The 57,671-nt window shown below is 40.7% G+C and carries 49 protein-coding genes and 1 pseudogene; 32 read left to right on the top strand and 18 right to left on the bottom strand.

Annotated elements, in window-relative coordinates:
- The first annotated feature begins 312 nt into the window (after nucleotides 1-312).
- Nucleotides 313-894: a GNAT family N-acetyltransferase gene (locus M3221_RS19480; RefSeq protein ID WP_251273370.1), complete on the top strand. Its 582-nt coding sequence runs from the start codon at nucleotides 313-315 to the stop codon at nucleotides 892-894.
- A 356-nt stretch (nucleotides 895-1,250) separates the two neighbouring features.
- On the opposite strand, the gene M3221_RS19485 is transcribed toward M3221_RS19480, so the two are convergent.
- Complete coding sequence (locus tag M3221_RS19485) at nucleotides 1,251-1,802, bottom strand: MEDS domain-containing protein (RefSeq protein ID WP_251273371.1); 552 nt, start codon at nucleotides 1,800-1,802, stop codon at nucleotides 1,251-1,253.
- Nucleotides 1,803-1,834: 32 nt separating this feature from the next.
- On the bottom strand, nucleotides 1,835-2,398 hold the full coding sequence (locus M3221_RS19490; RefSeq protein WP_251273372.1) for a site-specific integrase: 564 nt from the start codon (nucleotides 2,396-2,398) through the stop codon (nucleotides 1,835-1,837).
- Between the two features lie 324 nt (nucleotides 2,399-2,722).
- On the opposite strand from M3221_RS19490, the gene M3221_RS19495 reads away from it, so the two are divergent.
- The gene (locus tag M3221_RS19495; RefSeq protein ID WP_251273373.1) at nucleotides 2,723-3,547 is read left to right on the top strand and encodes an STAS domain-containing protein; all 825 of its coding nucleotides are present in this window, start codon (nucleotides 2,723-2,725) and stop codon (nucleotides 3,545-3,547) included.
- Between the two features lie 342 nt (nucleotides 3,548-3,889).
- Here the strand turns inward: M3221_RS19495 and M3221_RS19500 are convergent, their stop codons facing one another.
- Both M3221_RS19500 and M3221_RS19505 read right to left on the bottom strand, forming a co-directional pair.
- Nucleotides 3,890-4,654 (bottom strand): STAS domain-containing protein, encoded by a 765-nt coding sequence (locus M3221_RS19500; protein ID WP_251273374.1) that lies wholly within the window; start codon nucleotides 4,652-4,654, stop codon nucleotides 3,890-3,892.
- Between the two features lie 335 nt (nucleotides 4,655-4,989).
- A complete protein-coding gene (locus M3221_RS19505; RefSeq protein WP_251273375.1) occupies nucleotides 4,990-5,571 on the bottom strand; it encodes a YdhK family protein in 582 nt (193 codons plus the stop codon).
- 152 nt (nucleotides 5,572-5,723) lie between these two features.
- Here M3221_RS19505 and M3221_RS19510 point away from each other — a divergent pair, with 152 nt between their 5' ends.
- The 4 genes from M3221_RS19510 (at nucleotide 5,724) to abc-f (ending at nucleotide 11,269) form a co-directional block, all read left to right on the top strand.
- Nucleotides 5,724-7,115, top strand: a complete 1,392-nt coding sequence (locus tag M3221_RS19510) for a sensor histidine kinase (protein WP_251273376.1) — start codon at nucleotides 5,724-5,726, stop codon at nucleotides 7,113-7,115.
- Nucleotides 7,108-7,776: a response regulator transcription factor gene (locus M3221_RS19515; protein WP_251273377.1), complete on the top strand. Its 669-nt coding sequence runs from the start codon at nucleotides 7,108-7,110 to the stop codon at nucleotides 7,774-7,776. The genes M3221_RS19510 and M3221_RS19515 overlap by 8 nt, the downstream gene beginning before the upstream one ends.
- A 273-nt stretch (nucleotides 7,777-8,049) precedes the next feature.
- Nucleotides 8,050-9,129, top strand: a complete 1,080-nt coding sequence (locus M3221_RS19520) for an RNA-guided endonuclease InsQ/TnpB family protein (RefSeq protein ID WP_251273378.1) — start codon at nucleotides 8,050-8,052, stop codon at nucleotides 9,127-9,129.
- Nucleotides 9,130-9,637: 508 nt separating this feature from the next.
- Complete coding sequence (abc-f, locus tag M3221_RS19525) at nucleotides 9,638-11,269, top strand: ribosomal protection-like ABC-F family protein (protein WP_251273379.1); 1,632 nt, start codon at nucleotides 9,638-9,640, stop codon at nucleotides 11,267-11,269.
- A gap of 218 nt (nucleotides 11,270-11,487) precedes the next feature.
- Here the strand turns inward: abc-f and M3221_RS27095 are convergent, their stop codons facing one another.
- The gene (locus tag M3221_RS27095; RefSeq protein WP_472843778.1) at nucleotides 11,488-11,664 is read right to left on the bottom strand and encodes a YuzC family spore coat inner layer protein; all 177 of its coding nucleotides are present in this window, start codon (nucleotides 11,662-11,664) and stop codon (nucleotides 11,488-11,490) included.
- A gap of 896 nt (nucleotides 11,665-12,560) precedes the next feature.
- Here M3221_RS27095 and M3221_RS19530 point away from each other — a divergent pair.
- Together M3221_RS19530 and M3221_RS19535 are read left to right on the top strand one after the other, a co-directional pair.
- Nucleotides 12,561-13,715 carry a glucose-1-phosphate adenylyltransferase gene (locus tag M3221_RS19530; protein ID WP_251273380.1) on the top strand — a complete coding sequence of 385 codons (1,155 nt, stop codon included), beginning with the start codon at nucleotides 12,561-12,563 and terminating at the stop codon, nucleotides 13,713-13,715.
- Nucleotides 13,716-13,950: 235 nt separating this feature from the next.
- Entirely contained in the window at nucleotides 13,951-14,130 is a 180-nt protein-coding gene (locus tag M3221_RS19535) for a DUF2187 family protein (RefSeq protein ID WP_251273381.1), read from the top strand.
- Nucleotides 14,131-14,290: 160 nt separating this feature from the next.
- Here M3221_RS19535 and M3221_RS19540 read toward each other — a convergent pair whose 3' ends face one another.
- A complete protein-coding gene (locus M3221_RS19540; RefSeq protein ID WP_251273382.1) occupies nucleotides 14,291-14,581 on the bottom strand; it encodes a hypothetical protein in 291 nt (96 codons plus the stop codon).
- 657 nt (nucleotides 14,582-15,238) lie between these two features.
- On the opposite strand from M3221_RS19540, the gene M3221_RS19545 reads away from it, so the two are divergent.
- Together M3221_RS19545 and M3221_RS19550 are read left to right on the top strand one after the other, a co-directional pair.
- On the top strand, nucleotides 15,239-16,174 hold the full coding sequence (locus M3221_RS19545; RefSeq protein WP_251273383.1) for a sugar ABC transporter substrate-binding protein: 936 nt from the start codon (nucleotides 15,239-15,241) through the stop codon (nucleotides 16,172-16,174).
- A 353-nt stretch (nucleotides 16,175-16,527) separates the two neighbouring features.
- Complete coding sequence (locus M3221_RS19550; protein ID WP_251273384.1) at nucleotides 16,528-17,886, top strand: RNA-guided endonuclease TnpB family protein; 1,359 nt, start codon at nucleotides 16,528-16,530, stop codon at nucleotides 17,884-17,886.
- A 137-nt stretch (nucleotides 17,887-18,023) separates the two neighbouring features.
- Here the strand turns inward: M3221_RS19550 and M3221_RS19555 are convergent, their stop codons facing one another.
- Complete coding sequence (locus tag M3221_RS19555) at nucleotides 18,024-18,242, bottom strand: GyrI-like domain-containing protein (RefSeq protein WP_311316154.1); 219 nt, start codon at nucleotides 18,240-18,242, stop codon at nucleotides 18,024-18,026.
- 508 nt (nucleotides 18,243-18,750) lie between these two features.
- On the opposite strand from M3221_RS19555, the gene M3221_RS19560 reads away from it, so the two are divergent.
- The 4 genes from M3221_RS19560 to M3221_RS19575 all read left to right on the top strand — a co-directional run bounded on the left by M3221_RS19560 (nucleotide 18,751) and on the right by M3221_RS19575 (nucleotide 23,615).
- Complete coding sequence (locus M3221_RS19560) at nucleotides 18,751-19,722, top strand: sugar phosphate isomerase/epimerase family protein (RefSeq protein WP_251273425.1); 972 nt, start codon at nucleotides 18,751-18,753, stop codon at nucleotides 19,720-19,722.
- A gap of 66 nt (nucleotides 19,723-19,788) precedes the next feature.
- Nucleotides 19,789-21,201 carry a sugar porter family MFS transporter gene (locus M3221_RS19565; RefSeq protein WP_251273386.1) on the top strand — a complete coding sequence of 471 codons (1,413 nt, stop codon included), beginning with the start codon at nucleotides 19,789-19,791 and terminating at the stop codon, nucleotides 21,199-21,201.
- Nucleotides 21,202-21,321: 120 nt separating this feature from the next.
- The gene (locus M3221_RS19570) at nucleotides 21,322-22,185 is read left to right on the top strand and encodes an AraC family transcriptional regulator (RefSeq protein WP_251273387.1); all 864 of its coding nucleotides are present in this window, start codon (nucleotides 21,322-21,324) and stop codon (nucleotides 22,183-22,185) included.
- A 227-nt stretch (nucleotides 22,186-22,412) separates the two neighbouring features.
- The gene (locus M3221_RS19575; RefSeq protein ID WP_251273388.1) at nucleotides 22,413-23,615 is read left to right on the top strand and encodes a Gfo/Idh/MocA family protein; all 1,203 of its coding nucleotides are present in this window, start codon (nucleotides 22,413-22,415) and stop codon (nucleotides 23,613-23,615) included.
- Nucleotides 23,616-24,249: 634 nt separating this feature from the next.
- Here the strand turns inward: M3221_RS19575 and M3221_RS19580 are convergent.
- Nucleotides 24,250-24,639 carry a VOC family protein gene (locus M3221_RS19580; protein WP_251273389.1) on the bottom strand — a complete coding sequence of 130 codons (390 nt, stop codon included), beginning with the start codon at nucleotides 24,637-24,639 and terminating at the stop codon, nucleotides 24,250-24,252.
- 481 nt (nucleotides 24,640-25,120) lie between these two features.
- Here M3221_RS19580 and M3221_RS19585 point away from each other — a divergent pair, with 481 nt between their 5' ends.
- The 5 genes from M3221_RS19585 (at nucleotide 25,121) to M3221_RS19605 (ending at nucleotide 32,122) form a co-directional block, all read left to right on the top strand.
- Nucleotides 25,121-26,140 (top strand): Gfo/Idh/MocA family oxidoreductase, encoded by a 1,020-nt coding sequence (locus tag M3221_RS19585; protein ID WP_251273390.1) that lies wholly within the window; start codon nucleotides 25,121-25,123, stop codon nucleotides 26,138-26,140.
- 87 nt (nucleotides 26,141-26,227) lie between these two features.
- Nucleotides 26,228-27,055: a sugar phosphate isomerase/epimerase family protein gene (locus M3221_RS19590; RefSeq protein ID WP_251273391.1), complete on the top strand. Its 828-nt coding sequence runs from the start codon at nucleotides 26,228-26,230 to the stop codon at nucleotides 27,053-27,055.
- A 214-nt stretch (nucleotides 27,056-27,269) separates the two neighbouring features.
- Complete coding sequence (gene xylE, locus M3221_RS19595; RefSeq protein ID WP_251273392.1) at nucleotides 27,270-28,697, top strand: D-xylose transporter XylE; 1,428 nt, start codon at nucleotides 27,270-27,272, stop codon at nucleotides 28,695-28,697.
- Between the two features lie 462 nt (nucleotides 28,698-29,159).
- The gene (locus tag M3221_RS19600; RefSeq protein WP_251273393.1) at nucleotides 29,160-30,830 is read left to right on the top strand and encodes a 5'-nucleotidase C-terminal domain-containing protein; all 1,671 of its coding nucleotides are present in this window, start codon (nucleotides 29,160-29,162) and stop codon (nucleotides 30,828-30,830) included.
- A 287-nt stretch (nucleotides 30,831-31,117) separates the two neighbouring features.
- The gene (locus M3221_RS19605; RefSeq protein WP_251273394.1) at nucleotides 31,118-32,122 is read left to right on the top strand and encodes a LacI family DNA-binding transcriptional regulator; all 1,005 of its coding nucleotides are present in this window, start codon (nucleotides 31,118-31,120) and stop codon (nucleotides 32,120-32,122) included.
- 183 nt (nucleotides 32,123-32,305) lie between these two features.
- On the opposite strand, the gene M3221_RS19610 is transcribed toward M3221_RS19605, so the two are convergent.
- The 3 genes from M3221_RS19610 to M3221_RS19620 all read right to left on the bottom strand — a co-directional run bounded on the left by M3221_RS19610 (nucleotide 32,306) and on the right by M3221_RS19620 (nucleotide 35,675).
- On the bottom strand, nucleotides 32,306-32,752 hold the full coding sequence (locus M3221_RS19610; protein WP_251273395.1) for an Hsp20/alpha crystallin family protein: 447 nt from the start codon (nucleotides 32,750-32,752) through the stop codon (nucleotides 32,306-32,308).
- 237 nt (nucleotides 32,753-32,989) lie between these two features.
- Complete coding sequence (gene mbcS / locus M3221_RS19615) at nucleotides 32,990-34,564, bottom strand: acyl-CoA synthetase MbcS (RefSeq protein ID WP_251273396.1); 1,575 nt, start codon at nucleotides 34,562-34,564, stop codon at nucleotides 32,990-32,992.
- A gap of 214 nt (nucleotides 34,565-34,778) precedes the next feature.
- Complete coding sequence (locus M3221_RS19620; RefSeq protein WP_251273397.1) at nucleotides 34,779-35,675, bottom strand: oxidoreductase; 897 nt, start codon at nucleotides 35,673-35,675, stop codon at nucleotides 34,779-34,781.
- Between the two features lie 356 nt (nucleotides 35,676-36,031).
- On the opposite strand from M3221_RS19620, the gene M3221_RS19625 reads away from it, so the two are divergent.
- Both M3221_RS19625 and M3221_RS19630 read left to right on the top strand, forming a co-directional pair.
- Nucleotides 36,032-36,550: a MarR family winged helix-turn-helix transcriptional regulator gene (locus M3221_RS19625; RefSeq protein WP_251273398.1), complete on the top strand. Its 519-nt coding sequence runs from the start codon at nucleotides 36,032-36,034 to the stop codon at nucleotides 36,548-36,550.
- A gap of 84 nt (nucleotides 36,551-36,634) precedes the next feature.
- Complete coding sequence (locus M3221_RS19630) at nucleotides 36,635-38,764, top strand: MMPL family transporter (protein WP_251273399.1); 2,130 nt, start codon at nucleotides 36,635-36,637, stop codon at nucleotides 38,762-38,764.
- Nucleotides 38,765-39,027: 263 nt separating this feature from the next.
- Here M3221_RS19630 and M3221_RS19635 read toward each other — a convergent pair whose 3' ends face one another.
- The gene (locus M3221_RS19635; RefSeq protein ID WP_251273400.1) at nucleotides 39,028-39,402 is read right to left on the bottom strand and encodes a hypothetical protein; all 375 of its coding nucleotides are present in this window, start codon (nucleotides 39,400-39,402) and stop codon (nucleotides 39,028-39,030) included.
- A gap of 638 nt (nucleotides 39,403-40,040) precedes the next feature.
- Complete coding sequence (locus M3221_RS19640; protein WP_251273426.1) at nucleotides 40,041-41,465, bottom strand: DHA2 family efflux MFS transporter permease subunit; 1,425 nt, start codon at nucleotides 41,463-41,465, stop codon at nucleotides 40,041-40,043.
- Between the two features lie 286 nt (nucleotides 41,466-41,751).
- On the opposite strand from M3221_RS19640, the gene M3221_RS19645 reads away from it, so the two are divergent.
- Together M3221_RS19645 and M3221_RS26395 are read left to right on the top strand one after the other, a co-directional pair.
- A complete protein-coding gene (locus M3221_RS19645) occupies nucleotides 41,752-42,354 on the top strand; it encodes a TetR/AcrR family transcriptional regulator (protein WP_251273401.1) in 603 nt (200 codons plus the stop codon).
- Between the two features lie 453 nt (nucleotides 42,355-42,807).
- The gene (locus M3221_RS26395) at nucleotides 42,808-43,656 is read left to right on the top strand and encodes an STAS domain-containing protein (protein ID WP_285881387.1); all 849 of its coding nucleotides are present in this window, start codon (nucleotides 42,808-42,810) and stop codon (nucleotides 43,654-43,656) included.
- Nucleotides 43,657-44,031: 375 nt separating this feature from the next.
- On the opposite strand, the gene M3221_RS19655 is transcribed toward M3221_RS26395, so the two are convergent.
- From M3221_RS19655 to M3221_RS19665, 3 genes are read right to left on the bottom strand one after another with little or no spacing between them, the layout of a single operon-like run.
- Entirely contained in the window at nucleotides 44,032-45,216 is a 1,185-nt protein-coding gene (locus M3221_RS19655) for an acetyl-CoA C-acetyltransferase (RefSeq protein ID WP_251273402.1), read from the bottom strand.
- 1 nt (nucleotide 45,217) lies between these two features.
- Nucleotides 45,218-45,871, bottom strand: coding sequence for a CoA transferase subunit B (locus tag M3221_RS19660; RefSeq protein ID WP_251273403.1), 654 nt, complete (start codon nucleotides 45,869-45,871; stop codon nucleotides 45,218-45,220).
- A 23-nt stretch (nucleotides 45,872-45,894) separates the two neighbouring features.
- Nucleotides 45,895-46,596, bottom strand: a complete 702-nt coding sequence (locus M3221_RS19665) for a CoA transferase subunit A (RefSeq protein WP_251273404.1) — start codon at nucleotides 46,594-46,596, stop codon at nucleotides 45,895-45,897.
- 122 nt (nucleotides 46,597-46,718) lie between these two features.
- On the opposite strand from M3221_RS19665, the gene M3221_RS19670 reads away from it, so the two are divergent.
- From M3221_RS19670 to M3221_RS19680, 3 genes are all read left to right on the top strand, one after another.
- Nucleotides 46,719-47,600, top strand: coding sequence for a LysR family transcriptional regulator (locus M3221_RS19670; RefSeq protein WP_251273405.1), 882 nt, complete (start codon nucleotides 46,719-46,721; stop codon nucleotides 47,598-47,600).
- 209 nt (nucleotides 47,601-47,809) lie between these two features.
- The gene (locus tag M3221_RS19675) at nucleotides 47,810-48,106 is read left to right on the top strand and encodes a hypothetical protein (RefSeq protein WP_251273406.1); all 297 of its coding nucleotides are present in this window, start codon (nucleotides 47,810-47,812) and stop codon (nucleotides 48,104-48,106) included.
- A gap of 183 nt (nucleotides 48,107-48,289) precedes the next feature.
- Entirely contained in the window at nucleotides 48,290-48,577 is a 288-nt protein-coding gene (locus M3221_RS19680; protein ID WP_251273407.1) for a hypothetical protein, read from the top strand.
- Between the two features lie 641 nt (nucleotides 48,578-49,218).
- Here the strand turns inward: M3221_RS19680 and M3221_RS19685 are convergent.
- Nucleotides 49,219-50,370 carry an RNA-guided endonuclease InsQ/TnpB family protein gene (locus M3221_RS19685; RefSeq protein WP_251273408.1) on the bottom strand — a complete coding sequence of 384 codons (1,152 nt, stop codon included), beginning with the start codon at nucleotides 50,368-50,370 and terminating at the stop codon, nucleotides 49,219-49,221.
- A 321-nt stretch (nucleotides 50,371-50,691) separates the two neighbouring features.
- On the opposite strand from M3221_RS19685, the gene M3221_RS19690 reads away from it, so the two are divergent.
- Together M3221_RS19690 and M3221_RS19695 are read left to right on the top strand one after the other, a co-directional pair.
- Nucleotides 50,692-51,585, top strand: a complete 894-nt coding sequence (locus M3221_RS19690; protein WP_251273409.1) for an RNA polymerase sigma factor — start codon at nucleotides 50,692-50,694, stop codon at nucleotides 51,583-51,585.
- A gap of 183 nt (nucleotides 51,586-51,768) precedes the next feature.
- Complete coding sequence (locus M3221_RS19695; protein WP_251273410.1) at nucleotides 51,769-52,629, top strand: Cof-type HAD-IIB family hydrolase; 861 nt, start codon at nucleotides 51,769-51,771, stop codon at nucleotides 52,627-52,629.
- An 87-nt stretch (nucleotides 52,630-52,716) separates the two neighbouring features.
- Here M3221_RS19695 and M3221_RS19700 read toward each other — a convergent pair.
- Nucleotides 52,717-52,803 (bottom strand): annotated as a pseudogene (locus M3221_RS19700) (transposase); the annotation flags it as partial.
- A gap of 246 nt (nucleotides 52,804-53,049) precedes the next feature.
- On the opposite strand from M3221_RS19700, the gene M3221_RS19705 reads away from it, so the two are divergent.
- The 4 genes from M3221_RS19705 to M3221_RS19720 all read left to right on the top strand — a co-directional run bounded on the left by M3221_RS19705 (nucleotide 53,050) and on the right by M3221_RS19720 (nucleotide 57,511).
- Nucleotides 53,050-54,036: a LacI family DNA-binding transcriptional regulator gene (locus M3221_RS19705; RefSeq protein ID WP_251273411.1), complete on the top strand. Its 987-nt coding sequence runs from the start codon at nucleotides 53,050-53,052 to the stop codon at nucleotides 54,034-54,036.
- Between the two features lie 286 nt (nucleotides 54,037-54,322).
- The gene (locus M3221_RS19710; protein WP_251273412.1) at nucleotides 54,323-55,666 is read left to right on the top strand and encodes an ABC transporter substrate-binding protein; all 1,344 of its coding nucleotides are present in this window, start codon (nucleotides 54,323-54,325) and stop codon (nucleotides 55,664-55,666) included.
- 71 nt (nucleotides 55,667-55,737) lie between these two features.
- Nucleotides 55,738-56,670, top strand: coding sequence for a carbohydrate ABC transporter permease (locus tag M3221_RS19715; RefSeq protein WP_251273413.1), 933 nt, complete (start codon nucleotides 55,738-55,740; stop codon nucleotides 56,668-56,670).
- Between the two features lie 4 nt (nucleotides 56,671-56,674).
- On the top strand, nucleotides 56,675-57,511 hold the full coding sequence (locus M3221_RS19720) for a carbohydrate ABC transporter permease (RefSeq protein WP_251273414.1): 837 nt from the start codon (nucleotides 56,675-56,677) through the stop codon (nucleotides 57,509-57,511).
- Nucleotides 57,512-57,671 lie beyond the last annotated feature (160 nt).

Consider the following 57,671-nt stretch of genomic DNA (forward strand, 5'->3'; position numbering starts at 1 on the left):
AGGAATTATCGTTAGTAAGCAAAGGTAATAAACATAAATATTCTAAAGATAAAACTGATTTCGTTAAGTCTATCTTAGATAAAATGAACAAATAACATCAGTTTGTTACTCAACTAACGAGGGCTTTTGTTTAATATCTCGGCTGTCATATCGGCAGCCTTTTCTTATTCGACTAACGGAGCAGGTTAGTGGAAGATGAGTTGCTTAGTCTCCCTCTTTTATCTGTCCCTTATAAAAAATACAAAACTGTCACTTTAATGCAGGACAGGTTGTTTATATAATCATACCAAAGAAAAAAAGGGGAGAAGAATTATGGAGGTAACACCAGTAGTATTAATAGGAGATAGAGTAAAGATACAACCTATGGAGGATTATCACGTACAGGAATTATTTGATGCGGGAAACAATCCAGATATATGGGCACACATGCCAATGAAGGTTCAATCGATTGAAGATATGAAGTACCTTGTGAATGGAGCACTTCAAGCGAGAGAGCAAGGAAGCGAATTTCCTTTTGTTATTTTCGATAAGGATTCGGAGAAAATTGTGGGAAGCACTCGTTTTCTTAATATATCCATACCAAACCGTAACTTGGAAATTGGTTGGACATGGCTGTCTCCAACTGTTTGGCGAACTAGAATAAATACAGAATGTAAGTATCTTCTTTTGAAACACTGCTTTGAGACACTTGGGACAATTCGTGTTCAGTTGAAAACAGATAGTCGAAATGTGCGGTCTCAGCAGGCAATTGAACGGCTGGGTGCGGTAAAAGAAGGAGTGCTTCGGAATCATATGGTTATGCCTGACGGTTATTTAAGAGACTCTGTGTTTTACGGTGTAATCAACCAAGAATGGGTGCTAGTGAAGGACAAATTGGAGAGTATGCTAAAATAATCCCGTATTTTCGAAGTGTTGCTTATTAAACTAAAGGGTGCTTTAGTTGAAGATGGATCATAAAAATGATCAAACTTTATTATAAAAATCACATAATTAATTTAAAGAAAACACTTGATTTTGATCAATCTTTTTTCAAAACCAAGTGTTTTTCGTTTGTTATCAAATATGAATTAATTACGTATTTTTAATCAAACTTTATTTCAAAGTTACACTTAAGCTTATTGTCTTCTAGCTTAACTATGCGTGTTGGAATTCTAACATAAAGGGCGGATATACGAAGAGAGAAGTCTAACTCTGCCAGCAAGGCAAAAAATCCACCAAAGCACTCGATTCAATGGTGGATTTTTTCCTTTTTAAATTGTAACTATTTCATCATCTGTCATGAAAAATTCATGGCACTGCAAAAGAGCATTTTTAAATTCTTTTGTTATTCTGCCCGTGCTATAGGCACATACCGATGTAATATCATTCAAAACAATTAATTTATCTATATTTTGTTCATACTGCTCTACTTCCCGGTATGCATCCTGAAGATCTCTCCATTCCACATGTCCCCACGTTCGAACTGGCTCACTTCTTTCGAGATGGGGTTTTAATGACTTCGTAAAATGATCGAATACGACGACGGGATTGAATGTTCCATTCGTAAAATAAAAATCAAAATTATTGGTGTAATGAATGCGGGATAGCTGCTCTTTATTTAAGATTGGTTTCAGCTTTTGCTGAAGAAGGGAAAGGAACCTCTGGTTTTCAACCATTAAAATATGACTGCCCTGTTCAATGCCTGAGACCACGTAGGTGATCGCATTTTCTAAATACTTATTTGGATCTTGAAAAGAATAAAAGATATGCCCGTTGATTGTCTCTAAAGCACTTTTTAGTTCTGGCTTTTTTTCTATTAACATAATAGCCGCCCCTTGTAATGAATTTTTTATGTTTATAGACAAAATTGCTCAAGCAGCTGATCTGCCGTTTCAGGAGTAACCCCGATGTAGCGAAGTGTAACTGATGGGGCTGAATGGCCAAAGATTTGCTGAAGGGTGGCCACATCTTTTGTTTGCTGGTAAAAGTGGTAGCCAAACGTTTTGCGCATGGAATGGGTGCCGATCGCTCCTTCAATGGTGCACGCCTGTGCAGCACTGTTAATGATCCGCCATGCTGTTTCACGTCCAATGGGGCCGGTGCCTTTTCGAGAAGGAAATAAAAGATCAGAATCTGCCATCTGACGTGTATATTTTTCTATTTCTTGTTTTAGCGTACTTGTCATGCGAACTTTTCGGGTCTGATTCGTTTTTTTCTCTTTAACCTGCAAGTAATCAGTGTTTCGTACGTCTATGACCCGAAGCTTTAAGATATCATTAATGCGCAATCCTGAATTAATACCAAAGATAAATAAAAAGTAATCCCGGTAAGATTGATGAAGAAGATATTCTTTGATTATCTGGATTTGTTCGAGGTCTCGAATTGGATTTACCGTGTTTTGTCCTTGTTTTACTGCCACAAAAGACCCTCCAATTGTATTCAATATGTCTAGTTAAATATAACTTTAATATTCAATATGTTGTATTGTAAATCCTTCTTAGTTATTTGAAGAAGTACTATTTCCCTGTAGATAGGAGTATCTTCGTTACGTATGCCGTCTGTGAAGACAGCTACTGCGTTGTTCTACTAACCTGCCCTACAGTTGAATAAAAGAACAGATAAACACTAAATACACTATAAAAACTGTGAAAACCATTGAAATATTGAATTTAAATTATCTGAATAGTGTGTTTTAATAAAAGTATTATTAATTTTACATGTTCTATATAAAGGGGAGGATAAAATGGAAGAGAAATTTCAGCCTTCATTTAAACTACAAGCCTTCTTCGAGATAAACAATCAGAAATTTGAAGAGAAGTTATTAGAAGAGGCTGTCAATGTTAAAAACAAAATCGATGAAATTTTATCTATTGGCAATATTAACCTTGTTAATAATGCTCACAAGCTGGTTGTTTATATTCTCGATGGAAAAGTAGAAGAACTTGAATTGTTTGCCAAACAGGAAGGTATAGCATGGGCCACTCATTCCATTGACCTATCTTTCAAATTAGAGTGGGTGCAGGCCATCCGCAGAACAATATGGAACCTTATAGAACAGTATAACGACTTAACAGATGAACAGGTAACGGCAAATTTTTTTCATTTGGAGAAAGAAATTAATAATCAAGTTGATGCGTTTCTAAATGCCTTTTTTATTAGTTACTCTACATATAAGGATTCTCTAATTAGAGCTCATAGAAAGCTGGTTGAAAATCTATCCGTTCCTATTATTCCAATTAACAATTCTGTTTGTATCCTCCCTGTGATTGGTTCGGTTGATACGTTTCGAACGTCTATTCTTGAGGAAAAGGTTTTAACCGAAATCGGGGTATCACGTATCCAGACTTTGATCATGGATTTATCGGGAATCGCAGATATGGAACCTCAGGTCATTGATCATTTAACAAAAATTATTGATGGCACTTCCTTGATGGGATGCAACACAGTCATTACTGGATTAAGAGCAGAAGTAGTAAGAAAAATGATACATATGGGACGCTCATTTGATCCTAATACAAAAACACTGGGCACGCTGCAGCAAGCATTAAAAGAATATTTAATAAGCTAGCTGAAATTTAGATGCCTTAATAGAATAAGCTGCAGAAAATAAAGCTGAAGCAGCTAAAAAAAGCCCTGGATGCGGAAAATCCGGAGCTTTTTTCATGTACTATTATTTTGTTTATGCTCCATGCAGTATGCGGTCTGCACCTTACCACCATGCTTGAACATATTAAATGATAAGGTACATGAATAGGCAAATTGAAAAGGAACAGTTGGAAAATCGCTTTTCCTGTGAATAAGCAGAGAAATGTTAGTTCGATAAAATATCTACAAGTTTAGTTTTCATACAGTATACATGTGATGATGTCGTATTGGGATATTTTATGGGCGATAAAAGTTTTCAAAAACATTACTGCTCATTGTCGGCTTCTATAATATATTTTAAGCCCTCATATGTTGTGCTGAATATCAATATATTCCTGTTTAAATTAGTCATTAATCTGGCCAATGCAGGAGGAATACCGACAAGAATACATTGAGCGCCAATTAAATTTACGCAATCAATCAATTTTTGCATTTGATATTCTACGTCATTGTCGAATGTATACAAATCACTCAGGTTTAATAACACAAACTCAATCTGGTTAGCGCTGCATTCTTCTAATATGGAAGAAATTAATAAGTCGAACCGGTTTACGTTAAACTCACCGATCAAAGGCAATGCAATGGCATTGCTCCATATCTTCAATATAGGAGTGGACAAAGCCTTAATCAGCTTTTCCTTCTCTTTTTCTTCTTCTGCCTTTGTCGTCACATCCATAAGCATCACGACAAAGCCTTCAACAGGCTGGCTGCCTTTTTGTATCGGCGTAATCACAATATCTGCAACGAACTGATCACGTATGGTAATGCGAGCTCGATGGGATCCGGAGAGCTCGTCCATAAATTTTTTCTGCTGTTCTGGTTTGCGATGAAAACGACTCATGTTTAACCCGATCATATCACGGCTGCTTGTCAGGCCAAATAAAGGAGCCACCGTTGAAAGAACCTGGTGGGCCTGAGCATTCATCCATACTACATTATAATCTTTGTCTGCAAGAATAATCGTTTCTCCTATACTGTCTAATGCATGCAGAGGAGAAATATTTTCCGGTATTTTTCCGTATATACTCATTGGTCTCCTCCTATTTATGTAAATTTTTCGCCATAAGCTGGTCCTTGCTCTTGACCTTATTATAACGTAAATTTCAAAAGGTACACACTAAACATTGACTAAAACGACTAAGTGAAGGTTCTTTCGACAACCGGCGGAAAAACCCCCAGGGCAGGTTAGTAGAAAGAAACCCGGGTATTTTACTTTTAAAATGAGTATGATTGTCCGTCATTAAAACAGTCGAGGCGATTCTCTTTTCTTAAGTAAAACTTTGAAGAGAAACAACAAGGCATAAAAAGGGCAGAGAAAGAAAGCCATCCAAACATTATACAAACGAATGTCCAGATGGCTTTCATTTATTTAGCAGTTAATTCATCCTCTGTTACCCATTTGTGATTCGTCACTTTTTCATCATCTGTTGTAGTGAAATCGATCATGTACACAGTGGTATTAACCGCAGAATCGACCATGGCTGAAGCACCTTTCATACCTTCCATGTGATCTGCTGCAAGCGTCACTTCGTCTCCAGCTACAAAAGGCTTATGGCCGGCATCCTCAATTTCTTCATGAATGACCCACTTATGGTCTTCAACTGGATCGCCGCCATTTGTTGGTGTATATGAAACGGTGTATGCTGTCGTATCATATGCACCAACAATTTTGGCTTCCGCGCCTTCCATGCCATCCATATGGCCATGCTGAATGATGGCTGTAGAACCGACTGGATAAGCAGGGTCTGCTGCTTCCTCTAAGCCTTCTGGAACCTCGCCGCTGCCAGAGTGATTCATGTTATGTCCGGAATGTGTATCTTCCTCTTCCATTTGCTCCGTTGGTTTAGCTTCGGACTCCACATTTGCTTCTTCTGTGTCACCGCAGGCTGCAAGCAAAAATGAGGAGAAAAGTGCTGTGCCAAGTAATTTTCCTGTTTTTTTGTTCATTAAAACCATCCTTTCGTTTTAATGTTATCTACCTGCCTATCTTATCCAAACTTTTTGCAGTTCTTGTGCATTTTTATTTTTTTCTGCACAAAAAATAAATAACTTCCTTTTATAATAAGGACAGAACGATCTGGAAGAATAGGGGGCACCCCGTGTTTACAAAATTATCATTAAAAATCGGTTTCTTATTTTTTGCCTGCATTCTGCTGATTGAGTCACTTTTGTTTTATACACTGTATGTCACGCTGGTAAATGACCGGGTGGACGAAGTAATGGAGAGTTTGCTGGCAAGAGGAGAAACACACAGTGCTGTCTTAGCATCCAGCTTTGAAGAAGAAACATTAGAACATGTAGGAATGATGGAAGCTGCATCGAGTCTCATTGTAATTGTGACAGACGCAAAAGGGCAGGTTTTAATCCACTCTGACCCGATTGAACCGGAGATGAAAGCAGTGATAGATAATACGAATTTTGTATCCATGCCTGCTGGCGGTAAAGTAGTTGAAACACATTGGAATGAAAAAAGATACATTGCCTCAGATAGCCCAGTAATGAAAGATGGGGATCATCTTGGACATGTGTTTATGTTTTCCGGTACAGAAGGTATTGCACGAATGGTAGAGAATCTGCAGCAGCAGTTTTTCTGGATAGGCATCATGACAGTGGCGTTAACTGTGGTAACGATTATGGGGTTGTCCAGGCTGATTACGCTCCCGCTTATCCGAATGAAAAAAGCGACGGAACAGCTGAGCCTTGGCAACCACCACGTAAACCTGATGATTGACCGGAATGACGAACTGGGTGAATTGGCGGCTTCGATTACGAAGCTATCACAGGACCTTGATCGACTGAAAAAAACTCGGCATGAATTCCTGGGCAGCATTTCACATGAACTGCGCACACCGTTAACCTACATAAAAGGCTACTCGGACATTTTAAACCGACCCGGCTTGTCTGAAAGCGAAAAAGAGAAATATGCTGCCGTTATTCAGGAAGAAACGGCTCGTTTAACAGGCTTTATTCAAGAGCTGTTTGAACTGGCTAAAATGGATCGCCATGAATTTCACATTTCTAAAAAAGAAGAGTCCCTGGATGTCTTGCTTGAATCTACAGTGCATTTTGTCAGCGCCGCTTTTGAACGGGAAGGAAAATCACTATCAGTATCTGGAGATAAAGGTATTCGCGTATTGATCGATATGGAGCGGATGCAGCAGGTGCTGCTCAATCTGCTCGACAATGCACGCAAATATTCAGAGACAGGTTCGCGTGTATCTATCATTGTATCCGAAAAGAATGATGAAGTGACGATTCAAGTGAGAGATGAAGGTATCGGCATTCCAAAAGAAGAGATACCACTTATCTTTGATCGGCTGTATCGTGTGGAGAAATCACGATCGAGAGAAAGCGGTGGATTTGGCATCGGCTTATCGATTGCAAAAGAAATTGTCGAAACACATGGCGGACTGCTTGAAATTCATAGCGAAGTGGGAATTGGCACGGAAGCAACAATTCGGCTTAAGCGCAAGGAGGACCAAAATGGTTAAAATTTTATTAGTTGATGATGAGCAGCGAATGCTCGATTTGATTGCCCTTTACTTGGAACCACACCACTATACATGTCTGAAAGCCAGAAATGGTGAGGAAGCACTCGTATTGATGAAAAAGGAAGCAATTGACCTTGTTATGTTGGACATCATGATGCCAGGTATGGACGGATGGGCAGTATGCAGGGAAATTCGATCTTTCTCCGCCGTGCCCATTATCATGCTTACGGCCCGCCAGCAGGAAGAAGATGTCGTTAAAGGTCTCAGGCTTGGAGCAGATGACTATGTAACCAAACCTTTTGGTGAACAGGAACTTCTTGCCCGGATCGAAGCACTTTTGCGGAGAAGCGTTCCATCAAAAAACATTCAGATAAACGGCTTGAAGTGGGATGAAGAACAGTTTGAAGTCTCTTATGAGGGGAAATCCGTTCGTTTAACGCGAAAAGAGTTTTCTCTGCTCGGTATTTTAATGAGGCACCCAAATAAAGTATTCGAGCGTGCCCACCTGTTAGAACTAGTGTGGGGTTACGATACCGAAACAGAAGGGCGGACGGTTGACTCCCACGTGCGGAATATCCGAGAAAAAATCCGTGAAGCTGGATTTCCTATTGATGACCATTTTCAAACAGTCTGGGGAATTGGGTATAAATGGGTGAATTAAGCAATAGAAAATAAGGTGTAAATGAAAAAATCTAATTGAAACATATTTTAGAAGATCTGCCTAAAACAAGCGGGCTGCCAAAAAGCAGCCTGCTTTACAGACCTTACGAGCGAAAGCCCACTCCTTTAAGTGTGGGATGATAGCGAGGTCGAACCGGGCATGTCTTAAGACATGTCAAAAGTTCGATTTTTTTCTTTTAGTTTCTCTCTCTTGTATACCAAACACTTGTTTGTTATAATTGGTACAACCTAATTTTTGGGAAGGAGGAACGAAATGGAAACCATTTCTTTAAAATTGAAACTAATGAAGCCAACCAATGAAAAAGAACAGATATACTGCAAAATGACCGAATTAAACACCGGCTTTTCCAATTGGCTTCTTCAGTATGATGAACTTTCAAAAGCGACTTCGAAAGTCTACAAACTTTTTTCTACGGACAAATTGCCTTCGGCCATTGTCAACCAAACCATCCGGGAAGTAAAGTCACAAAAGAAAAATCAAAAAGCAAAAGCCTTTCGCCGTTTTTGGTGTACCTTTAACAACCAAAATTTAAAAGTTGAAAAAGAAAACGGCTTATACAAACTCTCTTTTCCTACATTAGAGAAACGAGTCGGTGTTCCCGTTGTGGCAGAGCTCTATCAGCAGCATTGGCTTGATAAAATATTGTCCGGCGAAGCAAAATTAGGTGCCGGCAAGCTTTATGAGAAAAAAGGGAAATGGTATATGTCTGTGGCGGTTTCTTTTGAACCGAAGGTTGTTTCCTCTTCTTCTAAAGTGATGGGTATAGACGTAGGGCTAAATTATTTAGCAGTTGCTTCAATAGGGACAAGTTCATTGTTTTTCAAAGGAAACGAGGCTGCTTTTATTCGAAGAAGATTTACTTCAAGGAGAAAAACCTTAGGAAGAAATAAGCTTCTTTCTGTTATTAAAGACTCTAAAAATAAAGAGTCCCAATGGATGAAAAATCTGAACCATACAATAAGCCGGCAAATCGTTCATTTTGCTGCAGAGAACGGTGTTCGCTGCATTCGAATGGAAGACTTGACAGGCATTCGCCGTAAAGCCAAATCAAAAAAAGACGCAGGCAGAAATCTGCACTCCTGGGCACATTATCAGCTTCAGCAGTTTATTGAATACAAAGCCAAAATGGCAGGGATTCAAGTTGAATATGTGAATCCACATCATACCTCTCAAACATGTAAGTGTGGCCATGTAGACAAAAAGAATCGAAAAAGACACACGTTTGCGTGTGTCAAATGTCAGTATACACTTCATGCTGACGCGAATGCAGCCATTAATATTTCGAAAGCCATCAGCGGCCTTTCAAAAAAGAAAAACAAGCAAGCAGCTTAACCTAGTCCTGTGGTAACAGCAGGACCGCCTGTAAGGTACATGTATGCCGAAGGCATACAAAACGAAGCAGGACGGGCTGATGACACCGCCCTTAACTGAAGGCGAGTTCTAAACAGAAATGGACTGGGAACGCGTTCGCACTTCAGAATCCCACCCGTCTCACCGCAAGGTGAAGGGCTTGCGGCTTTAGCCGTGGGAGTGTCAATGATTTAAGGAAATGCCAGATGGATGTTGTCATTTCCTTTTGTTTTACAGATAAGCTTGTGCTACAATCACTTTAATTAACATGCGGAAAGGAATGACGGGTGGACGATGATTAACTAATCTTATTTTTCGAATTTGAAACCGCATATTTCAAATCACAAAAAATAGGATTAGTCTGCCCATCTTCAATACGTTATACAGCTATTATTGAAAATAGCTTATTTCATCATGCAAAGGTACGGCTAATCCTTCCAACTAACTGGGAGGATTTTTTTATTCTCCCTTTAATGAAAGGGACGATGTTATGAAAGAACTATTAAAGTTATCCAATATGGGTTATGAAATAGGGGACTTCAAGGTTTTTGAGAGAGCCAATGCAAGTGTTCAAAAAAGGGATGTGATCGGTTTAATTGGTAAAAATGGTGCGGGGAAATCCACTTTACTGCAATTAATCCATCGTGACTTAACCCCAACACAAGGGCATATAGAGTGGCTGCAGCCAGATCTGAAAGTGGTCATGGTTGAACAAGAAACCGAGTCACATTCGTTTAAAGATAAAACAACTTCCGAGGCCAGGCTGTTAGAAAAATGGAGTGTGCCAGAACAGGAGTACTCGCATTTAAGCGGCGGGGAAAAATTGAAAGCACGGCTTGCCCAAGGATTTTCAAAAGATGCCGACCTTTTATTATTAGATGAACCAACAAACCATCTCGACGAACAAAGTATAGAATTTCTCGCCAGACAAATTAAACATTATAAAGGCACCATTATTTTGGTTTCGCATGATCGTCATTTTTTAGATGTGATTACCACGAAAATCTGGTCCATTGAAGAAAGAAAGCTTATAGAACACAAAGGAAATTATTCTAGCTATATGGAGGACCGTAAACAGAAAAGACTCACCCAGCAAGGGGAATATGAAAAGCAGCAAAAAATGGTTAAACGAATCGAAGACCAAATGCATAATCTTACTTCCTGGTCCCAAAAAGCCCATGCGCAATCAACAAAGCAAGAAGGCTTTAAAGAACATTACCGCACAAAAGCAAAGCGAATGGACACTCAAGTAAAATCAAAACAAAAGCGTTTGGAAAAGGAGCTCCAAAGGGCAAAAATTGAACCGGTTGAGCCAGAATATGCGGTGCGTTTTTCCATTAAATCAGATCATAAGACAGGAAAACGCTTTTTAGAAATCAAAAATGTAACAAAGTCATTTAACGGACGAACACTTTTCAAAAACGTTAATTTTACGATTCAGCATGGCGAAAAAGTGTCAATCATAGGTCCAAATGGCAGCGGCAAGACCACGTTATTGAACATAATGCTTGGACAGGAACCGGCTGAAGGCAATGTATGGATGTCACCGTCTGCAAATGTTGGCTATTTGACTCAGGAAGTATTCGATTTACCGCTTGACCAAACTCCGGAGCAGCTTTTTATCCAGGAAACATTCGAGGCGAGAGGAAGAGTTCAAACCTTAATGAAGCATTTAGGGTTTAACGCTTTTCAATGGACGGAGCCTATTCGGAATATGAGTATGGGTGAGCGTGTGAAGTGTAAGTTAATGAAATATATTTTAGAAGAAAAAGATGTGCTTATTTTAGATGAGCCGACCAATCACCTGGACCTGCCTTCACGTGAACAGCTTGAAGATACCCTGGCACAGTATAACGGAACGTTAATCGTTGTTTCTCATGATAAGCATTTTGTAGAAAAAACGACCAGCAGCAAACTCGTTATAACGAATTCCACTATACAAAAACAACTGGATAAAGTACAGCCCAAAAGAGACAGTCTGGCTGAATTGCGATTAAAGCTTGAAACAGAAAGACAAGAAGTGTTAGGAAAGCTGAGCTTTATGACCCCAAAGGATGCAGCATACGCAGCGCTTGACCAGAAATTCAATGAACTTACGAAGCAAATAAATAAACTTTCATAAAGAATCTCATAAAAAAGTTCCTTCTTCAACTGATTTTACTCTGGTTGGAGAAGGAATCATGCAAAGTCGAAAAGGATCTTTTTTATAAAATAAAGATGCTTTCGTTTAACGAAGTTAAAAGCATGACCATTCGAATTGTTACTCAACTGTTCGTCTATACAGAACTACGACTTCAGCCATATCTCTGTAATGAATAAAGAAGGAAAATAGCTAAAAACCTAGTTTCCCCATTTAAGGAACATCGTTAAAGTACCGCATTGTGCACCTTGAGCTTGACCATAAATTGTCAGCAAAACACCGCTCGGAGTAAATTCAGTTGTAACAGGCGTATCTATTCCTATCGATTTAATCAAACGGTCAACTTCCTGTTGGCTCCCAGTTTGAGCTGCCGACATTCATCTATTAGCGAATGGAGGTTCAGAAAATTTTTTAAGTATAATGCTGGCTTCGCCAACGGTTTTCTAGAAATAAATTACAGAATACTCAAAAATGGAGATGTCTATAGGAGGGTATTGCCGAATTACAGGGAAGTAAAATAAGGATTTTGGTAATACAAAATAACACCCCTCTTTTTATTAATATAACTATGTAATGAAATGAATGATGGTTACTCTAAGCTTGATTTAGCTGTTCATAAACGCTGCCAAGTAACAAGGAGGATAAGAGATTGAAAGATTCCATGAGTATCCAGCTGCTTGCACGCCTATGTCAGCATCTCTTTCATTTTTTATTACAATCTCCAATTTTCGGCCAGTTTCCCTTGATCAAACGGATAACGATAAGAATAGCTTTTGATTTTAATGTATTTCCTTTTTTAAAATATAGATACTTTTTTAGAAAAATATTGTAATTCCAAACAAATCCTTGTACAATAAGCACTGTAATGAAACCGCTTTAAAACTCCTTTATGTTTCCACTTAACCAGCTTTCTATCATTTCTCATAGCTGGGCTTATAGATGTATCTTAGGCATTCTAATGCAATCCAGGTACATCCCTGTAAAATATAAAACTATTCTTTAACCAGTATTTCATCCAAACGATTTTTTAATAGGGAATTATGCTAAGAAGGAACCAGCCCATAGGGTGAGTTCTTTTTGGTCATGCTCTATTTGTTTGTCGACTTATCAGAATATATAAAATATTTTGTCTACTTTTGTCGAATGTAAAGGTGTCGAATGTAGAGGTGTAGAAATCTATTAAGTGGAGCTTAACAAGGTGATACGCGGAACCCAGCTAACTTGCATACTAGGTCAAAATGAATATATAGAAGAGAAAAGGAGATGGAGCAACATGACAAAACAAAAATGCGTTGCCATGCTTTTGGCGGGAGGACAAGGAAGCAGATTAAAAGAACTGACAGAAAATCTGGCAAAACCAGCAGTGCCATTCGGCGGGAAATACCGGATTATTGATTTTCCATTGTCAAACTGTGCTCACTCAAGTATCCAAACGGTTGGCGTTCTAACGCAGTACCAGCCTCTTGTTTTAAACTCTTATATCGGAAATGGCCGGGCATGGGATTTAGACCGCAGCAGCGGGGGAGTCACGGTTTTGCCGCCTTATGCTAGTGCTTCAGAAATCAATTGGTATACGGGTACAGCGAGTGCCATTTATCAGAACTTCAACTATCTCCAGCAATATGATCCGGAACATGTACTCATTTTATCCGGTGATCACATTTATAAAATGAACTACGATTTAATGCTAGACTACCATATTAAACAAAAAGCAGATGTAACCATTTCTGTGATTGAAGTGCCATGGAGCGAAGCAAGCCGCTTTGGTATTATGAATACAGACGAAAACTACAAGGTTACGCGCTTTGATGAAAAGCCAAAGAAACCGGAAAGTAACCTGGCTTCAATGGGCATTTATATTTTTAAATGGTCTGTTTTAAAGAAATATCTGGAACAGGATGCAAGCAATCCGGATTCTTCTAATGACTTCGGAAAAGACGTAATTCCAGCCATGCTTGAAGATCAGCAAAAACTAGTTGCTTATCCGTTTAAAGGCTATTGGAAAGACGTAGGCACAATCGAAAGCCTTTGGGAAGCCCATATGGATCTGCTAAGCGATGAAAATGAGCTGAATCTGCATGATCGTTCCTGGCCTATTTACTCGGCCAACAAGAGCCTGCCGCCGCAGGTAACAGGGAAAAATGCCTGCGTTAAGCATTCCATCTTAAATGAAGGATGTATTATTGACGGCGAAGTTCAATTCTCTGTCGTATCTCAGAATGTAACCGTTGATGCAAAAGCGGTTGTGAAAGATTCAGTGGTGATGCCAAATGCGTACATAGGAAAAGGTGCGTTTATTGAGCGGGCAATCGTGATGGAAAACGTTGAAGTGCCGGAAAACATGGTGATTCGGAATGAATCAGCGGACATCTTGTTGATCACAAAGGATTTTGTGGCGGCCCATGCAAAAGAATCACTTAACGTCTAAGCGTAATTGAGCGCAGGCACCTTAGGGGGAAGCCGGCTTTCTAGCGTATGGAATGGAAAGTGCTGTCCGAGCATTTTGGTAGAATTGCTGGCTGAATCATGATAAATTCAACAGTATCTTTTCGTCCAATGAAATGAAGTTCTATGTTTCATTGGGTGTATTAGGACAATCTTACAAAAGTATCGGAAGCAAACATATAAAAGCTGGTTTCGTTTGGTGAGAAAGGATGACAAAGATGGCAAAGAAGGTAGCGGAAGTAGGCAGCATCATTGAATTCCACAATGGAATCAAAGGCGTCGTTCAAAAAGTGAATGAAAACTCGGTTATTGTGGCGATTACGGAAAATCAAACGCCACTTGAATATGAAGGAAACCGCACGGTGGTTAATCATAAAAGGTACACAGTTGTTTCTTAATAATGAAAAAGGGCAAACAGACTTCAATGTCTGTTTGCCCTTTTGTTTTTTGTAGAATACTCATTGATTAGTATCTAATAATCCTATCTTAAAAAAGGCTTTAAGGGAGCTTTTTACGGTAAAACACGGATGATTATCAAAGGAGGAAATACTGGAACAGTTATCTTTCTTTCCAGTCATCTATGATGGATTCCACTTGCTTTTTGTCCACGATATTAACCGCAAAATAAACAATATCCTTATATGTCATCTTCCGGATGGGATTTTGAGCCGCGTTATGCAGGTCTCTCAAAACGATGATATCCGGCAGGGTAAAAGCCACTAAGATAATGCTCTTTTTTCCGCTTACGCCCCAGGTGCCTCCTGTACCCAAAACAAGAGGCAGGGGATCCTGTCGGTTTCTAACATAATCATATACCCATTCTTGTTCGCTTAGCGCTTTTTTATTCACAGAGATCGTCTTCCCTTTATTTAAACTACTTTCATACGGTTATATATTTATTATGAAGAGAAAATGGAAACTTATGCGGGACCAACATACAAAGGATGATTCTTGCAATAAGCCGGATTTGGTTATTGTGGGGAATTTGTTTTTTAGTAGTGATTTTCTTCTTTTAAAAAAGAACTGACTATGAAGAAAAGGAAGATATAGATGTAACAACATATTTTTGTAAGAAGTAGATGGATATACGTGTGTAGATGCATATACAAAATATGAGGTTGTGTTTAAGAACAATAAATGGTGATATGAAGCTGCTGTTGTTTTATCCTAATACTTTTCGTACAAACATCCCAACTCCAATATATCTAAACAATTTTGCAGTCAGGTTTCCCGCCTGGCTTTTTTTCTTTTTTAGAGAAGATTTTTCGTCATTGTGGCTTGAAAATGTACAAAGTAGTCGTCAAAGGATAAATACAAAAACGCTTTCTCACTTTACTATTTGAATTAGAAAGGAAAGATGCCGATAAAAAATGATCGGTAATTTTTGATAGCGCTTACTTTGTAATCGCTTTATAGAGGAGGGGGCAGTTAGAAGAAATAAAAAGAAAAGTCACTCTATTAAGTAAGCGCTTTCTTTAGTGAACTATTATAGGGAGGGGATTTTAAATGAAAACAACGAGTAAATGGATCACGATTTTTATTTTATTATTGTCAGTTGGACTAGCAGGATGCAGTGGGGAAGACAGCAATAAAAAAGTAATCGGTATTTCCCTGCAGAACTTTAGTGATGAATTCCGTACCTATATTATCGATGCGATGCAAGAAGAACAAAAAAAGCATCCTGATATTGAATTTGTTTACGCAGATGCTCAAAACGACAGTTCGACTCAAAAAGGGGATATTGAAAACTTTGTTGCGCGCGGCGTAGATGCCATTATTTTCACGCCAGTTGATACCGTCGCGGCCATGGATATTGTCCATATGGTCAATGAGGCAGACATTCCGCTGATTATACTAAACCAGACATTTGATGGTGCTGACAAAGCAGCTGCTTATGTAGGGTCTGAATCGATTGAATCTGGCATTTTGCAAATGGAAGAAGTCGCAAAACTGCTGAATGGAAAAGGAAATATTGCCATTATGGATGGTACGCTGGGCCATGAAGCACAAATTAAGCGGACAGAAGGAAATATGCAGATTATTAAAGAACATCCAGACATGAAAGTAGTCAAACAAGGATCCGCAAACTGGTCACGTCCGGAAGGTATGGAATTAATGGAAAACTGGATGCAGTCAAGCAAGATTGATGCGGTCGTCGCTAATAATGATGAAATGGCGATTGGTGCCATTATGGCGTTGGAATCGGAAGGGAAACTCAAGGATACCGTAGTAGCAGGCATTGATGCTACACCAGCAGCCCTGGATATGATGCAGGAAGGAAAGTTAAAGGTTACCGTCTTCCAGGATGCAGCCGGCCAAGGGAAAGCGAGTATTGAAACAGCTGTTAAAGCAGCAAACGGGGAAGAAGTAGAAGATGCGATCATTCCGTATCAGCTGGTGACCCCGGAAAACGTGGATGAATTTGCGGCTAAATACGAGTAAAGCATCCATGTTCCTGAGAAGGAAGAAAGGGTTCTGGCAGTAATGAATTTGAATTACCATCGCAAAGAAATATAATGAGTGTTCCAAAACAAAAGCCTCTGCTTAGACAGAGGCTTTTGTTTGTTTTGAACAAAAAATTAGCGCCGCATTCCCCTTCAAAATCTCCGATTTAGTGGGGGTTAGGCGCTAAGGTCTTAATTCTTCCTACTCTTCTATATATTTTTTCATTAGACCCATTGCCGCTTCTTATTTATAATCACTCATATTGATTCTCTTTTCGTTTTACAATTGATTTCCATTTTGATACGATCAACGTATCATAAGGACTAAAAAATGGAAAGGAGGGTTTGATCATGAAAGTTGCGAAGTCACTGCTGCACAAAATTACAAACCGGACCGAAATCTTCAATGATACGCTGGATATTTATAATGACGCCCTGTCTTTCATCATTCAAGTGATCGACAAAGAGTTTGATCATACCGACGACCTGACAACAAAATCGATTGTGCCTGCAGTAGAAAAACTGATTCACGCAACCAAATCAAACCCTCTTCCGAAATACAAAGAATTTAACGAGCGTTTTTACAAGTTTCCGTCTTACTTCCGCAGAAGTGCCATTGCTTCTGCTTTTGGCAAAGTAAAGAGCTTTCGCTCTAACTATCAAAACTGGGAAAAAGAGCAAAAGTATGCTCTTTCCGAAGGAAAAAGATTTAAGAAACAGCCACCTCGTCTGCAGGCGAAACATAAAGAATTCCCTGTTTTTTATCGAGGGAATATGTTCAGCAGGATATCCGATACGTCTGCACAAATCAAGGTATTCCACCAGAATGACTGGGTATGGATGGATATCGAATTTAAAGGGCAGGACCTTTATAAACGAGGTGTCTGGGAATGGAAAGAGAACAACCCTAAGCTGATTAAGCGGGGAAAGAAATTCTTCCTTTCCATCAGCTATGAAAATAAAGTTACATTAACGAAAACGCCTATTCAAGAACAAAAAGTGTGTGCGGTAGATCTCGGACTGACGAATTCTGCGGTTTGTTCGGTTATCGATGCAACAGGCACTGTCATAGGCCGGACATTTATTGACCAGCCTAAAGAAAAAGACCGGCTGCAGACGTTAACGAACAAGCTTCGGAAAGCCCAGCGGGCAAGCGGCCGTATTCAGGCGCCGAATTTTTGGCGGCAGATCAATGGGTACCAGCAGCATATTGTCCGCCACACCAGCCATGAAATTGTAAAATTCGCGGTAAAGCATGGCTGTGACGTTATCATATTCGAGTACCTGGGCAGAATGAAAATCCCAAAGGGGTTTTATGGAGCCAAGAAACTTCGTTTTAAGCTTCACGGATGGCGAAAAATAAGCATCCAGAACATAGTGGAAGAAATGGCGCACTGTCTGGGCATGCGCATATCCCGGATCAATCCGCGAAACACCAGCGCGCTGGCATTTGATGGCTCTGGAAAAGTGGAACGGAACCGGAAAAAAGACCTTGCCACGTTTTCAACGGGCAATGTCTATCACGCGGATTTGTCCGCTTCTTATAATATCGGGGCCCGTTATTTCATTCGGGCTTTTCAAAAATCCATTTCGGAAACGAAATGGTTGTCACTTCAGGCAAAAGTTCCTGAGCTGGCAATAAGGACATCCCAGACCTTGTCTTCGTTCATTAGTCTCCATCATGCACTCGGGCTTCCGAAGGAAGCTTAACCCGCTGATGTTGTACCGTATTCAAGATAAGGGATGCTCCATCAAAATCTTTGATTTAGGTGGAGAGGTTCACACAACCTGCAATTGCTGGTTTAAATAAAGTTTAGTCACTTTACTCACTACAACCAGAATGGCCATTATTTTATAGGCACGTAGATTTCGCAAATATGATTGGAAAGCATTTCTCTGCTGTATCTTTCAAATGCAGGCTGATCGTCAATCGGATAACCGCCGTTTGACAGCTCAGAAAAGATGTTAGTCCATGCTTTTTGAATGTCTTCTGCTGTGTGTTTCACTTCATGAATGGCGTATTTTCCACCGGAGAATTCGTCTTCGCTGACTTTCAGTGGTAATATTTACTGCATTATAAAAATATAATCATTTAGTTTTTTTAAAAAAAAGCACTGTGTGTAAAATACGCAAACCATATACAGATCCAATAAAGTGGCAGGTTAAGCGAAAAATAAGCATTTGAGACTGAGAAAATGATCAAGCCTTCCAAAAAGTTAAACTGAAATGTATCCATTTGAATCAGCTTTTTTAAATAGATTCAGTGAGAATGTCCTTAAAGTACAATGAAAAGACCTTATAGTGTAAATACATATTTTCTTTCCTGTCCTATAATTATGAATATAAGCAATAAGATCTTTCTTATTTTGTACAAAATGATAACGATTTCATCATTGAGTTTGACTGAGAAAGATCAGTTTTAAAAGGGGAAGGCTGAAAATTCAATGAAGCGATTTTCAAGTGAGAGAAGACCTTAAAAGTTAAAAAGGTAGATTTAAGCTTGTCTTCTTTTTACAGAGAATATTTTTCCCTTCGCATTAATCTTACTAAATATATAGGAGGAATTTGATTATGATGAAAACAGGTTTAGTAACAGATATTTTAGGATACATGCCATTCGAGCAAATGCTCGATACGTGCGTAGAGCTGGGAATTGAATTGCTGGAGCTTGGATGCGGCAACTGGTCAAAAGCACCGCATGTAAATATCGATGAATTATTAGAAAGCGCTATCAAACGTGAGCAGTTTATGGATGCTATTCAAAAACGCGGCCTCAGTATTGCTGCGCTGAACTGCTCAGGCAATCAGCTGAACCCGTCAGAAGAAGGCACATTACATAAAGCGGGCGTTGAAAAAACATTTCAGCTTGCTGGCCTTTTAGAGGTTGAAACCGTAGTAATGATGTCCGGATGCCCGGGCGGGGGACCGAATGATCAAACACCAAACTGGATCACACACCCGATCTTGCCGCAGCATTTTAACATGCTTGACTGGCAGTGGAATGAAGTAGCGCTTCCTTACTGGGAGAAAGCGGTGAAATCAGCGAAAGAATACGGCGTTCAGAAAATTGCCATTGAAAACCTTGGCTACAACCTCGTTCATAACGCAGAAACATTGTTGAAGCTGCGTAAGGAAGTCGGCAGCATGGTCGGTATGAACCTTGATCCGAGCCACTTGTTCTGGATGGGCGGCGACCCCATTGCGGCAGCACGGACGCTTGGAGACGCAATCTACCATGTTCATGCGAAGGATGTACGATTAGAGCGCGGAATTGTGGATGCACAGGGATTGATTGATGTGAAGCCAATGGAAAGCTTTGCGTCCCGTTCATGGAACTATGTAGCGCTTGGCTACGGGCACGATGCAGCTTATTGGAAAGAATTCTTCACGGTTGTGAAGATGACTGGATACGAAGGACCGGTCGTGCTTGAAATGGAAGATTTAACGATGGAGCCGCTGACAGGTGTGAAAAAATCAATGGATATATTGAAAGAAACATTGCCAAGAGACTTCGAAACAAAACTACGTACGGTACTTGTTAACTGATCTATAGGCATAAAAAAGGATTATGACGGCCACGGAAAAGCATTACACTTGAAGGGAGAGATTTACATGAGTGAACAGAGAAATCAGAAGTCGTTTTTAACTACTATCATTGTTATTTCTACGTTCGGCGGGCTTCTCTTCGGATACGATACCGGAGTGATCAATGGTGCTTTGCCTTTCATGTCTGAAGCGCTTGGGCTTAACTCATTTACGGAAGGTGTTGTCGCAAGCTCTCTGCTTTTTGGGGCTGCATTGGGTGCCGTAGTGGGCGGCAGGCTGTCTGACTACAACGGGCGCCGAAAAAATATTTTATACCTGGCCGTATTCTTCTTTATTGGGGCTCTGGGATGTACACTTGCTCCTAACGTCACGGCCATGGTCATTTTTCGCTTCTTGTTAGGGCTTGCCGTTGGTGGTGCATCGGTAACCGTTCCGACTTATTTAGCAGAAATCTCTCCAGTGGAGAGCAGGGGACGAATGGTGACGCAAAACGAATTGATGATCGTTGGCGGTCAGCTGTTGGCTTTTGTCTGCAATGCTGCCTTGGGCAATATGATGTCTGACAACATTCACGTTTGGCGTTACATGCTTGCCATCGCAGCGCTGCCAGCTGTATTCCTGTTTGTTGGGATGATCAGAATGCCAGAGAGTCCGCGCTGGCTTCTTTCAAAAGGGAAATACGAAGAAGCCCTGGCGGTTCTTCGAAAAATACGTACAGAAGAGCAGGCGCAAGCAGAGTTTAACAAAATCAAGGGTACGGTTTTGAATGAAGCAAAAGTCAAACAAGCAGCATTGCAGGACTTGGCTGTTCCATGGATACGCCGTATCGTTTTCCTTGGAATTGGTATTGCAGTTGTACAGCAAATTACCGGTGTTAACTCGATTATGTATTACGGTACTGAAATCCTGAAAGACGCAGGCTTTCAAACAGAAGCAGCTCTAATAGCCAACATTGCCAATGGTTTAATTTCGGTGATTGCTGTTTGTGTAGGGATCGTACTTCTCGGCAAAGTACGGCGCAGACCGATGCTTTTAGTTGGACTTGCCGGCACTACGACTTCGTTGCTGCTGATTGGGATCTTTTCCAACGTGCTCGATGGAAGCGGTGCACTTCCTTATGTGGTTCTTTCTTTGACTGTTACTTTTCTTGCGTTTATGCAGGGAGCTGTTGCCCCTGTCACATGGCTTATGCTTGCCGAAATATTCCCGTTACGTCTGAGAGGCTTGGGAATGGGGATCAGCGTATTTTGTTTATGGATCGCAAATTTCTTTATTGGATTGACGTTTCCTGTGCTGCTCGAAAACATCGGCTTATCGACGACTTTCTTTTTCTTCACCGCCATGGGGCTTGCCGCCATCGCATTTGTGAAGAAGTTTTTACCTGAAACAAAAGACCGGACACTGGAAGAGCTGGAATTTTCTTTCCGTGCCCATCACACCACACGAATTCAAAAGAACACATCTGAAAAAGTCCTTTAACGACTATGCTCATTCGTATAGAATGGCTATAATCTAGTTTTTTGATTACTATCTTAATTTTTTAAAAAGTACTTATTGTTTTTTTTATTTGAAATCTGTTTATTGAGGGGGTTCTGCTTAATGAATTTAAGTATGGCTGTTCGATCTTTGCAGCGTGGAGCTAATCTTTGTGAAGGAAAAGACCTTTCTATCCGCGTTCACTATTGGGGAGCTGACAGAAAGCATGTGGATACCCCTCTTCATAAACATTCATTTTTTGAAATTTGTTATGTAGTAGACGGCAGCGGTCTTTACTTCGAAAATGGGCAGGATTTTCTTCTCGCAAAAGGAACGTTTTTCTGTTCTCGCCCCAACCAGCTCCATAAAATCTATGAAGGAAAGAATTTATACCTTTTATGGGCTGCCTTTGAAATAGAAAAAGAGAATACTTCACGGGAACAGCAGCTATTGTTTGAGGAACTAGCAAACGAGCAAAACATTTACCTTCCTAATTCGGAAAATGAGCCAGCGGTACTGTTATGGAAGACCTTAATGAAACATGCTGAGCAGCAGTCTTCGTCAGAGGTTTTGAAAGCGATCAGCCTGTCTCTTATGCTGTCCCTTCAGGCTTTATTCTGTGGAGTACGGGATCATCAAAAGCCTCGGCCATTTTATGACAATAAGGAGCAGATGATTGAGAAAGCCCAAAGATTTATCCAGGATAATTTAGCCCAGCCGCTTTCTTTAAACGAGGTGGCCCGCTTTTTTCATATTTCTCCGCGTCATTTATCGCGCTTATTCAGTGAGACAACCGGTATGTCCTATACCTCTTATGTGCGGCAGGAAAGGGTAAGGGAAGCTTCTAAAAAAATCAGGTCTACAAACCGCTCAATCACATCAATTGCATACGAGTGCGGTTTCACTTCTGTTCATTATTTTTGCCGGGTCTTCCTGCAGGAAACAAGCATCACACCCGCTGAATACAGGAGACGAAACCAAGTTTGAGGAAAGTTCAAACGAAATGCAGTAAATTAGAGTCTTGTAAAAAGTAAGCGTTTCAATATGTCTTAAAAGTACAACATCACGACTTGATAATCTAAATACAAAAATAAAGACCGTTCTTATAATGAAATTGTAGAGTTTCGATATTGAATAGGCTTTCTTTTTAGGGAGAGAAAGCGCTCACAACCAATGCCTGATATCATTTCTAAAAATGGAGAGGAGTTTTCGATATGTTGAATGGTGAAAAAAAGATCGCAAGACCACTGCGCTGGGGAATGGTTGGGGGAGGACGGCTTGGACAAGTCGGCTATAAGCACCGTATTGGTGCCCTTCGTGATAATACCGCTTTTCAATTAGTAGCGGGTGCTTTTGATATTGATCCAGAACGCGGAAAAGATTTTGGCGTAAACCTGGGTGTAGAAGAAAACCGCTGCTATCCAGATTACCGTACGATGTTTGCGGAAGAAGCGAAAAGAGAAGACGGCTTAGAAGTCGTGTCTATCGCGACGCCAAACGGCACACATTATGAAATCACAAAAGCGGCGCTTGAAGCAGGCCTTCATGTCATCTGTGAGAAACCGTTGTTCTTCACGTCAGCGGAAGGGGAAGAAATCAAGCAGCTTGCCGAACAGCAGGGCAAAATCGTAGGCGTTACATACGGATTCTCAGGCAACCAGCTGCTGCTTCAGATGCGCGCGATGATCGAGCAGGGCAAAATCGGCGACATCCGCATGGTAGAACTGCAGTATACGCACGGCTTTAGCGCCACAGACGAAGCCGATAAATTCAGCGATGCACAAAAGTGGCGGGTGGATCCGAAGATTGCTGGACCGACCTTTGTTCTAGGCGACCTTTCGACCCACACGTATTACATGTCACAGCTTATCATGCCGAACATGAAGATTAAGAAGCTGCTTTGCGACCGCCAGAGCTTTATCAGCAGCCGGGCGCCGCTGGAGGACAATGCTTACGTCATGATGCATTATGAAAACGGGGCGGTAGGCAGACTATGGACATCTTCTGTCGATGCAGGCTGCATGGACGGACACCGCATCCGTATTGTCGGCTCAAAAGCAAGCCTGGAGTGGTGGGACAGCAAGCCGAATGAACTTCGTTATGAAGTGCAGGGTGAGCCGATTCAGACACTGATCCGCGCCATGCCTTACTTGGATGAAAGCTGCAACGCCGATGAGCGTCTGGGCGCTTTGCATATGGAAGGGCTGTCTGAGTCGTGGGCCAATATCTACCTTAAATTTGCGATAGCAATGGATGCGAAAAACCGCGGCGATGAGGAAACATTAAAACATCTAGTATATCCGGACATTGACGCTGGAATCGACGGCATCCGCTGGATTGAAAACTGTGTCCGTTCTGCCGAAAACGGTTCTACATGGGTCGATTATGCTGACCAGCCGGCTTTAAACCTAAATTAAGTTACAAAAATGTTGAAAGCCGGTTAAATCAGATTGCGATTATGAAAAAGTGAAAGAGAACGAATGAATATTTTCACGACGATATAGATGTCAAGATTTGTTTTTTTAACGGCTTTTTTGTTCTTGGTTAGCTTAAGCAATAAAACCCGCCTAGAAGCGGGTTTTTTGTTTTGCAGTAAATAGAACTTTAAAATGATCTAAGCTCCGTTTTCTTTTATATCAGTGTTCTCGTTTTTCCTATGTATCGGATTGTAATAGGTTAAGAATATACATCATCATCTAATGCTGTTTTTGTCATAGAGAGGTCTTATGTATATTCATATGCTGGTATATATGTATTTATGTATATTAATATACATGTATACAAAAGAAAATATAAGTGCAGGGATAGAGAGTTGTGCAAAAGAAGCTGTTGCCTAAAAAAGATCAAAGTTGCCTTTCCGGGCATGATGTAATAAAAACGCATTTATATAAAAAAGTAAAAGGGTTGAAAGTGGGCTGAACAAAAAAGACTTACCTATTTAAAATAAAGGCGTGTTGTATTCCATTTTGGTTTTTAAACAAAAAAAGCCGTTTTTTAAACGGCTTTTTGAGCTTTGTTCTTCGACTAACGCAGCTTTTAGGGAAATATAGATTACTGATTTTTTTCAAGTACAGCAAAGTAATTTTCTTCATTGTCAGCAAAGTTAAATACTCTTCCTTTATCAGAAGGCATATTGACTATTTCTCCGACTGTAACATTTTTATTTGATAAGTCGTTATATAACTGGTCGAAATCTGCAGTAAAAAACATCAATGAAGGAGTATCAAGATTTAACCCAGGGGACATTTTAGCAACGAGTTCTTTATTTTGCAGAATAATGCTTGTTTCTGCATCTTTTGTTGGGGCTATTTCGATCCATCTCATTCCTTGTCCATTATTCTCTTCAGAAATGACGTGAAACCCTACTTTTTCTGTCCAAAAATTCACTGCATCATCTTGATTGTTTACATACAACATAATTTGTCCGACTTTGCTGATCATAAACTTCATCACTCCTCCGTTTTTACTTTAAGTATTCGTTATTTGAAAGAAAAATCCTCTTCAACCCTACACCGTTAAGTTAACAGGAAAATCAACAGCCGCCTTTAAAAGAGCTCAAACATTAAAAAATTAGCAGCATGCATGAAAAATACCGTCACTTCTCATCTGCCTGCGTACACAGCTTAAAAACCTCAAAACAAAGAGCTGTCTTGGCGAATGATAAGCGGAAAAGAAATGAATTCATTTAGTTGAAAAACAGGAAAGTTGTTTCCTTTTTATTTCTTAATTTTGTAGTAAATCGGATGATGAAATATCTAATAATACAGCCAACATAATCAATAATCATAAGGGATATTGCAAACTGATCTGTTTTTTAGTTAAAAAACGTTTGACTAATATTTTGTAATGGCTTACAATCTGATTCAAAGGAAAGTGCTTTCCTAATTGAAGCAGGGATATAAACCATTTTGGAGGGATTGTTATGAATAAAGTAAACATTGGGTTAATCGGCGCCGGGCGAATGGGCGCTTTTCATGGAGAAAGCATTGCTTACCGTGTATCACAGGCTAATTTGTATGCGGTTGCAGATCCGGTTCCTGGTGCTGCAGAGAATTTAGTAAAGAAATTAAATGTAGATGCAAAAACGTATACAGACCCGCTGGACTTAATTCAAGATCCGCAGGTGGATGCTGTGGTCATTGTTTCACCTGCCCGGACGCATGCGCGCAACGTCCTTGCGGCAATTGAACACAAGAAAGCGGTATTTTGTGAAAAGCCAATGGCAGTAAACTTGGAAGAAGCCAATGCCATTGTGCAGGCAGTAGAGGAAACAAACGCGGTCATGCAGGTAGGATTTAATAGAAGATTTGAAAAAGGGTTTAAAGCAGCTCATGAAGAAATCGTTTCCGGAAAAATAGGCACTCCGCAATTAATAAAATCAACGACAAAAGATCCAAAACTGAATAGAGCGGAATCTATTCCAGAATGGACCATCTTTTTAGAAACTCTCATTCATGACTTTGATACCCTTATGTATTTAAATCCTGGTGCAAAGCCAGTTGAAGTGTATGCAATGGCGGATGCGCTGATTCGGCCGGATTTGAAAGAAAGCGGACTATTAGATACAGCACTTGTTACAGTGAAATTTGACAACGGAGCCATGGCTACGGCAGAAGCCAATTTCCAGGCCGTATATGGTTATGACATTCGAGGCGAAGTATTTGGCTCAAACGGCATGCTGACTGCCGGTGGAATACGTCAATCCAGCATGACAAGATACGACCAGAACGGTGTAAGTTTTGATACATCCCGTTATGATCAGGATTTACTATTTGATGCTTACGTTGACGAATTAAGAAGTTTCGCCGATTGTGTGATCAACAACAAGCAGCCTTATGCGACCGCAAAAGATGCACGCTGGGCGCTGCAAATCGCTCTTGCCAGTATAGAGTCGGTTAAAACCAATCGTCCGGTCAAAATCGAGAGCCCTGTTTTTATTTAAAGAGAGGACAGAAGAGCCGCCAAATAGGCCGATTAACGGTTTTAAGTTTCGGATAATTCAAACTACTTTGTATGTGGAGGGAATCAAATGGTAAGAGAGTATGGTCTGTGCCTTTGGACATTTGGAGAAATCGCCTTCGAGGAAAAATGTAAGCTTGCAAAAGAAATCGGCGTAAGCGGAGTAGAAGTTCAAGGAAACTTGTCTCAAGACCCAGCTGAATTACAAGCTGTCTTAAGGAAGCATGATTTAAAAGTTTTATCTGTCACCCCTGATAATGTGGATATTTCCAGTGCTGATGAACAGGTTCGTTCCAGTGCGGTTCAATATTTCCTGGATCTATTAAGCTGGGCACAGGAACTGGGTGCTCAAAGAATCTGTCTGCATGGTGATGTGGGGAAAACGCAAGGATGTGGAGACTCAGCGAAAGATTGGGAATTGCTTGTGAAAAGTTCAACGGCGATCCTGCAAAAAGCAGAGGAACTTGATATTGAGGTCGTGTTTGAAGTACTGAATCGTTATGAAAACCACCAAATTGTTACAGCGGAAGAAGCACTGCGTTTACTGGACGAAGTGAAAAGCGAAAAATTTAAGGTACTCTTAGACGCTTACCATATGAATATTGAAGAATCTTGCCCTATTAAGGCAGTAAAGAAGGCAAAGGATAAACTGGGTGTTTACCATGTGGCGGATTCGAATAGACAGGCGGTTGGCAACGGGCATGCAGATATTAAAGGCCAAATTGAGGCTTTGCATGAAATCGGTTATAAGGGGCCGATCATTATGGAAATGACGGCTGAAGGGCCAAATCCATTTACACCAGTTAAAGACGGGGATTATGTAAAAGTAGTAGTGGGGTACTACAAGGATTCATTGCAAAAAATAAAGGAATGGGATCTAGCTAAAGTAAGCTCTTAAAAACAATCATTCTATTTAAGCTGTTAAGCTGTTTGGAACGGGATTGTCCAGGCTCATGTCAGTATCCCATGAGTCTGGATAAAAAATCATTATTAACACTCTAAGAGAAGAAATCATTTTAAGGGGCAAAATAAAAGCTTAACGCGTGGAACCAGGCGCCAGGCAATTACTGAAAGGCTCCTTGTCAAATTTATAATGAAGGTGAGTCTGAAAGATGAAGCCAAACATGAAATATATGATTTACTTAACGTCCATTACTGCATTAGGAGGTTTGTTGTTCGGGTACGATACGGCAGTCATTTCAGGTGCGGAACAGTCGCTGCAGGTCTACTTTATTGAGAAGCTGGGATTAAACACCGTGTTTCACGGGCTGACAGTATCAAGTGCTTTAATTGGATGTGTCGTGGGCGGGCTGATTAGTGGAGTTGTCGCCAATCGAATAGGGCGCAGAAATTCACTGATCATTGCAGCGGTTTTGTTTTTTATTTCAGCATTGCTTTCTGGTTATCCTGAGTTTCTCTTTTTTGAAAAAGGGGAACCGACGATTGGCCTTTTCATTATGTTTAACATTTACAGAATTATTGGCGGCGTAGGTGTTGGCTTGGCTTCAGGATTAGGGCCGCTATATATTAGTGAAACGTCTCCTGCAAACATTAGAGGAAGACTCGTAACCTTAAACAATTTAGCGATTATTTTTGGCACGCTGCTCGTTTATTTTGTGAACTGGAAGATAGCTGCCGGGCAAAGCATCAGTTGGATTAATGATTTAGGCTGGAGATACATGTTTGCTTCTGAGGCCATCCCGGCACTTTTGTACTTTTTTCTCCTGTTTTTAGTACCTGAAACACCGCGCTATCTGATCTCTAAAAATAGAGATGAAGAAGCATTAAACATTTTAGAAAAAATAAATGGATCAAGAGAAGTAGCAAAAGACATTTATCATGAAGTCAAACAAACGATGGATACGCAGAAAGCGCGTGTTTTTTCATACGGGAAGCTAGTTGTCATCGTCGGAATTTTAATAGCGGCTTTCCAGCAGTTTGTCGGGATCAATGTCATTTTATACTATGCACCCCGTATATTTGCTGATATGGGAGCGAGTGCAGATACGTCCATGCTTCAAACGGTTCTTCTGGGAGTCGTCAACTTCGTTTTTGTTTTTCTGGCTCTTATAGCCGTTGACAAATGGGGCAGAAAGCGTTTGCTGCTTCTTGGCTCGCTTGGAATGACGGTTGGCATGTTTGGGGTAGCTGCTTTATCGTTTGCCGATTCGATGGGAGTCGGAGCATTGGTACTGATTTTGCTTTACGCCGCTTTTTACAATTTATCGTGGGGTCCGCTTACGTGGGTCTTGGCTTCTGAGATTTTCCCGAATAAAATAAGAGGCCAGGTGATGGCAATAACCGTAGTAGCCAATTGGAGCTCGAATTTACTGATATCCGCCACATTCCCTTCGTTGTTGGAAATAAGCGCCGGTATGACGTATAGCTTCTATGGATTGATGTGTGTGCTTGCTTTCATTTTTGTATGGAAATGGGTGCCTGAAACAAAAGGGAAAACCCTAGAAGAGATTGAAACACATTGGAAGCCAGCACAAGCTGAAACGACTGCCGATTTGCGCCCGAAAAAAGTTGGTTCATAAGTGAATGCAGATCCAGCTGCCAAAAAAACAGTTTAAGGTGCAAAGCGAGACGGCTATGGACGTTCAAATGGTTAAAATGCACTTCTTATATGGAGCGCTTTCCTTAAAAGGAATGTAAGGTTGAACCCGTTTTTTTATACACTTTTTAAACAAGAGATGTGTCATAGCCATCTAGCGAAAGGAAAGCGCTTCCTCTTTTCGGTTCTACGGGAAGTTCAAATTGTGAAGATGGATGATGGTTACGATGCAAAATGACGGGACTTTTAAACGAAGTCCCGTCGTTTTGCATCATAAGAACAATAAAGTTTAATACAACTATTTATTAAGTTGTCTGGAAACTGATTTGAATTTAAAATTTTAACATAAGCCTTACATATTCTTAACAAAAAACCTCCTTTCATCTGATATGCTCATTTTGGTTAAAACTATGAAATGAACACTTCGCTGGGAGAGTGAATCTATATGAAAAGAAGAAAAAAAGATTCTGTAAAGAAATTCTTACGAGCATCATTAGCAGTAACGGTTTTATCCTCTACTGTTGTTTCATCTCACGCTTTTGCTTCAGAGAATAAAGAAAAACAGAATAAGCAAAACCAGAATGCAAGTACAGTCAAGGTTCAATTGCTGGGGTTAAATGACCTGCATGGACAAATCGATACTGTAACAAAACTAAAATTAAATGGTGAGAATGTGCTTGCCGGAAGTATGGAGTACACGGCTGCAGCGATAAAACAGAGAGAGGCGGCAAATCCAAATACTCTTTTAGTACATACTGGTGATATGATTGGTGGAAGTCCGCTTGTTTCAGCAGCTTTCCAAGATGAGCCAACTGTTGAAGTGATGGAATCTATGGGGGTTGACGTAGGAACACTTGGAAACCATGAATTTGATGAAGGGATCGAAGAGTTGCATCGTATGATTGGGGGCGGGGATCACCCAAAAGGAGTTCCCGGATACGATGGAATGAATTTCCCGATCGTTGCGGCTAATGCGTTTGATACGGCAACGGGAGAATTAATCACAAAGCCTTATGTCGTTAAAAAAGCAGGCGGTAAGAAAATTGGATTCATCGGGGTCGTGACCCAAGAAACACCTAATATTATCGTAAGCAAAGGGAATGAAACCCTTAAAATTACAGATGAGGCTGAAGCCATTAACAAGTATGCGGAGAAATTGAAGAAAAAAGGCGTGGAGGCCATTGTGGTACTCGCTCATAATCCGACAACCCAGACGGGTAATAGTGATGCATTTGATGCGTCCAAAATCGCTGAGAATGTGGACGATGAAATAGATGTAATCTTTTCTGCCCATAACCATGCAAAAGTCAATAAAGTAGTCGACAGCAAGTTAATCGTGCAATCATATTCATACGGTTCAGCATTTTCTGATGTGGACCTTGAACTTGATCCAGTTTCGGGAGATGTCGTGAACAAGCAAGCCGAAATCGTGACCGTGTATCAAAAAGATTACACACCAGATACTGAAGTTTCAACCATTATCAATAAGTACAAGGATTTAGTGGAACCCATTAAAGCGGAGGTGGTTGGGCATTCTTTAACCACGCTATCTACCGCTAAAGCCTATACAGGGGATTATCGTGACCTGCCGCTGGGGAATTTGATTGCCGACGGAATGAAGGTAAATATGAATGCGGACTTTGCCCTTATGAACGGTGGAGGAGTGCGGGCACAGCTTGACGCCGGGGAAGTAACATTTGGTGATTTATTCTCTATTCAGCCATTTGGCAACGTGCTAAATAAAGTAACCGTAACAGGTGCTGATTTAGAAACGATATTAAATAATCAGCTCTCTCCTGCAGGGTATGACTTCCACGTTGCTGGATTCAACTACACGTATGCGGTGGATGCCCAAGCAAACACAGCAAAAGTGGTGGATATCACTCTTCCTGATGGAAGCAAAATTGATAAAACAAAAGAATATACCGTGGTCGTAAACAATTATATGTTTGGTAATGCAAAGTATGGTATTGCAGCTGTTTCCCGCGGTATGGAAGTAGGACCGGAAGATATCCAAGCAACGGTCGACTATGTCAAAACATTGCCTAGCCCATTTGAATACAAGCAAGAGGGACGTATTAAGGAAGTAACTCCAGTTGCGGCGGCTGCTCATTAATAACAAATAGATCTATCAAGAAATTTTAAATTTAAAATGGATATAAAAGGAGAGCGGCTTTCACCAGCTGCTCTTCTTTTTATTGCAGTCAACTATGGATGAAATAACAACATTAAAGCTTAACAGCGTGATTCTTTCCGAAAGAAAGCAGGAAAAAAGTGGGGCATTCCCGTTAAAGCCTTCAATTATGAATCGCTTTCTCAACGACAGCATCTTCTTTAATTCCAGTAAAAATAGGTTAAAATAGATAGTAAAGCAGTGAGAAAGAAAAGAGGGGAAAGGGAACGATGAAACCTACCATCTATGATGTAGCTAAAAAAGCAGGCGTGTCCATTTCTACTGTATCTAAAGTGCTTAATAATACTGGGAACCTGGCAGACAAAACAAGAAAAAAAGTGCAGGAAACGATGCAGGAATTAAATTATCAGCCCAGTGTTACGGCATCCGTAAAAAAGCGCATTCAAACGGTTGGGCTTTTAATACCGAGCATCGCCAACCCGTTTATGGCAGAAATAGCGCGCAGCATTGAAAACCATCTTAAGCGGCACGGTTACAGTCTGATGATTTGCAGCACAGACAATGACATTAAAAATGAATTGGAATACATTTCGATTCTAAAACAAAAGTATACAGATGGCATCATTGTCGCAACAGGATTGAAAAAAGAGAAGTCTATCAAAGAGCTGATGAAAACGAATCTTCCGATGGCCTTGCTTTCAAGAGACGTTCCTTCTCTTGCGGTAGATACGGTGCTGGTGGATGATTATTTAGGCGGTTATGAAGCCACAAAACATTTAATTGATCTTGGACACGAAAAGATTGCGATGATCACAGAGGACGCCACCTATTCAGTCGTCCGATCAAGGGTTCAAGGCTATAGAAATGCGCTTGAAGAACACGGTTTACCGTATGATGAAAGCTTTGTTATACATAACAATATTTCCATTGATGAAGGAAAAGAGGCGATGTTGAGCCTATTAAAAAAACAGAGTCCGCCAACAGCCGTTTTTGCTTCTACGGAAGCATTGGCAATTGGGGCACTGCAGGGAGCACGCGGGTGGAATATACAAGTTCCAAATGAGCTATCGATTGTCGGATTTGATAATACCATTCTATCCACAATCTGTGAGCCGCCTTTAACAACGATTGCCCAGCCGATTGATGAGATGGGAAAAAAAGTAGTGGAGCTGCTTATTGAAGAAATTGAGAAAAAAAAGGAATCCAAACAGCGCGTCATCCTGTCTCCTAAATTGGTGGTGCGAAACTCTACAGCAAAGAAAAAAGAGAGTTAATATTTTACCTTTTTCTAAAGAACCAGATCATGGTTCTTTTTTTCTTTTATTCTTAAATAAGGGGAAAAGGGTGTGAGCAGGCTGAGCCGAAAAGAAAAAAATTGCAAAACATCAAGGCCAGTGCTTTGAGTCAGCCTGCTTTCTCCCATAGCCAATACATCTTTCAATACGAAAACAAAGAGGTCAGTCAATCTCGATAATGGTTTCCGCTTGTTCCCTTTTTGGGATAATGACTCTCAGCAGTCCATCCTTAAATGTTGCTTTTATTTTGCCTGTTCCAGGCGAACAAGGGAGTACCACAATTCTTTCGACTTTCTGCACGGATTGATTTTTAAGAATGATTTCATCTTTATCATTTTTAGCTGTAGTAGAAGAAATGTTTTCTACACTAACTTTTACCTGGCCGTTTCTTAGCATGTAGATTTGTATCTGCTCTTTCCTACAGTTCTTTAACTCTGCTTCAATGACCATATTTGAGCCCGTTTCATAGCAGGTCAAATCGGAAATTGGCTGGCTGAAATAATGGCCAGCATACTTCATCGATTCATTAAAAAAGGAATCAAACGATTTGATTAAATCTCCGACTGAGCCTTGAAACAGGTCGGGAAGGTTTTTTTTATTGAAATCCAATGGTCTCTCTCCTTTGTCTTTTTTAACAAATTATGCGCAAGACCTCGGAAAGGAACTTAGTAAATCTTCATTTTTGTTAATGATAATAACGACGTCGATCGACTCCGTTATACTTCTGATTTCCTGACTTCATTACGCTAAACAGTTATTTGCTGCAGGCTAAAAATACACAGGTTGCATAAAAAAACAGCCAAGTATGTACTTGGCTGCCGTTCAATAGGAGAGAGTTCAGGGGTATCATTGATTCCCGCGGCTTCTTAAATCAACACGTTTGATTTTTCCGGAATCCGTTTTTGGCAGGTGGTCAACGAACTCGATAAGCCTTGGATATTTATAAGGTGCTGTTATTTGTTTAACAAAGCTCTGCAGTTCCTTCACAAGTTCAGCGGAACCTTCAACTCCAGTTTGTAATACAATAAAAGCTTTCACGACATTCCCTCTAATTTCATCAGGGCTTGCAACAGCCGCACATTCCAGTACAGCAGGATGTTTCATTAAGGCATCTTCAATTTCAAAGGGGCCGATTGTATAACCGGAGCTGATAATGACATCATCACTTCTTCCCTGGAACCAGTAAAAGCCTTCTTCATCTTTGCTGGCGCGGTCTCCCGTTAAGAAATAATCTCCTGTATAGGAACTTTCCGTTTTTTGGGGGTCTTTATAATACATTTTAAAGAGTGCCGGCAATTCTTTCCGAATGGCGATATTGCCAATCTCGCCTGTTTGAACGGGAACACCATCCTCATCAACGATGTCAATCGTATCATTCAAGATCGGTTTGCCCATTGAGCCTATCTTATGTTCGGCACCCTGCAGCGTTCCGATTAAAAGTGTGCTTTCCGTTTGTCCATAGCCGTCTCTTATTTGGATATTAAATGTATTTTTAAATACATCGATCACTTCCATATTAAGGGCTTCTCCGGCAGAAACAGCACTTCTTAAGTTTGAAAGGTCGTATTGGTTTAATCCTTCTGTTTTGGCCATCATTCGGTATTCAGTAGGCGTACAGCAAAGCACATTGATCTTTTGATCTTGAAGCAGCTTTAAGTATCTCTGAGGGGTGAATCTTCCCTGATAAACAAATCCGGTTGCACCTGAACCTAAAACCGAAAGGAAGGGGGACCATACCCATTTTTGCCAGCCTGGAGCAGCTGTTGCCCATACAGTATCCGATTCTTTAATATTAAGCCATTCCTCGGCAGCGATACGAATATGGGCATAACCCCAGCTATGTGCATGAGCAACACCTTTTGGATTCCCGGTTGTGCCGGAAGTGTAAGCGAGAAAAGCAAGGTCGTCGCGTTTCGTGATTTGGTTGTCGAAGTTCTCAGAAGAAGAATCCATGATGCTATGAATATCTGCCCACCCAGCCTTTGTTCCTCCAAAAGAAACTTTGCGTTCAAGATACGGAAGCTCTTCCTCAATGGCATCAATTTCATTTGTAAAATCAGCATAAGAAATCACCGCTTTGGCTTCAGAGTGGTTCAGCCGGTAAGCGATATCCTTGGCACGCAGCAGTTCAGAAGAAGGGATAATGACAAGTCCTGCTTTTAAACAAGCCATATAAATCACATAAGACTCAATTAAGCGAGTCGTCACGATCATGACACGGTCTCCCTTTTCCAAACCAAGATGGTTTAACCCATTTGCAAGCTTATTGGATTGTTTAATCAGCTCGTTATACGTGATCGTTTGAGTAGCTCCAGCTTCATTTTGATAAACGAGAGCCAGTTTATCCGAAGCATGCTTCTCAATTTCCTGCGTAATATTATAATTTTCCGGTGCCGTTAACTCCGTTTTATAATCATACATGTATAAAGGACCTCAATTCGTGTAAAGTTATCTCATCTCTATTATATTATACCTGGATTTAGTACCTGGCGCTAATAAATCGGACTGAACGAATAAGATCTAAAGAATTGAAATGTTATTGTATTCACACAAATAAGCCCCATTCCTTAAGCGAGGAATGGGGCTTATTCTTTCATTTGTAGAGTTCCAGGCTTTGTTGTTCTTTACCGATAGCTCACGAAAAATCAAATACGACTCCTGTTAATTCCTCGGACACATCCCATAGTTTCCTCATTGTCTTCTCATCATAGACTCCTTTGGCAGGCACTTCGATCGCAGGGTATCCTTTATGGTTTCCTCTTCCGTCGGGGCCGATGTATTCTCCGCCTTTCAATGTTTCTTTGGTCGCAGCATAAATGGTAGGTAAGGCTCCCATTTCCGGTGTCTGGAAAAACCGATAGAGCAGAGATTTCACGATTGGCTGCATGCGTTCCCCTCCGACCTTGAAAAGGTTCGTCGCACTAATCCCCGGGTGGCACGCTACACTCATTGCATTTATTCCAGCTTGTTTCAGCCGGTTGTCGAATTCCTTTGCGAACAATAGGTTCGCAAGCTTGCTTTGACGGTAAAACTTCATTGCTTTGTAGCCTTTAGAGCCGTCCAGGTTACTAAAGTCGATGGCTGCTTTTCTATGTGCAATGCTGCTCAGCGTGACCACGCGGGCGGAAGGGGTCGCTTTTAGCAGCGGAAGCAAATGGCCGGTTAGGGCAAAGTGGCCCAAATGGTTTCCGCCAAACTGCAATTCAAATCCATCCTTCGTTTTTTGGTAGGGAGGGACCATCACGCCTGCATTATTAATCAGGATGTCGAGCTGGTCAAAACGCTCTTTGTACGCATCAGCGAATGTCTTTACGCTGGCAAGGTCCGCCAAATCCAGTGTCATAACGGAAACTTTTGCTCCTTCATGCTCTTTTTTAATATTTTGTGCTGCTTCTTTTCCTTTTTCCTCGTTCCGAACCGCCAGTACGACGTCGGCACCTTGTGCTGTCAATGCTTTGGCAGCCTCAAAGCCTATTCCGCTGTTTGCTCCGGTAATAATCACTTTCTTTCCTTTTACGTCTTGTTTTCCCAAACCTATTCCTCCCGTTAACATGTTGTAAAAATCTATTAATCCAAAAAATGTGCCATTTCCTTCTCTGTTCTGTCCGATATGTAAGAAATCGATACTGCCCTCGTTGCAGTTATTAAAATTAAGGACTATATGGGAAGAATCATATACAGGAATGCAAAAGAAAGCAAAGAAAATACCCGGTTTTTAAAAAGCAGGAGAAACTTTCTTGCTTTCTTAGGGTTACTGTCAGCGGTTGACAGATTTGTACATATCCGTTTTTACCTTGACAAAGCAGATAGATGATTGTAACATACATCCCGTACGATGTATCGTATAAGATGCATCGTACAGGATGATTTTTGGGAGGAAGATAGATAATGAGGGAAAGAGCTGAATTTATTCGTGAATCTATCGATTTTTTACATCGGTATATGATGAAAAGTATTCAAAAACATGCGGAGGAGCAGGGTGTCACCGTACCCCAGGCACGGGTTATAGCCGAAGTGCTGGTAAATGAAGCAATCAGTATCAAACAGCTGACGCAAAACCTAAGAATGACTCAAAGTACTGTTTCGGATATTGTTGAACGGCTTACCGCAAAAGGAATTCTCATGAAAACCCCTAATCCTAAAGACAAACGGTCGGTAAACATTACCCTGACTGAGAAAACCCTGAAAGAAATAAATGAAGGTGCACCAGAACCCTTCAACCAGGCAGTAAGAGATGTATTAAATCTGTTAAAGCCAAATGAACAGGAGATCGTGGAGGAAGGAATGCGGTTATTCGTTTCAGCTGTTAAAGAAAAAATGGAGGCAGAAGGAATGGATCACTCAGAGTATTTTGATGTCCTGTTTTTCCCTCAAGATAACCCGTGGGGAAATAAAGATTCCAAATAAAACTAGGAGGAGATTAAAATAGCAAAGTATCTTTACAGGTTAGGACAATGGGCAGCCATACACCGGAAAAAAGTAGTTTTTAGCATGCTGGGAATTTTGCTTGTATTAGCGGCTCTTGCCTTGAACATGGGTTCCTCGTTTAATGAGGATCTGACCATTCCAAATACACCGGCAGACCAGGCAGGCAAAGTCATTAGTGAAGAATTTAAGGGAGCAGGAAGCCAAGGGGCCAAAGTACAAATCGTCTTTAAAGCGCCTGAAAATGAAACGCTGGAATCGGCAGAAGTACAACAAGTCATTACAGATACATTAAATGAAATCAAAAAAGACCCAGATGTCGCTTCTGTGGCAACACCGATGCAGCTTATGAATATAAGCGAAGATAAGAAGATCGGGTATGGGGAAGTAACGTTCAAAGTCAAAGCCGAAGAGGTAACAGAGGATTCTAAAAACAATATTTTAGACCACATTAAAACAACAAGGGATGCAGGCATTCAAACGGAGGTAAGAGGGGATAACCTGGCATTTTCTGAATCAGCGGCCCATTTTGCTGAGGCAGCTGGGATTGTGATTGCCTTTTTGGTACTGGCTGTTACCTTTGCATCGTTTATCGCAGCTGGACTGCCGATTCTTACGGCTGTTCTAGGATTAGGCATTGGGCTGATTGGGATCGTCATAGGAACCAATTTTATCGACATCCAATCTGTTTCTATCTCCTTGGCGGCCATGCTGGGACTGGCAGTAGGAATCGATTACGCTTTATTTATCATGTCGCGCTTTAAAGAGCAGCTTGCCAAAGGATATTCTGTTCAGCAATCGATTGCCATAGCTAATGGAACAGCTGGGGGCGCCGTTGTATTTGCAGGAATTACGGTCGTTATTGGGCTTTTGGGATTGGCTGTTGCGCAGATTCCGTTTTTAACCATGATGGGAATCTCGGCAGCCGTCAGTATCCTGACAGCGGTTTTAGTATCCATCATCGTATTGCCGGCGATATTAGGCATGATCGGTCATAAAATTGGACCGTCTAAGGAAAATAAATTCCTGCAAAAGCTTACGGGAATGGATAAGAAAAAAGAAGGCTCGAGCAAATGGGGAGAATTTGTTACAAAGCGACCTTTAATGGTTTCCATCGTTGCGATTGCGCTGCTTGTAATCATTGCCGTTCCTATGTTCCATATGAATCTTGGGCTGCCTTCTGATGGGACAACGAAGTCAACAGAGACAACGGAAAGAAGAGCGTATGATTTGCTGACAGAAGCATATGGCGAAGGATTTAATGCCTCGTTGGTAGTAGCAGCAAAAGCTGAAGAAGCAGACAGCAAAACGCCACAGACAGTGAATGAGATTGCAAAAGAATTGAGCGAGCTGTCTGGTGTTAAAAGTGTAACCCCGGCTTTTCCTGGACCTTCTGGAGAATTGTATGTAATGAATGTTATACCAGAAACCGGACCGGATGACACAAAGACTAAGGATCTGGTAAAGACCATTCGAGAAAAATCTGAGCAGGCTGAAAAAGAAAACCAGATAGAACTGATGGTTACAGGCACGACAGCGATGAATATTGATATTGCACAAAAGCTAAATGATGCCCTGCCAATATTCGCCTCAATCATCGTAGGGCTTGCTTATGTACTCCTGGTTCTGGTATTTAGGTCTCTTTTAATCCCATTAAAAGCCGTATTAGGATTCCTGCTTTCCCTGGGTGCTACACTTGGATTTGTCGTATTTATCGTGCAGGATGGAAACTTGCTTGACCTCTTTGGTTTTCCAGCTTCAGGCCCGATCTTAGCGTTCCTGCCTGTTATCTTGATCGGAATCTTATTCGGGCTGGCAATGGATTACGAGATCTTCCTGGTCAGCAAAATGCGTGAAGTGTATGTTCATACAGGAGATCCCCGCAAAGCCATTTTAGATGGAATGCGCGACAGCGGCAGGGTCGTGACAGCAGCAGGATTGATCATGATGGCGGTATTCATTGGCTTTATGATGACGCCTGATGCGATGATTAAAGTAATGGGAATGGCCCTGGCGTTTGGTGTTCTCTTTGATGCGTTTGTTGTGAGAATGACCATCGTGCCTGCCGTGATGACGTTAATGGGGAAATCAGCTTGGTATTTGCCAAAATGGCTGGATAAAATTTTGCCAAATATCGACGTTGAGGGAGAAACCATTATGAACCATATTGAAAAGAAAAATGAGAGAGCTGTTTAAATAGAAAAGCAGAAGTAAACTCGTCATTAAGTTAAAAATCCGCTGTCCTTTATAGAATAGCGGATTTTTTATTCAAGGGCTGAGTCATATTTCTATTGAACAAATGGTTACGAACGAACTTTCATTCAAGATATTGCTGATGCTGTCACTTTTGCCGGTAAGCTGCACATAGCTTTGCTTATGGTGCAGAAAAGAAAAAGCAATCTTATACAGGAAAGATCGCTTGTTGTGTTATTCAAGGTAATTAAATTAAGTTATTTCAGTTATAACATCATTTTCTTTTTGAATTCTGGATCGGAAGAAAGCTCTTTACGTTTATCGTAATATAAAAGGGTGCTTATTTCTTCCTGTGGCATGGCGGAAATATGTTTAGAAGTTACTTTAAAAATAAGATTTTGATCTTCTAGTTTTTCACAAAATCTCCGGTGCATTCCATTACGAATTTTGGCCGTAATAATCATGTTTGGAATCGAATTTAAAAACCCTCGGAAGGTCTCATCATCCATTCCTTTGTCCAGCAATTCTGAAGAAAGTTCATCGCACCAATTCAGAAGATCAATCAGTTCTCGTATGTTAGATGCTGCAAGGTATTTTTCCCAAAACTCGTTAACGTGTATCTCAATTGTTTTATTGTTCATAGAATCAGCAGATTAAGTAAAAATCCGCTTTCCTCCTTTTGTAAAAGTATTGGTGTAAATGTAAGACGCTATTATATGTCCATTTATTTCTTAAGTATATGTCGTTGGAAAAATAAAAATACTTACTTTTTAGGACAAATTGCATACTGCTGGTTATTATTTCTGAAGAAAAGATCGTGAACAACTGCAAACATTACAATAAGTGACATGATGGTGACGGAATCTATAGTACTAATTCCTATAATATTTATCGTTCATAATGACTAAATCTTTAATAGTAAACTATATCGTAATTGGGAAAATACCAAAAATAGTGTAAAGGGTACCGGCTAGGATTCGGAGCTATCCGCCATTTTTAAGTGCCTTTATCCGTTTTCATCAACAGTTTCGGTAGGCAATTATCCTGCACTGGGCTATACAAAGTTGAGACAGCGATCATCTATTTGCAAAAGATTATAAAGAGGGAACAAACAGCACGCCGTTTAGCAGCGGGTTCATTAAATAAGAACAAGTTAAAAAGCAGTGATTTTTATATCACTGCTTTTTGACTTGTTTAGTTTTTTAGTCTTTAACATAGCAGATGAGTGTTCAAGTTCATCCTAAGCATTCTTGGCATTCGCTTTGTGTCTTATGCTTTTTTAATTAGCAGCTTTATTCAGGTTAGTGCTGGAAATCTCTTCGGAGCTTTGTTCTGTACGTTTGATAAAAAAGGACAAAACCAATGCGATAGCGGCTATTCCGATAATGACCACATAAGCGTCGTTAATCCCCTGAATAGTGGCTTCTAACATCATTTGTTGTTGGGTTGCCCCGTTTCCGCCTGCCGACATTATGTCCGTTAGATGTGTTTTAGTGCGGTCTGTCATCACCGTTACAAGAAGGGAGGTGCCGACTGCACCTGCTACCTGCCTGATGGTATTGGAGATTGCGGTACCATGAGCACTCAAGTTAGAAGGCAGTTGATTTAAGCCAGCTGTTTGAATTGGCATCAGCATCAGTGCCATTCCGATACGACGGCCTGTAGACATTAGAATCAAGTATGTGTAGCTGGTTGAGTCTGTTAAATCAATAAAGCCAATCGTGGTAATGATGGTAATGATCAAACCGATAATAGAGAGCCATTTTGCTCCATACCGGTCAAACAGCCTGCCGGTAACAGGCATTAAGAAGCCCATCACAAGCGCACCAGGAAGAAGCAATAAACCAGACTCTAAAGCTGTGTAGCCGCGTGCACTCTGCAAGTACAATGGGAGCAGCATCATATCTGCATACATTACCATTGTAATCGCAATGTTGATGACAGTTGTCAGGGAGAACATATTGTATTTGAAGGCACGAAGATCCAGCAATGGACTCTGAGACGTTAACTGCCTCCATGTAAAAAGTCCAAGTGCAACGACCCCTACGGCAATAGAGAGGAGTACCTCACTGCTGGACCAGCCTTCGCTGCCAGCCCGGCTGAAGCCGTATAACAGCGTGCCAAACCCTATTGTTGAGAGGATGACACTGATCATATCAATTTTCGTTATCACTTGTTCTGAAATGTTCTTTAAATAAACAAAGCCGCAGATAATGACCAAAAGGGCAAACGGAATCATGCCGTAGAACATAACTTCCCATTTGAAGTTTTCCAGGATATATCCTGCCATAGTAGGGCCGATGGCTGGCGCAAAAATGATCGCAAAGCCCACCATGCCCATCGCTGCACCTCTTTTATTGGGGGGGAAAAGCGTAAAAATAACGTTCATAAGCAGCGGCATAATGATCCCTGCACCTGCTGCCTGGATCATACGCCCGGTCAAAAGAGCCGGGAAGCTTGTAGCTGCAGCGGATACGATCGTACCTGCCAGAAAGATCAGCATTGATGCTTGAAAAAGCTGGCGGGTAGTAAATCTTTGCATAAGATACGCAGTGATGGGGATGAGCACACCATTCACTAACATATAGCCCGTTGTCAGCCATTGTGCCGTAGCAGCTGAAATATGAAAATCAATCATTAATTCCGGGGTGGCAACGCTCATGATGGTTTGATTCAATGTGGCTAGAAATGCCCCCAAAATCATGATAAACAGGATAGGTCCTTTTTTAACAGGACGACTATCTGTACCTATGTCTTTATTCAACCTGCAAACTTCCTTTCTTTTCTCACTAGATTTAATTTACAATGTGTAAGATAATGAACAATGTATAAAATAGATTACAGTAGGGCTGAATATTTTACAATTTACAATATATCGAAAGGTGTAAAGTAATTTACATTTAATCAATTTGTGTTGTTTAGTGGTGGAATATAATACATTTCCTAATCAATTGTATATTTCATTTTAAGGAGAAAGGAAAAGGAAACCGATGGATCATACGAAAGATCATACAGACCCTCGAATTCTTCGTACGCGGTTGTTAATTAAAGAGGCTTTTGTGGATTTGCTGCAGGAAATGGATGTCGAGAAAATGTCTGTCAGCCGTATAGCAGAGCGTGCTACGATTAGCCGCGTTACGTTTTATCTGCATTATCGTGATATACCGGATATGTTAGAGAAGATGGCGGATGCTATGATTGAAGACATTCAAAATGTCATAAACGGTCAGCCAGTGAATGAGGACTCTCCCAAAAATACGGATTGGCTGAGACTCGAGAAGCTGCTTGAACATATTGCTCAACATTCTAGCTTTTATAAGGTTACTTTGGCTTCAAGGAAGGCTCCAATCTTTACTGAGCGCTTGTTAACAATGCTCACGGAAATTATTACTGAAAGATTCGAACAAAAAGGAAGGAATTCTTTCATTGATAAAGCAGGAATTCAAAAAGATATTGCAATTTGGCATAGATCTTCAGCTTTGATTGGTACGATCGTATCCTGGCTGCGAAACGATATGCCGTACACACCGCATTTTCTCGCAAAACAGTTTTACTTGCTGACTTCTTATAATCAAGATAAAAATCCTTTATGAGTGCTCAGTAAGTTTCCTGGCATCTGCCGGCGAGAAGAAAAAAGATCTTTTTAAATAATGATTGCTTTAGTTACATGAAAACAAGGCAAAGGGCCAAAACTAAACCGTATTCCAATTGTTGCAATTCGCAACTGGACGTGCAGTTTAAAAAATGGTCCTCTTTTTTTAATAACGATTAATACTATCGTTTAGCAGAGCCTGCATAACAAAGCAAAGTTCCTCAGCAGTTCATTCATACAGGTAAATTGTACTGACGGCGGTTTAGTAGTTGATCGTCGATACTGTTGAATTTCAATATTGACTTAGAAAAAAACTTATTAAAAGATATGGTTGATTTTCTTGTTAAACTAAACAGGATAGGACGGGTTAATAAGGCTTTTCCTATTAATTGATTTCCTGTAATATGTTTTTAAATATACTGAAAATAGATGCATGCTTCGGGGGATAATAAAAATGGAAAATGAGTTAAAAATTCTTGGAGAAACAATAGTAGAAACAAAATACGATATTGCTAAAAAGGTCCATGAAATTAGATTATCTGAAGCTGCTGAGGCACAAAAACACCTCATTTCTCAGCTGGAAGAGCAACAAGCGATAAATATTAGAGCCAATTTTGTGTCTCTTTTTGGGGAAGCTCTTATACTAGGTGTAGATAAAGAAAAAGCATATGCAGATATAGAAAAATGGGGAAAAGAAACAGGGCGATTTATCCACAGTTTAGGCGTGCCATTAGATGAGGCGCTTAAAGATACAGCTTATTATCGTGCTTTTATAAGCGAAGTCATAGAAGAAGCTGCAGTAAAACATAACATGTCAGTGAGAACAGTGTTTGCATCTGCCAGGGTAATTGACCCGCTCCTTGACCATGCTGTTTATTGCTTTAGTTTGACCTATATCCATTTTTATAAGGAAAGCCTTGAAAATGCGAAAACGGCATTTATAGAGTTATCAGTTCCAGTTGTCCCTCTTTCAAAAGGTATAGCCGTTTTGCCTTTGATTGGCAATATAGATACAGAAAGAGCTGGACTGTTGATGGAAGAAACATTAAAAGCGGCCAAGAGGCTAAACTTAACGCATTTGATACTTGATTTATCTGGTGTACTGATGGTTGATACAATGGTAGCAGACCAAATTTTTAAAGTAATTGATGCATTAAAACTGCTTGGTGTTCAGACGATTCTTACAGGAATTCGACCTGAAATTGCACAAACAGTCGTAAGTCTTGGTTTAGATTTCAGCAAACAAGTAACATGGGCAAATCTCCAGCAAGCTTTGGCTGATATCCATCTTTTCCATAAATAATTTGCGTACCAGATAATAAAATTGCTGACTGGCAAAGAATTAAAACATCCTTCCTTCCATTTGTATACAAGTATACTCGTATACACGTATACAAAGATTGGAGTGGTTTGAATTTTCGCTTAGCCACAGCTGGTTGGAAAAGAAAAGTTCAGCCGAGAAAGAATACAATCGATTTTGCTTGATACCGATTGATCACCGTTTAATGAAATAAATAAGAACCCCAGTTATATTGTTTTAAGTATCAATGGATGCAGGGAAAACGCAAAAAGCTCATGATGATCTTGTCATCATGAGCTTTTCTCTTGTTTCATTATTGGTCAATAGTGGTCCGGAATCGTCAATGTTTCTACAAGGATCCAGGTAATACCCTATATCTTAGACAGCCACTTCAATCATAATCGCATCACCCTGGCCGCTTCCCGAACAGATGGCTGCGATGCCAATCCCGCCGCCGCGACGTTTCAGTTCATATGCCAGAGTCAAAATAATCCGGGCTCCGCTCGCACCGATTGGATGCCCGAATGCAACGGCGCCGCCATTTACGTTTACCTTTTCGGGATTCACTCCAGCTATTTTATTGCTCGCGAGCGCTACAGCAGCAAATGCTTCATTGATTTCAAAAAGGTCGATATCTTCGACTGATTTGCCTGTTTTCTTTAATAGTTCATTAATCACCAGGCCGGGTGTCTGTGGAAACCTTTCAGCTTCAACCGCTACTTCTGCATGGGCAATGATCGTGGCCAAAACGTTTTTCCCTTCTTTTTCAGCACGTTCCTCACTCATTAAAACGAGTGCAGCCGCTCCATCGTTCACGCCCGGGGCATTTCCTGCAGTGATCGTGCCGTCTTTGCCAAAGGCAGGCCGCAGCTTGGCCAGAACGTCTTTTGTCGTGTCATGACGCGGCGCTTCGTCTGTATCAATGATGAGCGGATTTCCTTTTCGCTGGGGAACCTCAACCGCAACAATTTCTTCGGCGATCGTTCCATTTGCGATCGCAGCTACCGCCCGCTCATGGCTGCGTACGGCCCATGCATCCTGGTCTTCGCGGGATAACTCCAACTGGTCAGCTGTTGTGTTTCCATAGGTGCCCATGTGGACCCCGGTAAAGCTGCAAGAAAGACCGTCGTGAATCATCAAGTCGACCATAGGCGTATCGCCCATACGTGCACCAAACCGTGCTTTGAAAACGGCATAAGGCGCATTCGACATAGATTCCATGCCTCCAGCGAGGATGATTTCTTCCTCACCCAGGCGGATAATTTGGTCCCCAAGCGTTACACTGCGAAGACCTGAAGCACACACTTTATTGATCGTTTCCGTTTTCACACCCCAGGGAATTCCAGCTTCCCGTGCAGCCTGGCGGGAAGGGATCTGCCCTTGTCCAGCTTGTAAAACGTTACCGAAAATAACTTCATCGACGTCTTCCGGTTTTACGCCTGCCCGTCTCAAAGCTTCTTTCATCGCAATGCCGCCAAGTTCTGTCGCTTTCAAGGAAGAAAGAGAACCGCCAAATTTGCCTATAGGTGTCCGCGCACCGTCAATGATCACTGTTTTTGTCATCTTATTGCACCTCCGAAAGAGAAGAGGAAACGGTAAAGAATGCTTCTGTTTTCTCTTTCACCTCTTCTACTGTGATGCCGCTGGCTGTTTCTACAAGAATCATGCCATCGGGTGTAAAATCAAAAACGGCGAGGTCTGTAATAAGACGGTCTACCACTTTTTGGCCGGTAAGGGGGAGGGAGCATTCTTTCTTGATTTTTGATTCACCATGCTTATTCATATGCTCCATGATTACAACGACCCGTTTTGCGCCGTTGACAAGATCCATGGCACCCCCCATTCCTTTCACCATTTTGCCTGGAATCATCCAGTTGGCCAGGTCACCATTTTGGGACACTTCCATTCCGCCGAGAATGGCAAGATCAATATGACCTCCGCGAATCATGGCAAAGGATTCAGCACTGTCAAAAAAAGAGGAGCCTGGAACAGTCGTAATGGTTTCTTTTCCTGCATTGATCAAGTCCGCGTCTTCCTCGCCTGCAAGCGGGTAAGGGCCAATGCCAAGCAATCCGTTTTCCGACTGCAGTAGTACGTGAGTATTGTCCGGTATTTCGTTGGCAACCAGGGTCGGCATGCCAATGCCCAGGTTGACGTTCATACCGTCTTTTATTTCCTGTACCGCTCTTTTTACAATAGCTGAACGTGTATCTTTCATTTTTATTCACTCCTTTTCTTCAGTTATGCGTGTACAACCGTCCGCCGCTCAATTCGTTTTTCGTAGCCTGTGCCGAGGAGGAGGCGCTGGACGTAAATGCCCGGCGTATGAATTTCATCAGGATCCAGCTCACCGGCCTCCACAATTTCCTCCACTTCAGCGATGGTAATTTTCCCAGCCATCGCAGCCAGGGGGTTGAAATTGCGGGACGTTTTCCGATAAACAAGGTTGCCCAGTGTATCTGCTTTCCAGGCTTTTACAAGTGCGAAGTCTCCGACAATGCCCCGTTCCAGCAGATAAGTTTTCCCGTCAAATTCCTTCGTTTCTTTGCCTTCGGCGACCGGTGTTCCAATGCCTGTGGCTGTATAAAATCCAGGAATGCCGGCTCCGCCTGCTCTCATCCGCTCTGCAAGTGTTCCTTGCGGCGTAAGCTCTACTGCCAGTTCGCCGCTTAAATACTGCTGTTCAAAGATTTTATTTTCACCTACATAAGAAGAAACCATTTTATTAATCTGCCTGTTTGCCAGAAGAAGACCCAGCCCCCAGTCATCCACACCGCAATTGTTGCTGACAACGGTTAAGTTCTTTGTGCCTTGTTCTTTTAAAGCTTGAATGGAGCATTCGGGAATCCCGCATAATCCGAAGCCGCCGACAATTAATGTGGAGCCGTCCTGAATATCTGAAACCGCTTTCGAAAAAGAAGTGAATAGCTTGCTGGACTTCATGGTTTTTGCCTCCTTTAATGTGAATATTCTGTTACTTAATAATGTACAGGAGAAACATTTATAAGTAAAATACATAAAAAGAATAAATAATATGAATATAACGAATAAATGAGGGGATATGAATGGAATTACATGATTTGAAATTATTTATGGAAGTGGCGGATCATCAGAGCTTTACCAAGGCAGCCGCTCATTCCTATCTTTCACAGCCTTCCTTCAGCAAAGCGGTCAAAAAAATAGAAGAAGAACTGAATATAGAGCTGTTTGACCGTTCTACCCGCCATGTGCGGCTCACTGATGCCGGCCGGATTGTGTATGAACAGGCACAAAAAGCAGCCGCTTCCTTAGCTGAAATCCCTGTGTTACTGGATGACTTAATGAACGTGATAACCGGTGAGATTAAAATTGGTATTCCGCCGCTAATTGGCACCTTGTTTTTTCCTGGTATTGCCCGAAGAATTCAGGAAAAGTATCCTAATGTATCGCTCCAGTTGACGGAACGCGGTGCAAAGCTGATTGGCCAGCTTGTTGAAACCGGGCAGGTGGACCTCGGCATTGTTGTACTGCCAGCTGACACGTCGGCGTTCCATGTGTACCCATTTATTACGGATGAGTTTGTCCTGTACGTACATAAAAATCATCCTCTGGCCGGACGGAACGCTGTTCGTATCAGTGAATTAAAAGATGAACAGTTTATTCTTTTTTCAGAAGAGTTTACGCTGCATGACTATATTAAAAAGGTTTGTATCAATGCAGGGTTTACGCCGGAGGTTTCTTATCAGAGTTCACAGTGGGACTTAATCCTTGAGCTTGTTTCTTCCGAGTTTGGCATTACGCTGCTTCCGAAATCGATTTACCATAAGCAGAATAACCCCAACATTCATATTGTTCCTTTAAGCGGACCCGCTGTGCCTTGGAATCTTGGAATGATTACGAAAAAAGGGGCATACCATTCCTTTGCATTAAGAGAATTATTAAAAATCCTGAAGAAGGAAAAGAGTTAGTGAGTTTGATTAATATATATGTGCTGGATATATAACATATTAACTGCTTTGTTTGTTGAATATTTTTAATGAAAAAGGGAATAAAGCCAACATAATTGTATTCTTTTAATAAAAGACCAGGTGGAGGAATTCATTTAAAACGGATTATGTAAGATAAGTAGACTCGCCCACTCATTTTCATTTATTACCTTTAGGAGGGGAAGAATAAAATGGCAGAAAGAACACCACTAGCTGCAGTTAAAGAATTTTATGGTGACAAATTTAAAATTACGGAACTTTGGAATTCGGGGGAAGATGAATCTAAGGAAGGGGACTACACCTATCTTCTAGTGGATCAAACTGAAGAAGTTCACCTTGTAACGGTTCTTAAATTATCGGATGATAACTATAAACTCGAGAAAGAACAAACCAGAAAATACTCAAAGGCAGACGTTTTCGAATCAATGGTAGGACTGGTTAAAACGATAAGAAACGGACTTAATACATCAGAGAAATATGCAATCTAGAATTTTTCCAAACATAAATACCCCATCCATTAAAGTGGATGGGGTATTCGTATTGGGTTAATGAAAATAATTATTTTCGCAGCCACAATCCGTTTTTTGTGTCAAAAATCCTTAAGCAGCATAAAATGCCGATTAGAAAGCCAGGATGCAATACATTTCATGAAATGAAAAAGAAGGGGGGAAATGATTATAAAAACTAAAAAATGTTCGTGGCTGAGTTATACAGCATTCATTCTAGTTATATTATTAGCTGCTTTGTCAGTCGTATATGCTTTTGTTCCAGCACCCTTTGATCTGACATTGCTTTTTTATATAGGCATCTCAATAGTCATTGTCTTAAGCTTGATCGCCTTGCGTAAAAAACATGAGAAGAAGATTCTCGCTGTTTGCAACCTCATTTTAGCTTTTCTTGTGCTTGGTTTAAAAGGTTTTTTCTCTTTAATAGATCATATTTCGTATTTTGTGTTGTAATGAATATAGCAGTTCGAAGAATATTGTAAGCGATTTAAAACTAGTGAATACACAACCAAAAACAAGCTGTCATCTTAGAAAATTAAAGGGAGATAGATATAGAAGCAAGACGATGAACATGTATGCAAGGGTGTTGGAGCCGAGTCGCTTTTCTATTTCTACGCAGCTGCCTGCACTGCCATGAAGCTTTATTGCCTACAAAAGCCTTCCATATGCATCTGAACTCAGCACGGAACCCCTTAGCCAAATTAGGAATTTGCAAAATAAATAAAATTTAAAAAATAGAGCAGGGTTACCTTTTTCATAGGCTGCCCTGCTCTATTTTTTTATGAAAGAGAAATAGCTCGGTTTTGTTGAATTACTAAAATTTGTATCTTGCAAAATGCTTGTTTGCAAATAAGATCTGTTACTAGCAGGAGTTTGGCTCTTACATAATGAAAGTACGCGTGAACCTCTCCAACTAATTGCTGCACAATTTGAGGGAGCATCTCTGTCAGAGAAATAAAAAACATGCTCTGACTTCATTGATTTTCCTGCTTCACCGATGTCTGCCCTGTTCTTCCGAACAGGGTCTTACATCATCTCCACAGGCGTTGTTTTATACTGTTCGGACGGGACCTCGACCTACAGTTGTAAAGGGATTATATTGCCGGAAGGAGTCCTATCTGGACCAGGCGGGCTTTTTCAATGTTTAAAGCAGCATTATGATCGCGGTCCAGCACAATACCGCAATCCGGACAGGCATGTGTTCGGACGGAAAGGGATTTTTTTACCCTTTTTCTACAGCCCGAACAGTTCTGGGTGGTGAAATACGGCTTCACTTTGATCAGCTGGCCGCCATTGCGCTCGCATTTATATACCAAAAACTGGCGGAATATTCCCCAACCTGCATCATGAATTGACTTGGACACCTTCCGGTTTTTCACCAGATTACGGATGTTCAGATCTTCTACACAAATGACGCTGTAGGTACTTGCCAGGCGAAACGCTGTTTTATGCAGGAAATCCTTTCGCTGGTTCGCCACCTTGGCATGAAGCTTCTGCAGCCTGGCCACTTGCTTTTGCCAGTTTGAAGAGCCTTTTTTCTTTCTCGAAAGTTTCTTCTGGGCACGCTTGAGCTTTTTCTCTTCCTTGCGGAGAAAGCCCGGGTGTAGAATTTCTTCGCCGTTCGACAGAACGGCGAATTTCTTGATGCCGACATCAATACCGGCTGTTTTAGAGGCTTGATGGACAGCCTGCGGCGGGTCTGCCTGTCTTTCGACACAGAAAATAGCAAACCAGCGCCCATTCTGGTGCTTAATGATCACCTGTTTGACTTTGCCATCCAGTTTCCGATGGAGGCGGATATCTATTAAGCCCAGTTTAGAAATAAGGAGCTTTCCTCCTTTTCCGAAAGAAATGGCCCGCCTGACGGTATGAATTTTTCCTTTTTTATCTTTTTGTTTACTTATGCCAAACTGTGTGAATGTAATCGAATGGTAGTCTTTATGTTTTTTCACCTTAGGGTAACGGGCTTCTTTTTTGAAGAATTGATCAAACGCTTTTCCCAGCCTGTCCAGCGTTTCCTGAAGGGGCTGGGAAGGCACTTTTTTAAGATATGGATGGTGTTTTTTGGACAGGGTTAACAGGGCACTGAGGTCAGATTTAGTCAGGTTTTTCTTGTTTTTTTGGTAGGCTCTTTGTTTATCAAGAAGAGTCGAATTATACTGTTGGCGGCAGAGGTTGACCCATGAGTGAAGCGTGCTTTTTTGTTCTTCATTCGGAAAAATTTCGAAGCGGTAATTCAGCATCATCTCGATTCACCCCCAGTATTTAACAAATATAGTATACCAGAAAAAGAACGTATGTTTCAACTACTAAGCAGCAAACACAAAAAAGGCGGCCATTCATCTCCCACTAATTGCGGAGCAATTTGAAGGAGTCTTCTGGCCGGTAAAGGCGATAAATAAGTTGAATGAAGGAACACATGTGCTATAATAGAACTAACGTTTCTATTTTTATTTGTTGACTATCTATTTTAAATAACCGCATTAAAGGAAATACTCATAGATGTTAACGATGACACCTTTGCTTTTCATGTAAAGGGGTTACGTTTTTACGCGAGGTGATTAGTGATGGGTAAACCAAAGATCTGGACAGAAGAAGAGGATCAATTTTTAAAAGAAAATCTTTGCAAAATGACGCTTGAAGCCATTGGACAGTGTTTAGGCGGACGCAGTAAAGAGTCTGTGAATAAGCGGGTCATGAGGTTAAAGCTTCGCACCGGGGAAACGCGCCAGCGAAAGCCGTGGTGTGCTGAAGAAGACTCATTTCTTATAAAAAATCTAAACAATATGAAGAACGTGGAAATTGCTGAGCAGCTTGGCAGGCCTGTAAACTCTGTTTCTACTCGTCTTAAAGTTCTGAAGCTGCAAAGAGAGAATCCGCTGCGCAGATGGACGGCAGAGGAAGATGATTACATGATCGAGCGGTATGGGAAACAGCCCATTTCGTTTATTGCCAAAAAACTGAAAAGAACAACGGGAGCGGTGGAAGGAAGATTGAACCGCCTTGGTATTTACGGTGGCAGGTCTAATAATGGTGATCTCACAACGTATCATTTGGCTGAAGCGCTCAAAGTGGACATTCATACTGTTTACAATTGGATTCAGAAATATGGCATGCCTTGCTACCAGGCAACTGTTAAAACACGTGTGTTTACGATGATCGAAGTGAGGGAGTTTTGGAAATGGGCGGAAGAAAACAAAGAGCGGATCAACTGGTGCCGCGTTTCTAAAAATACCTTGGTTCCTGAGCCGGAATGGGTCCAGCAGCAAAGGCACTACGACTTCATTCATCGCCCTCAAAAAGAAAACCACAGCTGGACTGCTGAAGAAGACGCAAAGATTTGGCACATGTATTATTCGCAAAGGTATACACAAAAACAAATTGGAGAAATCATGGGCCGCTCTGCAAGGAGTATTCAGAGCCGTTTGGATCGATTGAGAAGGACGAAAAAAGCGAGCTAGTCGAAAGGAAGGCAGGTATAGACCTTGTGGGATATTTTGGGCTTTTCATTTGATTAAGCCTCTTGAATATAAAAACTGAAAAAAATCGCCTGGAAAGCTCTGAATTTTTAGAACAGGAATGAAATAAAGGTTTATACTGAGAAGGCAGTATTACATTTAATTTTAGTATAAGAGGTGAAGAATATGAGACTTATTGCTATTGATTTGGATGGCACTTTGCTATCCCCGGAAATGGAGATTACGAAAGAAAATATTGAGGCACTGAGAAAAGCACAGAGCCAGGGGAATATTGTAATGATCTGCTCCGGCCGCGCACCAGAAGATATTCAACAAATCCTTAAAAAATACGAGATTTCATGCCCGTTGGCAGGAAGCAACGGAACGGTTGTTCAAGTCAATGAAAGTGTTTTGGAAAGTATTTCGCTGGACAGAAAAGATATTATAAAGATTGCAGAGAAGTTAGATGAGGATAAGGTTCCATATCGGGTCTATACCAACCATGGGATTTATGTACCTGCAGACTGGTCGGAACGAGTAGCGTTTGCTGTGAAGAAGGATAGGATTGAAATCGAAGGTCTCCCGGATGAAGTTTATCAAAGGATTACTGAACAACCACAGAAGTCTAGTCTTATTAAATATTTTAATAAGTATAGTGAATTGTTTAATGAGGAAGATTTAACAGTTCAAAAATTCTTTGTGCTGACTTTAAATAGCACCACTAAAACAGCGTTAAGTGCTTATCTAGGGGGGATTTCCAGCATTGTCATCACCTCCTCAGGCCCTTTGAATATCGAAGTAATGGACCAAAACGGAAACAAAGGAAATGCTCTGAAAAGAGTGGCTGAATATTATGGTATTCCTCTCGATAATACCGTGGCCATTGGAGATAACTTTAACGATGTCCCAATGCTTGAATTGGCCGGTCTCTCAATTGCAATGGGAAACGCAAATCCTCTAGTAAAAGAGATGTGTGATAGGGTTACTCATTCAAACGATAAAAACGGTGTGGCCCATGCAATAGATCGATACATATTGAGTGAGTAAAAATCTCTGATCAGCTAACATTGAATAAAATGAGCGCCGCATTCTTCTTCAAAATCTTGAATTTAGTGGGGGGAGGCGCTAAGGTCTTTATTCTCCCTGTTCTTCTATATATTTTTTTATCACATCGATTGTTGCTCCACCTGTCGTTAAAATTATATAGCTTCGGCTCCAAAAATAGCACTTCTAGTAAAACGGAAACAGTTCCAGGAGACTCCAATGGATCAGAACAAAACGAGGTAAAGGAGTTTATTGAATTCATTCAGGCAGGAAAGGGGTTTAAAGCAAACATGGCGGGCAATTCGCATCCGTGTTTGCTTTTGTAAACCCGGAACAAACAATTTGACCGTTCAAAGGAAGTATAATACAGTATTATCAATCTTTATTGCATTTGGAGTAAGACAGCCGGAGGAGGTATAAAACATGCGCGTTACGATTAAAGATATTGCAGCCGTTTGCGGCGTTTCTGCCGGTACTGTGGATAGAGCGCTTAATAACCGGACAGGCATTAGTGAAAAAACAAGAAACAAAGTATTGAAGGCAGCGAAAGAAATGAATTATCAGCCAGATTTTACTGCTAGAAGCCTTGTTATGGGCAGGACGATGACACTTGGCGTTGTATTATTTGATTTATACAATCGCTCATTCGCCCAGCTGATGAATGCCATTGAACAGAAATCAAGGGAACTTGGTTATTTTGTTTATATTACACTCACGGATAAAGATCCCGAAAATGAGCGGACGTGCATTGAATATTTAATCAACCGTAAAGTGGACGGAATCATTTTATTCACAGTGAATCAAGGGGAAGAGTTTGACGATTATTTAAGCAGGTTTCACACACCGATTGTGACCATTTTTAATTTTATATCAAATAATTGGGAATATATTGGGATTCGTGAGCGGCTAGCGATGAAAGAAGCGGTCAACTACATTGCATCAAAAGATTATAAACGTTTTGTTTATGTAAGTCCTCCACTTGCATATGCGGGCAAAACCAACATTTACACACAGGAAGAGCGATTCATTGGATTTTTAGAAGGAATTAAATTGAATAACGCCCCCGAACCCCTCGTATTAAAAGACTCAGATTATTTAAACAAGCTGCAAGCCTACGCGTTTGATCCAGCTGAAAAAACAGCTATTGTCTGCTCTACAGATTTGTATGCGCTGGAAGTGATGAATTTGTTAAAAGAAAGAAGTATTGCAATTCCAGAACAGGCAGGGGTTATGGGGTTTGATGATATTGATATGCTAAAGTACATTTCACCGCGCCTAACGACGGTCAAATTTCCAATTGTACAAATTGGTGAAAAAGCGGTTGAAAGTATTGTGAATAAAATAGAGAAAGGTGCCTATATATCTATACCACTTTTAGATCACGAGATTATTAGAGGAGAATCTATATAATTTAATTGAATATTTTGAAAAAATGGTTGATCATATAATTCAGGGGTGATAAAATTCAATTTATCAACATTGTTGCTAAGCTTAATGTAAGCGCTATCTTAGGGATCTTTCTTATGTACAATCGTGTACGTACACGATTGTAAGATTATCTATTGGAGTTTTCGTGTACGTACACGAATAGCAAGATTATTTTACTGAGTTTTCCGTGTACGTACACGGAGAAGGGTTAGCGACAGTGTTGATAAATGTTTTGCTTTCAATTTAATTAAGCAAAGGGGAGAAGGGAATGAAAAAAAGCAGCTTGTACGTCATGCTCTTTAGTATGTTGTTTGTCATTCTGGCAGCATGTGGAAAAGGCGGCGGAGGCGGTGGCTCAGAAAATGCTGAGGGAGCGGACAAGACAGCAGTAATTGGCAGTGATGCAAAAGATGCGACTGAGTTAAAGTTTTGGACTTTCCAAGAAGTTCACATCAAATTTTATGAAGATGCCGTAAAAAGATGGAACAAGGAATTCCCGGATCGCCCGATTAAGTTGAAGGCAGAAGCGTATCCGTATGACAATATGCATAATAACTTGCTTTTAGCTTTGCAGTCAGGTACAGGAGCGCCAGATATTGTTGATATAGAGCTAGGGCGCTTTCCGAACTATTTAAAAGGTGAACCACAGCTTCTTCCAATGAATGAATATGTAGAGCCTGTTCGTGATAAATTCATTGAATCCCGATTTGATATTTATTCAAAAGACGGAAAAAACTATGGTCTGCCAACTCATGTAGGAGCGACAGTAGCATACTACAATAAAGAAATCATGGATAAAGCCGGCGTTGATATTGATTCAATTATCACTTGGGAAGATTACGTAGCAGCAGGAAAAAAAGTTGCCGAAAATACCGACGCAAAAATGGTAGCTTTTGAAAGTGCAGACTGGTGGTCTTACTGGCCTCTTATTAAACAACAAGGCTCCGACTTTTTTGATGAAAATGGTAAAGCAACAATCGCAAGTGAAACAAATATAAAGACATTAGAAGCAATGCAAAAATTAATTTATGAAGATAAAAGTGCTGAGCTTGCTCCGGGAGGAGAGTATCATGCAGAAGAGTTTTACGGTTACATGAATGGCGGTGGAGCTGCTTCTATCTTAATGCCGATGTGGTATATGAGCCGTTTTACAGATTATATGCCTGATTTAAAAGGTAAAATGGTCATTCGCCCAATGCCGAAATGGACAGAAGATGGTAATCGTTCTGCAGGTGCAGGCGGCACAGGTACTGCTGTAACCAATCAAACAAAACATCCTGAATTAGCAAAAGAGTTTTTGGCTTATGCAAAGTTATCTGAAGAAGGAAATATTGCTTTGTGGAAGGTTTTGGGATTTGATCCGCCGATGTGGACAGTTTGGGACAAGCCGGAAATCCGTGAAGACAATAAATACTATGAATATTTTGGAGATGATATTTTCGATACGCTTCTCAGTGTAAAAGATGAAATCGACTCTATTAACATGAACGAAAAAATTCCTGATGCCCAGGAGCAATTGTTCACAAACGTATTTAACAACGTTCTTCGTTCTCAGTCTCAAACTGCCGAGGAAGCACTTAAACAAGCTGAAGAAGCGGTTGAAAGTAAATAAAATAAGGCAAAAAGGGAAGGCGGCATGCCTTCCTTCTTATCTAAAATGATGAATACAGAAAGGAGTAAATTATGATTGAACGGGCTGTAGTGAAGCAAGACGTCGGTAAACCGAAGAGGTCGATAAAAGGTTTCTTTTTATCAAAACAAGTTGTTCCATACGTGTTTGTAGCCCCTTTTGTTCTTTCGTTTTTATTGCTTTTCCTTTATCCGCTTATCAGTGGTGTCATTCTCAGTTTCCAGTCTGTTCTTCCTGGACAAACAACCTTTATTGGTTTAAGCAATTATGAAAGAATTTTCAACCCTACTTTTTTTAAAGCACTTTCTAATACAACTATATATGTTGTGTTAACAACGTCGATCTTGACCATTATTCCAATTATTTTAGCTGTATTGTTAAATTCAAAATTCACTCGTTTTGCTGATTTGTTTAGAGCGGCTATCTTTATTCCGGCTTTAACATCGACAATTGTGGCTGGTGTTATTTTTAGGCTTATGTTTGGTGAATCAGAAGATAGTCTGGCAAACACTGTGATTGCGTTTTTTGGAATGGATCCGGTGGATTGGAAATTTGGAGCTGTATCAGGGATGTTCTTGATGGTTCTTTTATGCTCATGGAAATGGATGGGAGTTAATATTCTTTACTTTATGGCGGGTTTGGCAAATGTGCCAAAGGAATTATATGAAGCAGCAGATATGGATGGTGCTGGTGTGTATCATAAATTTCGCCATATTACTTTGCCGCTCTTAAAGCCGATCACTATTTATGTCATCACTATTTCTATTATTCACGGATTTCGGATGTACGAAGAATCCTATGTTTTCTGGCAGGATAGCTCACCGGGGAACATTGGGTTAACAATCGTTGGTTATATTTATCAGCAAGGCTTCCGAATGAACGATATGGGGTTTGGTGCCGCGATTGGTGTGGTTTTAATGCTGATTATCTTCATTATTAGCATTATTCAGCTTGTAGCATTTGGTACTTTTAAGAAAGGAGAATAAACAGATGAATTCTAAAGAAAAACTTTGGACCATCGGGGTAACCTCCCTCATTGCTATTATAGCAATTTTAGCTGTTTTTCCTTTATTTTCTCTTTTAATTTCTTCATTAAGACCGTCATCGGATTTAATGAGAAGCGGGATTACCCTATCAATCCCGTTTGAGAAGCTAAACCTGAATAACTATACGTATATATTTTCAGAAGCAGGAAACTACTGGGATTGGTATATAAACAGTTTAATCATTTCTGCATTCACGATTGTCCTCTGTTTGTTTTTTTCGTCTATGGTCGGTTATGCTCTCGCTGTTTATGAATTTAAAGGAAACCGCTTTATTTTCATTCTTGTATTGCTAATCTTGATGATTCCTTTTGAAATTCTCATGCTGCCGCTTTATCAATTTATGATTAAAATACAAATGGTTGATACCTATTTGGCAGTTATTTTGCCTATGATAGTGGCGCCTGTAGCCGTGTTCTTTTTTAGACAGTATGCGTCTGGTCTTCCAAAAGATTTAATGGAATCGGCGCGTATGGATGGGTGTACAGAATACGGAATCTTCTTTCGTATCATGGCACCACTGATGCTGCCATCTTTTGCCGCTATGGCTATTTTGCAAGGGCTTTCAAGCTGGAACAATTTCTTATGGCCGCTAGTTGTGCTCAGGTCTAACTCGATGTTTACACTTCCTGTTGGATTGGCGACGCTTTTGACGCCGTATGGAAACAATTACGATGTTTTGATTGCTGGATCTGTTATGACAGTTCTTCCGGTTATTATTTTGTTCCTATTCTTCCAGCGTTTCTTTATTGAAGGATTAACGGTAGGTGGAGTGAAAGGATAATGAAATTCTATTAACAAAGCTATTTTTTGAAGGACGGCCTTCTCTTTGAGAAAAAAGAAATTTGTACGAAGATGGCTCTAAACTTGTGCGTAAGGTATAAGTTTTTGCAAACATACAGCCAATCCGGCACGCTCTTTCTCATCAGGCGGACTTAAAAAAT

Source organism: Domibacillus indicus (genome assembly GCF_023715895.1).
GTDB lineage: Bacteria > Bacillota > Bacilli > Bacillales > Domibacillaceae > Domibacillus > Domibacillus indicus_A.

Coding starts and splice junctions, on each gene's coding strand:
- M3221_RS19720 (WP_251273414.1), top strand. CDS start 56,675: ATGAATTCTAAAGAAAAACTTTGGACCATCGGGGTAACCTCCCTCATT.
- mbcS (WP_251273396.1), bottom strand. CDS start 34,564: ATGTATGATTATAAAACGGAGTTAACGGCACCGGAAAATTATAATATT.
- M3221_RS19685 (WP_251273408.1), bottom strand. CDS start 50,370: ATGATGCTGAATTACCGCTTCGAAATTTTTCCGAATGAAGAACAAAAA.
- M3221_RS19485 (WP_251273371.1), bottom strand. CDS start 1,802: ATGTTAATAGAAAAAAAGCCAGAACTAAAAAGTGCTTTAGAGACAATC.
- M3221_RS19630 (WP_251273399.1), top strand. CDS start 36,635: ATGCTGGGAATTTTGCTTGTATTAGCGGCTCTTGCCTTGAACATGGGT.
- M3221_RS19660 (WP_251273403.1), bottom strand. CDS start 45,871: ATGAAAGATACACGTTCAGCTATTGTAAAAAGAGCGGTACAGGAAATA.
- M3221_RS19530 (WP_251273380.1), top strand. CDS start 12,561: ATGACAAAACAAAAATGCGTTGCCATGCTTTTGGCGGGAGGACAAGGA.
- M3221_RS19640 (WP_251273426.1), bottom strand. CDS start 41,465: ATGATTTTGGGGGCATTTCTAGCCACATTGAATCAAACCATCATGAGC.
- M3221_RS19585 (WP_251273390.1), top strand. CDS start 25,121: ATGAATAAAGTAAACATTGGGTTAATCGGCGCCGGGCGAATGGGCGCT.
- M3221_RS19705 (WP_251273411.1), top strand. CDS start 53,050: ATGCGCGTTACGATTAAAGATATTGCAGCCGTTTGCGGCGTTTCTGCC.
- M3221_RS19535 (WP_251273381.1), top strand. CDS start 13,951: ATGGCAAAGAAGGTAGCGGAAGTAGGCAGCATCATTGAATTCCACAAT.
- xylE (WP_251273392.1), top strand. CDS start 27,270: ATGAAGCCAAACATGAAATATATGATTTACTTAACGTCCATTACTGCA.
- M3221_RS19665 (WP_251273404.1), bottom strand. CDS start 46,596: ATGAAGTCCAGCAAGCTATTCACTTCTTTTTCGAAAGCGGTTTCAGAT.
- M3221_RS19550 (WP_251273384.1), top strand. CDS start 16,528: ATGAAAGTTGCGAAGTCACTGCTGCACAAAATTACAAACCGGACCGAA.
- M3221_RS19675 (WP_251273406.1), top strand. CDS start 47,810: ATGGCAGAAAGAACACCACTAGCTGCAGTTAAAGAATTTTATGGTGAC.
- M3221_RS19605 (WP_251273394.1), top strand. CDS start 31,118: ATGAAACCTACCATCTATGATGTAGCTAAAAAAGCAGGCGTGTCCATT.
- M3221_RS27095 (WP_472843778.1), bottom strand. CDS start 11,664: ATGTCGGCAGCTCAAACTGGGAGCCAACAGGAAGTTGACCGTTTGATT.
- abc-f (WP_251273379.1), top strand. CDS start 9,638: ATGAAAGAACTATTAAAGTTATCCAATATGGGTTATGAAATAGGGGAC.
- M3221_RS19655 (WP_251273402.1), bottom strand. CDS start 45,216: ATGACAAAAACAGTGATCATTGACGGTGCGCGGACACCTATAGGCAAA.
- M3221_RS19580 (WP_251273389.1), bottom strand. CDS start 24,639: ATGATCAGCAAAGTCGGACAAATTATGTTGTATGTAAACAATCAAGAT.
- M3221_RS19635 (WP_251273400.1), bottom strand. CDS start 39,402: ATGAACAATAAAACAATTGAGATACACGTTAACGAGTTTTGGGAAAAA.
- M3221_RS19690 (WP_251273409.1), top strand. CDS start 50,692: ATGGGTAAACCAAAGATCTGGACAGAAGAAGAGGATCAATTTTTAAAA.
- M3221_RS19645 (WP_251273401.1), top strand. CDS start 41,752: ATGGATCATACGAAAGATCATACAGACCCTCGAATTCTTCGTACGCGG.
- M3221_RS19520 (WP_251273378.1), top strand. CDS start 8,050: ATGGAAACCATTTCTTTAAAATTGAAACTAATGAAGCCAACCAATGAA.
- M3221_RS19545 (WP_251273383.1), top strand. CDS start 15,239: ATGAAAACAACGAGTAAATGGATCACGATTTTTATTTTATTATTGTCA.
- M3221_RS19515 (WP_251273377.1), top strand. CDS start 7,108: ATGGTTAAAATTTTATTAGTTGATGATGAGCAGCGAATGCTCGATTTG.
- M3221_RS19480 (WP_251273370.1), top strand. CDS start 313: ATGGAGGTAACACCAGTAGTATTAATAGGAGATAGAGTAAAGATACAA.
- M3221_RS19680 (WP_251273407.1), top strand. CDS start 48,290: ATGATTATAAAAACTAAAAAATGTTCGTGGCTGAGTTATACAGCATTC.
- M3221_RS19565 (WP_251273386.1), top strand. CDS start 19,789: ATGAGTGAACAGAGAAATCAGAAGTCGTTTTTAACTACTATCATTGTT.
- M3221_RS19670 (WP_251273405.1), top strand. CDS start 46,719: ATGGAATTACATGATTTGAAATTATTTATGGAAGTGGCGGATCATCAG.
- M3221_RS19505 (WP_251273375.1), bottom strand. CDS start 5,571: ATGAACAAAAAAACAGGAAAATTACTTGGCACAGCACTTTTCTCCTCA.
- M3221_RS19500 (WP_251273374.1), bottom strand. CDS start 4,654: ATGAGTATATACGGAAAAATACCGGAAAATATTTCTCCTCTGCATGCA.
- M3221_RS19495 (WP_251273373.1), top strand. CDS start 2,723: ATGGAAGAGAAATTTCAGCCTTCATTTAAACTACAAGCCTTCTTCGAG.
- M3221_RS19715 (WP_251273413.1), top strand. CDS start 55,738: ATGATTGAACGGGCTGTAGTGAAGCAAGACGTCGGTAAACCGAAGAGG.
- M3221_RS19600 (WP_251273393.1), top strand. CDS start 29,160: ATGAAAAGAAGAAAAAAAGATTCTGTAAAGAAATTCTTACGAGCATCA.
- M3221_RS19570 (WP_251273387.1), top strand. CDS start 21,322: ATGAATTTAAGTATGGCTGTTCGATCTTTGCAGCGTGGAGCTAATCTT.
- M3221_RS19695 (WP_251273410.1), top strand. CDS start 51,769: ATGAGACTTATTGCTATTGATTTGGATGGCACTTTGCTATCCCCGGAA.
- M3221_RS19560 (WP_251273425.1), top strand. CDS start 18,751: ATGAAAACAGGTTTAGTAACAGATATTTTAGGATACATGCCATTCGAG.
- M3221_RS19710 (WP_251273412.1), top strand. CDS start 54,323: ATGAAAAAAAGCAGCTTGTACGTCATGCTCTTTAGTATGTTGTTTGTC.
- M3221_RS19625 (WP_251273398.1), top strand. CDS start 36,032: ATGAGGGAAAGAGCTGAATTTATTCGTGAATCTATCGATTTTTTACAT.
- M3221_RS26395 (WP_285881387.1), top strand. CDS start 42,808: ATGGAAAATGAGTTAAAAATTCTTGGAGAAACAATAGTAGAAACAAAA.
- M3221_RS19575 (WP_251273388.1), top strand. CDS start 22,413: ATGTTGAATGGTGAAAAAAAGATCGCAAGACCACTGCGCTGGGGAATG.
- M3221_RS19590 (WP_251273391.1), top strand. CDS start 26,228: ATGGTAAGAGAGTATGGTCTGTGCCTTTGGACATTTGGAGAAATCGCC.